This window comes from Rhizobium leguminosarum (assembly GCF_019798305.1).
In the GTDB taxonomy this organism is placed as follows: Bacteria; Pseudomonadota; Alphaproteobacteria; order Rhizobiales; family Rhizobiaceae; genus Rhizobium; species Rhizobium leguminosarum_U.
Window position 1 is genome coordinate 1 of the sequence record NZ_JAAXDD010000001.1, and the last position, 56,182, is coordinate 56,182.

Annotated in this window: 54 protein-coding genes and 1 tRNA gene (1 of these 55 cut by a window edge); 23 read left to right on the top strand and 32 right to left on the bottom strand. The window is 61.2% G+C overall.

Features of this window, described 5'->3' with window-relative positions; translation table 11 throughout:
* The coding region (locus HFO99_RS00005; protein WP_222358238.1) for a transposase at positions 1-212 on the top strand (212 nt) is incomplete at its 5' end.
* Between the two features lie 52 nt (positions 213-264).
* Here HFO99_RS00005 and HFO99_RS00010 read toward each other — a convergent pair.
* On the bottom strand, positions 265-489 hold the full coding sequence (locus HFO99_RS00010; RefSeq protein ID WP_222358241.1) for a DUF1674 domain-containing protein: 225 nt from the start codon (positions 487-489) through the stop codon (positions 265-267).
* A gap of 110 nt (positions 490-599) precedes the next feature.
* Between HFO99_RS00010 and htpX the strand changes: the two genes are divergently transcribed.
* The 4 genes from htpX (at position 600) to purH (ending at position 6,752) form a co-directional block, all read left to right on the top strand.
* On the top strand, positions 600-1,562 hold the full coding sequence (gene htpX / locus HFO99_RS00015) for a zinc metalloprotease HtpX (protein WP_222358244.1): 963 nt from the start codon (positions 600-602) through the stop codon (positions 1,560-1,562).
* The gene (locus tag HFO99_RS00020; RefSeq protein WP_222358247.1) at positions 1,553-2,941 is read left to right on the top strand and encodes an RsmB/NOP family class I SAM-dependent RNA methyltransferase; all 1,389 of its coding nucleotides are present in this window, start codon (positions 1,553-1,555) and stop codon (positions 2,939-2,941) included. Before htpX ends, HFO99_RS00020 begins: the two co-directional genes overlap by 10 nt.
* A 210-nt stretch (positions 2,942-3,151) precedes the next feature.
* A complete protein-coding gene (locus HFO99_RS00025) occupies positions 3,152-4,825 on the top strand; it encodes a heparinase II/III family protein (protein WP_222358250.1) in 1,674 nt (557 codons plus the stop codon).
* A gap of 310 nt (positions 4,826-5,135) precedes the next feature.
* On the top strand, positions 5,136-6,752 hold the full coding sequence (gene purH / locus HFO99_RS00030; protein ID WP_222358251.1) for a bifunctional phosphoribosylaminoimidazolecarboxamide formyltransferase/IMP cyclohydrolase: 1,617 nt from the start codon (positions 5,136-5,138) through the stop codon (positions 6,750-6,752).
* Positions 6,753-6,791: 39 nt separating this feature from the next.
* Here the strand turns inward: purH and HFO99_RS00035 are convergent, their stop codons facing one another.
* From HFO99_RS00035 to HFO99_RS00045, 3 genes are all read right to left on the bottom strand, one after another.
* Positions 6,792-8,180 (bottom strand): MFS transporter, encoded by a 1,389-nt coding sequence (locus tag HFO99_RS00035; protein WP_222358255.1) that lies wholly within the window; start codon positions 8,178-8,180, stop codon positions 6,792-6,794.
* A 27-nt stretch (positions 8,181-8,207) separates the two neighbouring features.
* A complete protein-coding gene (locus tag HFO99_RS00040) occupies positions 8,208-12,983 on the bottom strand; it encodes an NAD-glutamate dehydrogenase (protein WP_222358260.1) in 4,776 nt (1,591 codons plus the stop codon).
* Positions 12,984-13,044: 61 nt separating this feature from the next.
* Positions 13,045-13,239: a hypothetical protein gene (locus tag HFO99_RS00045; protein ID WP_261322932.1), complete on the bottom strand. Its 195-nt coding sequence runs from the start codon at positions 13,237-13,239 to the stop codon at positions 13,045-13,047.
* Positions 13,240-13,257: 18 nt separating this feature from the next.
* Here HFO99_RS00045 and pdxY point away from each other — a divergent pair, with 18 nt between their 5' ends.
* Both pdxY and HFO99_RS00055 read left to right on the top strand, forming a co-directional pair.
* Positions 13,258-14,133: a pyridoxal kinase PdxY gene (gene pdxY / locus HFO99_RS00050; protein ID WP_222308598.1), complete on the top strand. Its 876-nt coding sequence runs from the start codon at positions 13,258-13,260 to the stop codon at positions 14,131-14,133.
* Positions 14,134-14,204: 71 nt separating this feature from the next.
* Positions 14,205-14,846, top strand: a complete 642-nt coding sequence (locus HFO99_RS00055) for a carbonic anhydrase (RefSeq protein ID WP_018071906.1) — start codon at positions 14,205-14,207, stop codon at positions 14,844-14,846.
* Positions 14,847-15,037: 191 nt separating this feature from the next.
* On the opposite strand, the gene HFO99_RS00060 is transcribed toward HFO99_RS00055, so the two are convergent.
* From HFO99_RS00060 to HFO99_RS33775, 3 genes are all read right to left on the bottom strand, one after another.
* Positions 15,038-15,859: a lytic transglycosylase domain-containing protein gene (locus HFO99_RS00060; protein WP_222308600.1), complete on the bottom strand. Its 822-nt coding sequence runs from the start codon at positions 15,857-15,859 to the stop codon at positions 15,038-15,040.
* A 278-nt stretch (positions 15,860-16,137) separates the two neighbouring features.
* Complete coding sequence (locus HFO99_RS00065; RefSeq protein ID WP_222308608.1) at positions 16,138-17,172, bottom strand: aspartate-semialdehyde dehydrogenase; 1,035 nt, start codon at positions 17,170-17,172, stop codon at positions 16,138-16,140.
* Between the two features lie 111 nt (positions 17,173-17,283).
* Positions 17,284-17,496 carry a hypothetical protein gene (locus HFO99_RS33775; protein WP_164049114.1) on the bottom strand — a complete coding sequence of 71 codons (213 nt, stop codon included), beginning with the start codon at positions 17,494-17,496 and terminating at the stop codon, positions 17,284-17,286.
* Positions 17,497-17,583: 87 nt separating this feature from the next.
* Between HFO99_RS33775 and HFO99_RS00075 the strand changes: the two genes are divergently transcribed.
* The 5 genes from HFO99_RS00075 to HFO99_RS00095 all read left to right on the top strand — a co-directional run bounded on the left by HFO99_RS00075 (position 17,584) and on the right by HFO99_RS00095 (position 24,023).
* Positions 17,584-19,338: an alkaline phosphatase gene (locus HFO99_RS00075; RefSeq protein WP_222358263.1), complete on the top strand. Its 1,755-nt coding sequence runs from the start codon at positions 17,584-17,586 to the stop codon at positions 19,336-19,338.
* 89 nt (positions 19,339-19,427) lie between these two features.
* Positions 19,428-19,889 (top strand): hypothetical protein, encoded by a 462-nt coding sequence (locus tag HFO99_RS00080; RefSeq protein WP_222358267.1) that lies wholly within the window; start codon positions 19,428-19,430, stop codon positions 19,887-19,889.
* 6 nt (positions 19,890-19,895) lie between these two features.
* On the top strand, positions 19,896-20,588 hold the full coding sequence (locus HFO99_RS00085; RefSeq protein ID WP_222358270.1) for an ABC transporter ATP-binding protein: 693 nt from the start codon (positions 19,896-19,898) through the stop codon (positions 20,586-20,588).
* A complete protein-coding gene (locus HFO99_RS00090; protein WP_222358273.1) occupies positions 20,585-21,892 on the top strand; it encodes an ABC transporter permease in 1,308 nt (435 codons plus the stop codon). The genes HFO99_RS00085 and HFO99_RS00090 overlap by 4 nt, the downstream gene beginning before the upstream one ends.
* Positions 21,893-22,136: 244 nt before the next feature.
* On the top strand, positions 22,137-24,023 hold the full coding sequence (locus HFO99_RS00095; RefSeq protein WP_222358275.1) for an MFS transporter: 1,887 nt from the start codon (positions 22,137-22,139) through the stop codon (positions 24,021-24,023).
* A 114-nt stretch (positions 24,024-24,137) separates the two neighbouring features.
* On the opposite strand, the gene lpxE is transcribed toward HFO99_RS00095, so the two are convergent.
* The gene (lpxE, locus tag HFO99_RS00100) at positions 24,138-24,872 is read right to left on the bottom strand and encodes a phosphatase PAP2 family protein (RefSeq protein ID WP_222334810.1); all 735 of its coding nucleotides are present in this window, start codon (positions 24,870-24,872) and stop codon (positions 24,138-24,140) included.
* A gap of 278 nt (positions 24,873-25,150) precedes the next feature.
* Complete coding sequence (gene leuB, locus HFO99_RS00105) at positions 25,151-26,263, bottom strand: 3-isopropylmalate dehydrogenase (RefSeq protein ID WP_222358278.1); 1,113 nt, start codon at positions 26,261-26,263, stop codon at positions 25,151-25,153.
* Between the two features lie 171 nt (positions 26,264-26,434).
* Between leuB and HFO99_RS00110 the strand changes: the two genes are divergently transcribed.
* Positions 26,435-27,367 carry a pyridoxal-phosphate dependent enzyme gene (locus HFO99_RS00110; RefSeq protein ID WP_222334808.1) on the top strand — a complete coding sequence of 311 codons (933 nt, stop codon included), beginning with the start codon at positions 26,435-26,437 and terminating at the stop codon, positions 27,365-27,367.
* 114 nt (positions 27,368-27,481) lie between these two features.
* Here HFO99_RS00110 and leuD read toward each other — a convergent pair whose 3' ends face one another.
* From leuD to HFO99_RS00125, 3 genes are all read right to left on the bottom strand, one after another.
* Complete coding sequence (gene leuD / locus HFO99_RS00115) at positions 27,482-28,090, bottom strand: 3-isopropylmalate dehydratase small subunit (RefSeq protein ID WP_012759503.1); 609 nt, start codon at positions 28,088-28,090, stop codon at positions 27,482-27,484.
* Between the two features lie 134 nt (positions 28,091-28,224).
* Positions 28,225-28,647 (bottom strand): VOC family protein, encoded by a 423-nt coding sequence (locus HFO99_RS00120; protein ID WP_222249222.1) that lies wholly within the window; start codon positions 28,645-28,647, stop codon positions 28,225-28,227.
* A 111-nt stretch (positions 28,648-28,758) separates the two neighbouring features.
* Entirely contained in the window at positions 28,759-28,992 is a 234-nt protein-coding gene (locus HFO99_RS00125) for a hypothetical protein (protein WP_017962593.1), read from the bottom strand.
* A 138-nt stretch (positions 28,993-29,130) separates the two neighbouring features.
* Here HFO99_RS00125 and HFO99_RS00130 point away from each other — a divergent pair, with 138 nt between their 5' ends.
* Together HFO99_RS00130 and HFO99_RS00135 are read left to right on the top strand one after the other, a co-directional pair.
* Positions 29,131-30,051, top strand: coding sequence for an HpcH/HpaI aldolase/citrate lyase family protein (locus HFO99_RS00130; RefSeq protein WP_222358281.1), 921 nt, complete (start codon positions 29,131-29,133; stop codon positions 30,049-30,051).
* On the top strand, positions 30,051-30,257 hold the full coding sequence (locus HFO99_RS00135; protein ID WP_017962591.1) for a DUF1737 domain-containing protein: 207 nt from the start codon (positions 30,051-30,053) through the stop codon (positions 30,255-30,257). The genes HFO99_RS00130 and HFO99_RS00135 overlap by 1 nt, the downstream gene beginning before the upstream one ends.
* Positions 30,258-30,261: 4 nt before the next feature.
* Here the strand turns inward: HFO99_RS00135 and HFO99_RS00140 are convergent, their stop codons facing one another.
* Positions 30,262-30,699, bottom strand: a complete 438-nt coding sequence (locus tag HFO99_RS00140; RefSeq protein WP_003589582.1) for a metallopeptidase family protein — start codon at positions 30,697-30,699, stop codon at positions 30,262-30,264.
* Between the two features lie 161 nt (positions 30,700-30,860).
* On the opposite strand from HFO99_RS00140, the gene HFO99_RS33210 reads away from it, so the two are divergent.
* From HFO99_RS33210 to bfr, 5 genes are all read left to right on the top strand, one after another.
* Positions 30,861-31,805 carry an ImuA family protein gene (locus tag HFO99_RS33210; RefSeq protein ID WP_261322935.1) on the top strand — a complete coding sequence of 315 codons (945 nt, stop codon included), beginning with the start codon at positions 30,861-30,863 and terminating at the stop codon, positions 31,803-31,805.
* Between the two features lie 10 nt (positions 31,806-31,815).
* Complete coding sequence (locus HFO99_RS00145; protein WP_315860465.1) at positions 31,816-33,261, top strand: DNA polymerase Y family protein; 1,446 nt, start codon at positions 31,816-31,818, stop codon at positions 33,259-33,261.
* Positions 33,258-36,722 (top strand): error-prone DNA polymerase, encoded by a 3,465-nt coding sequence (locus HFO99_RS00150; protein ID WP_222358288.1) that lies wholly within the window; start codon positions 33,258-33,260, stop codon positions 36,720-36,722. The genes HFO99_RS00145 and HFO99_RS00150 overlap by 4 nt, the downstream gene beginning before the upstream one ends.
* Positions 36,723-36,858: 136 nt before the next feature.
* Positions 36,859-37,257, top strand: a complete 399-nt coding sequence (locus HFO99_RS33215; RefSeq protein ID WP_261322937.1) for a (2Fe-2S)-binding protein — start codon at positions 36,859-36,861, stop codon at positions 37,255-37,257.
* Positions 37,223-37,708 carry a bacterioferritin gene (gene bfr / locus HFO99_RS00160; RefSeq protein WP_017966050.1) on the top strand — a complete coding sequence of 162 codons (486 nt, stop codon included), beginning with the start codon at positions 37,223-37,225 and terminating at the stop codon, positions 37,706-37,708. Before HFO99_RS33215 ends, bfr begins: the two co-directional genes overlap by 35 nt.
* An 87-nt stretch (positions 37,709-37,795) precedes the next feature.
* Here bfr and HFO99_RS00165 read toward each other — a convergent pair whose 3' ends face one another.
* The 6 genes from HFO99_RS00165 to rsfS all read right to left on the bottom strand — a co-directional run bounded on the left by HFO99_RS00165 (position 37,796) and on the right by rsfS (position 43,559).
* The gene (locus tag HFO99_RS00165) at positions 37,796-38,329 is read right to left on the bottom strand and encodes an RNA pyrophosphohydrolase (RefSeq protein ID WP_222358291.1); all 534 of its coding nucleotides are present in this window, start codon (positions 38,327-38,329) and stop codon (positions 37,796-37,798) included.
* Positions 38,330-38,368: 39 nt separating this feature from the next.
* Positions 38,369-39,565 (bottom strand): divergent polysaccharide deacetylase family protein, encoded by a 1,197-nt coding sequence (locus tag HFO99_RS00170; protein ID WP_222358294.1) that lies wholly within the window; start codon positions 39,563-39,565, stop codon positions 38,369-38,371.
* A 77-nt stretch (positions 39,566-39,642) separates the two neighbouring features.
* Positions 39,643-40,965: a S41 family peptidase gene (locus HFO99_RS00175; RefSeq protein ID WP_064248995.1), complete on the bottom strand. Its 1,323-nt coding sequence runs from the start codon at positions 40,963-40,965 to the stop codon at positions 39,643-39,645.
* Positions 40,955-42,355 (bottom strand): murein hydrolase activator EnvC family protein, encoded by a 1,401-nt coding sequence (locus tag HFO99_RS00180; protein ID WP_222358296.1) that lies wholly within the window; start codon positions 42,353-42,355, stop codon positions 40,955-40,957. The genes HFO99_RS00175 and HFO99_RS00180 overlap by 11 nt, the downstream gene beginning before the upstream one ends.
* A gap of 189 nt (positions 42,356-42,544) precedes the next feature.
* On the bottom strand, positions 42,545-43,027 hold the full coding sequence (rlmH, locus tag HFO99_RS00185) for a 23S rRNA (pseudouridine(1915)-N(3))-methyltransferase RlmH (protein ID WP_222358299.1): 483 nt from the start codon (positions 43,025-43,027) through the stop codon (positions 42,545-42,547).
* An 88-nt stretch (positions 43,028-43,115) separates the two neighbouring features.
* Positions 43,116-43,559, bottom strand: a complete 444-nt coding sequence (gene rsfS / locus HFO99_RS00190; RefSeq protein ID WP_222359224.1) for a ribosome silencing factor — start codon at positions 43,557-43,559, stop codon at positions 43,116-43,118.
* 210 nt (positions 43,560-43,769) lie between these two features.
* On the opposite strand from rsfS, the gene HFO99_RS00195 reads away from it, so the two are divergent.
* Entirely contained in the window at positions 43,770-44,147 is a 378-nt protein-coding gene (locus HFO99_RS00195; RefSeq protein ID WP_222358301.1) for a winged helix-turn-helix domain-containing protein, read from the top strand.
* Here HFO99_RS00195 and modC read toward each other — a convergent pair whose 3' ends face one another.
* From modC to obgE, 7 genes are all read right to left on the bottom strand, one after another.
* Positions 44,148-45,215, bottom strand: coding sequence for a molybdenum ABC transporter ATP-binding protein (gene modC / locus HFO99_RS00200; RefSeq protein ID WP_222358303.1), 1,068 nt, complete (start codon positions 45,213-45,215; stop codon positions 44,148-44,150).
* Entirely contained in the window at positions 45,212-45,913 is a 702-nt protein-coding gene (gene modB, locus HFO99_RS00205) for a molybdate ABC transporter permease subunit (RefSeq protein WP_222358305.1), read from the bottom strand. The genes modC and modB overlap by 4 nt, the downstream gene beginning before the upstream one ends.
* Positions 45,914-46,246: 333 nt before the next feature.
* Positions 46,247-47,038, bottom strand: coding sequence for a molybdate ABC transporter substrate-binding protein (gene modA, locus HFO99_RS00210; RefSeq protein ID WP_222358307.1), 792 nt, complete (start codon positions 47,036-47,038; stop codon positions 46,247-46,249).
* 527 nt (positions 47,039-47,565) lie between these two features.
* On the bottom strand, positions 47,566-48,228 hold the full coding sequence (locus HFO99_RS00215; RefSeq protein ID WP_222358309.1) for a nicotinate-nucleotide adenylyltransferase: 663 nt from the start codon (positions 48,226-48,228) through the stop codon (positions 47,566-47,568).
* Complete coding sequence (locus HFO99_RS00220; RefSeq protein ID WP_222358311.1) at positions 48,203-49,486, bottom strand: glutamate-5-semialdehyde dehydrogenase; 1,284 nt, start codon at positions 49,484-49,486, stop codon at positions 48,203-48,205. Before HFO99_RS00220 ends, HFO99_RS00215 begins: the two co-directional genes overlap by 26 nt.
* Positions 49,479-50,648, bottom strand: a complete 1,170-nt coding sequence (proB, locus tag HFO99_RS00225; RefSeq protein WP_222358313.1) for a glutamate 5-kinase — start codon at positions 50,646-50,648, stop codon at positions 49,479-49,481. Before proB ends, HFO99_RS00220 begins: the two co-directional genes overlap by 8 nt.
* A complete protein-coding gene (obgE, locus tag HFO99_RS00230) occupies positions 50,635-51,729 on the bottom strand; it encodes a GTPase ObgE (RefSeq protein WP_222358315.1) in 1,095 nt (364 codons plus the stop codon). Before obgE ends, proB begins: the two co-directional genes overlap by 14 nt.
* Before the next feature lie 84 nt (positions 51,730-51,813).
* On the opposite strand from obgE, the gene HFO99_RS00235 reads away from it, so the two are divergent.
* The gene (locus HFO99_RS00235; protein ID WP_222358317.1) at positions 51,814-52,680 is read left to right on the top strand and encodes an endonuclease/exonuclease/phosphatase family protein; all 867 of its coding nucleotides are present in this window, start codon (positions 51,814-51,816) and stop codon (positions 52,678-52,680) included.
* Positions 52,681-52,726: 46 nt separating this feature from the next.
* Here HFO99_RS00235 and HFO99_RS00240 read toward each other — a convergent pair whose 3' ends face one another.
* From HFO99_RS00240 to rplU, 4 genes are all read right to left on the bottom strand, one after another.
* Positions 52,727-53,317 (bottom strand): GNAT family N-acetyltransferase, encoded by a 591-nt coding sequence (locus HFO99_RS00240; RefSeq protein ID WP_222358319.1) that lies wholly within the window; start codon positions 53,315-53,317, stop codon positions 52,727-52,729.
* On the bottom strand, positions 53,314-53,970 hold the full coding sequence (locus tag HFO99_RS00245; protein ID WP_017966066.1) for a GNAT family N-acetyltransferase: 657 nt from the start codon (positions 53,968-53,970) through the stop codon (positions 53,314-53,316). Before HFO99_RS00245 ends, HFO99_RS00240 begins: the two co-directional genes overlap by 4 nt.
* A gap of 126 nt (positions 53,971-54,096) precedes the next feature.
* The gene (rpmA, locus tag HFO99_RS00250) at positions 54,097-54,366 is read right to left on the bottom strand and encodes a 50S ribosomal protein L27 (protein ID WP_003543909.1); all 270 of its coding nucleotides are present in this window, start codon (positions 54,364-54,366) and stop codon (positions 54,097-54,099) included.
* Positions 54,367-54,399: 33 nt separating this feature from the next.
* Positions 54,400-54,717, bottom strand: a complete 318-nt coding sequence (gene rplU / locus HFO99_RS00255) for a 50S ribosomal protein L21 (protein WP_003543907.1) — start codon at positions 54,715-54,717, stop codon at positions 54,400-54,402.
* A 304-nt stretch (positions 54,718-55,021) separates the two neighbouring features.
* Here rplU and HFO99_RS00260 point away from each other — a divergent pair.
* Positions 55,022-55,111 (top strand) — tRNA-Ser (locus HFO99_RS00260).
* Positions 55,112-55,317: 206 nt separating this feature from the next.
* On the opposite strand, the gene HFO99_RS00265 is transcribed toward HFO99_RS00260, so the two are convergent.
* Both HFO99_RS00265 and HFO99_RS00270 read right to left on the bottom strand, forming a co-directional pair.
* A complete protein-coding gene (locus HFO99_RS00265; RefSeq protein WP_222358321.1) occupies positions 55,318-55,878 on the bottom strand; it encodes a DsbA family protein in 561 nt (186 codons plus the stop codon).
* A gap of 36 nt (positions 55,879-55,914) precedes the next feature.
* Positions 55,915-56,182 carry the 3' end of a DUF6880 family protein gene (locus HFO99_RS00270; protein ID WP_222358324.1) on the bottom strand. 1,169 nt of this gene lie beyond the right edge of the window, so only the last 268 of its 1,437 coding nucleotides appear in the window; the start codon falls outside the window, past its right edge — the gene reads right to left on this strand; its stop codon occupies positions 55,915-55,917.

Genomic DNA, 56,182 nt, shown 5'->3' on the forward strand with positions numbered 1-56,182 from the left:
GCAAGGCCGGCGCCCGATTGTTCTTCCTGCCGCAATACTCTCCCGATCTCAATCCGATCGAAAAGCTCTTTGCCAAGATCAAGCACGAGCTGCGTAAGGCGCAGGCCCGAACCCGACAGGCTGTCGATGACGCGCTGGCAGCCACCCTTCAAACCGTCTCGCCGAAAGAGTGCCAAAACTACTTCAGGGAAGCCGGATATGAACAGACCTAAAACAATCCCGCTCTAGCCGGATCACGGCCACGAAACCAATAGGAATATTGACTTAGAAATCGATCGCTCGGCCATTGATCTCGTAATCGCCGAAGCGCGCCGGTTCGGCTCCGCCGCGGCCGCCGATCTCAGGTGGCAACTCCAGCGGTTTCTGTTTCTTTCGCCGCTCTTCGGCTTCGGCAAGGGCGCGTCTGGCAGCCGGGGACAGTATCTTGCGCGGCGGCTCCGTTCCCTCGGCCGCCGGCGTTTCGCTATTGTCGTTATCGGCGCCCTGCATGGCCGTCTCCTGCCGGAAAATATTGAAAATGGCTGGTGAATAACCAATCATAATGCGCCGGTGCCGGGATTGAAAGCTTGTGACGCCGAAATCGGAGATGGAGATCCGCAATGAACCTCGTTCGCACTGCCATGTTGCTTGCCTTCATGACGGCGCTTTTCATGTTTGTCGGCTTCCTGATCGGTGGTCGGGCCGGCATGATGATCGCGTTGGTCATTGCCGCCGGCATGAATTTCTTCTCCTACTGGAATTCCGACCGCATGGTGCTTTCAGCCTATCGCGCGCAGGAGGTCGACGAGCGCAATGCGCCGGAATTCTTCCGGATCGTGCGCGATCTCGCCCGCAATGCCGGCCTGCCGATGCCGAAGGTCTATCTCTACGACAGTCCGCAGCCAAATGCCTTCGCCACCGGCCGCAATCCCGATAATGCCGCCGTCGCCGCCTCGACCGGCCTGCTCAGCGCCTTGTCTCCAGAGGAAGTCGCAGGCGTCATGGCGCATGAACTCGCCCACATCCAGAACCGCGACACGCTGACGATGACGATCACGGCAACACTTGCCGGCGCGATCTCGATGCTCGGCAACTTCGCCTTTTTCTTCGGCGGCAACCGTGAGAACAACAACAATCCGCTCGGCTTCGTCGGCGTCCTCGTCGCGATGATCGTGGCGCCGCTCGCCGCCATGCTGGTGCAGATGGCGATCAGCCGGACGCGCGAATATTCGGCCGACCGCCGCGGCGCCGAACTCTGCGGCAATCCGCTCTGGCTCGCTTCGGCGCTCGGCAAGATCGCGCGTGGTGCTGCCCACGTGCCGAACGCGGATGCCGAGCGCAACCCGGCGACGGCACATATGTTCATCATCAATCCGCTCTCCGGCGAGCGCATGGACAATCTGTTTTCCACGCATCCGGACACGGAAAACCGCATCGCCGCGCTGCAGGACATGGCGCAAAACCGCATGAATGTCTCGACGCAGCCTGCTCGTGCTGCTAATCCGTCGCGCAAATCGCGCTCTGTTCCGGATACGGGTCTTGGTCGCGGTGGTTCGCAACCGCCAAAAGGTCCGTGGTCTTGAATTCAGACGGCACGAAGAAGCCATTCCGCAGGCATAAGCTTTCCACTGAGCGCTCCGCGCCTGATAAGCCTGGCCTGCAGGCCCGCGCTGCGGCGGCAAAAATTCTTGCTGCCGTCGTTGATCGCAAGCTGCCGCTCGACGGCGCTCTCGATCATGAACACGGCAATCCGGCCTATAGGGCGCTCGGCGAAAGCGACCGGGCACTCGTTCGTGCCATCCTGAACACGACGCTGCGCCATTTGCCGCGTGTCGATGCCGCAATTGCCGGGTTGTTGGAATCACCGCTGCCGGAGGGCGCAAGGGCGCTGCATCACGTGCTCGCAATCGGCGCGGCGCAGATCCTCTATCTCGACGTGCCGGATCATTCGGCTGTCGATCTCTCCGTCGAGCAGGCCAATCAGGATCCGCGCAATCGCCGTTTCGCCAAGCTGGTCAATGCCATCCTCCGCCGGCTCGGCCGCGAGAAGGAGCAGGTGCTCGATGAGATCGGCAAGGTCGCGCCGATGCCGGCCTGGTTCATCGCCAGGCTGGAAAAGGCCTATGGCCGGGACGCGGCGCTGGCGATTTCGGAATCCCAGCTCGAGCCGGCCGCAATCGATCTGACCGTCAAGTCCGACCCCGAAGGCTGGGCGAAGCGGTTGAACGGCGTCGTCCTGCCGACCGGCGGCGTGCGGCTCGCCGCTTTCGCCGGCAGCATCCCTTCGGTCGAAGGCTTCGACGAGGGCGCGTGGTGGGTCCAGGATGCGGCGGCAAGCATCCCGGCGAAGCTTTTCGGTGATCTCTCGGGCAAACGCACCGCCGATCTCTGTGCCGCGCCTGGCGGCAAGACGGCGCAGCTCATCCTTGCCGGCGGCGTAGTCACCGCACTCGACCAGTCGGAAAATCGGCTGAGACGGCTGCGGTCGAATCTCGACCGGCTCGGCCTCGAGGCGGAGACGATTGCGGCAGATCTGACGACATTCGAGCCGGCGGAGCGTTTCGATGCGATTCTGCTCGATGCTCCCTGCTCTTCTACCGGCACGACACGCCGGCACCCTGACGTGTTGTGGACCAAGGGGCCCGAGGATATCGCCAGGCTGGCGGCGCTGCAGGAAAGGCTGCTGCGGCATGCGCTGACATTGCTGAAGCCGGGCGGCACGCTGGTTTTTTCGAATTGTTCGCTCGATCCTGTCGAGGGTGAGGAAGTCGTCGCCCGTGTACTTTCCGATACGGATGCGGTCGAGCGCGTTCCGATCGGCGCCGGGGACTGGCCCGGCCTTGAGGCAGCGATCACGCCGCTCGGCGAATTCCGCACGCTTCCCACAATGGCGAAAATGCCTGAAGGCATTGCCTCCGGCCTCGACGGCTTCTATGCGGCCGTGCTGCGGCGCGTGGCCTGATTTGCAAGGCTTGAGCGCTGGCGGGTGAGCCTGGGCTATACGGGGTGTTTCATAGCCTCGTTGCCGCTCTCCAAAACCGCCAACATGATGTCAGGTGAAACGCGTTAATGTGCGTATATTCGAACCTTGTCACAAATTAATTCATTGCGGACGATGAAATCGGCCACTTTTCACCTATTCTTAACCATGAGGGTCAATAGACAATAGAATATGCAGTCCGGTCGGCGTTTTGCGAGCATGTATGTTCGGGAGGCTTGGCGGCGCGCCTTGCGCCGCGTCGCATTGCTGCGCCTGAAGCTCTTTCGTCATTCGATCAAGGTGCCCGAGCGTCTGATCGTCGCGCCGACCGATCTCCGCAGCATTGATCCGCATGTGGCCGACGAGATCCTCAACGGACGGTTTCTCCTGGCCGGGCGCATGCTGGAAACCAACGAGAAGTCGCCCTTCACCTTCACCCTGCCCTCGCGCCCCTTCGCGATCCGTCTTCACAGCTTCGGCTGGCTGCGGCATATGCGGGCGAGCAAGACGGAGCGCAGTTCGGCTGCCGCCCGCGCGATCGTCGACAGCTGGCTTTCCATCCATGCCGGTCGCATGGAGGGGATTGCCTGGGAGACCGACGTCACCGCCCAACGCGTCATCGCCTGGCTGTCGCATTCGCCGGTGGTGCTGCAGAATGCCGACCGCGGCTTCTATCGCCGCTTCATGAAGTCGCTGGCGTTCCAGGTGAGGTTCCTGCACCGCATGGCGCCGTCTACTCTCGGCGGCTTGGAGCTGTTTCGGCTGCGCATCGCGCTCGCTATGGCCTCCGTCGCCATGCCGGCGCGCGCCTCTACGCTGAGAAGGGCGGCACAAGCGCTCGACCGCGAATTCGATAGCCAAATTCTACCGGATGGCGGCCATGTGTCGCGCAATCCGCGCGTCGGGTTGGAATTGCTGCTCGATCTGCTGCCGCTCAGGCAGACCTATGTCAATCTCGGCCATGACCTGCCGCAGAAGCTGATCTCCGGCATAGACCGCATCTATCCGGCACTGCGGTTTTTTCGCCATCAGGACGGAGACCTGGCGCTCTTCAACGGAGCGACCTCGACGCTCGCCAACGAGCTGATGTCCGTGCTGCGATATGACGAGACTGCCGGTCAGCCGTTCAAGGCTTTGCCGCATTCGCGTTATCAGCGGCTTTCGGGGGGCAAGACGGTGATCATTGCAGATACGGGCACGCCGCCTTCGGGAGGCGCGCTTCGGACCGCGCATGCCGGCAGCCTCTCCTTCGAGATGTCGTCCGGACGTCATCGCTTCATCGTCAATTCCGGTTCGCCGAAATTTGCCGGGCACCGCTATGTCCAGATGGCGCGCACGACGGCGGCGCATTCGACCGTTATCCTCAACGACACCTCGTCCAGCCGTTTTTCGCCCTCGCCCTTCCTTAGTCACGCGATCACCGAACCGGTGAGAACAATCACTGTCGAGCGTGCCGAAACCGAGGACGGACGCGACGGCATCAAGCTCAGCCATGACGGTTATCTCAGGGTGTTCGGGGTGCTGCACGAGCGTGAGCTGACGCTCAATGCTGCAGGCTCGATCGTGACAGGCCGCGACCGGCTCGTCGTCCACGAAGGATATGAGCATGACGAGCCCCTGAAGGCCGTCGCCCGTTTTCATATCCATCCCTCGATCGTCCTACATCAGAGTGACGGAGAGTCCGTGCTGCTGACGGCGCCGGACGGTGAAAGCTGGCTGTTTTCGGCGCCCGGCAATGAAGTGCTGATCGCCGAGGACATTTTCTTTGCCGACAGCTCCGGCATCTGCGGTTCGGACCAGATCGAAATCGACTTCGATCTTGCCGAGAAGACAGAAATCCGCTGGTTCCTATCTCGTAAAAGCTAAAGCGCGTCGCGATCTCTCAGATTCGCTTGTTGCGCTTTAGGTCTTTGTTTTTACGCATGTCGTTGTCGCAAAACCGCTGCACACTTTTGCGCGACATGCTTTAGAGGCGGATGATTTTAGGCCGAGTGGCCGAAGATTGGGATCGCATCCACTGCAAGGAAGTAGGGTATGATGCTATCCAAAAATGGCTCGTGCTTTTCGACATCTGCTCTGACGCCTGTTTGCGCGGCGGCAAAGCTGTGCTAACGCGGCGCCAGCATGCGAACATCCCTTGCGGATGTCCTCCCGAAGCCCGAACGGAGAAGGTTTCATGGCCGTCATTTCCAAAAAGATCCCCGCCCCCGACATGGTCGAAATCAAGACCGCGCTCATCTCCGTCTTCGACAAGACCGGGATCGTCGAACTCGCCCACGCCTTGTCTGCCAGAGGTGTGCGCCTGCTCTCGACCGGTGGTACCTATAAAGCGATCACTGCTGCCGGTCTTGCCGTCACCGATGTCTCCGAAATCACCGGTTTTCCCGAGATCATGGACGGACGCGTCAAGACGTTGCACCCAATGGTGCATGGCGGACTGCTGGCGATCCGTGACGACGGCGAACACCGGGATGCGATGAAAACACATGGCATCGAGGGCATCGACCTTGCCGTCATTAATCTCTACCCCTTCGAGGAGGTGCGCGCGGCCGGCGGCGACTATCCGACGACCGTCGAGAATATCGACATCGGCGGTCCGGCGATGATCCGCGCATCGGCCAAGAACCATGCCTATGTGACGACCCTGACCGATCCGGCCGATTATGCCGAACTGCTGGAGCAGCTTTCCGCAGAGAACGGCAGGACCGCCTATGCCTTCCGCCAGCGGATGGCCGCCAAGGCCTATGCCCGCACCGCCGCCTATGATGCAATGATCTCCAATTGGTTCGCCGAGGCACTGTCGATCGACACGCCGCGCCACCGGGTCATCGGCGGCGCGCTGAAGGAAGAGATGCGCTACGGCGAAAACCCGCATCAGAAGGCCGCCTTCTATGTGACCGGCGAGAAGCGTCCGGGTGTTTCGACGGCCGCTCTTCTCCAGGGCAAGCAGCTCTCCTACAACAACATCAACGATACGGATGCCGCCTACGAACTGGTCGCCGAGTTCCTGCCTGAAAAGGCGCCGGCCTGCGCGATCATCAAGCACGCCAATCCCTGCGGCGTCGCCACCGGATCCAGCCTGGTCGAGGCCTATCGGCGGGCGCTCGCTTGCGATTCCGTTTCCGCCTTCGGCGGCATTATCGCGCTCAACCGGACGCTGGATGCCGAAACGGCCGAGGAGATCGTCAAGCTCTTCACCGAAGTGATCATCGCGCCCGATGTCACGCAGGAGGCAAAGGCGATCGTCGCCCGCAAACCGAACCTGCGGCTGCTGTCCGCCGGCGGACTGCCTGATCCGCGTGCCGCGGGCCTGACGGCAAAGACCGTTTCCGGCGGCCTGCTGGTCCAGAGCCGCGACAACGGCATGGTCGAGGATCTGGAACTCAAGGTCGTCACCAAGCGCGCGCCGACGGCACGGGAACTTGATGACATGAAGTTCGCCTTCAAGGTTGGCAAACATGTGAAATCGAATGCCGTGGTCTATGCCAAGGACGGCCAGACCGCCGGTATCGGCGCAGGCCAAATGAGCCGGGTCGATTCCGCCCGCATCGCCGCGCTGAAGGCCGAAGAGGCCGCCAAGGCGCTTGGCCTTGCAGCGCCGATGACGCACGGGTCAGCGGTCGCCTCCGAAGCCTTCCTGCCTTTTGCCGACGGTCTTTTGTCGATGATCGCGGCAGGGGCGACGGCGGTTATCCAGCCGGGCGGCTCGATGCGCGACCAGGAAGTTATCGATGCCGCCAATGAACACGGCATTGCAATGGTCTTTACCGGCATGCGCCATTTCCGGCACTGAGTGATTATACGCCGCCGTCGGCCAGGGCAGAGCTGATTGCTATGCCCGATCGGCCGGATAGGATGTACGGAACAAGAGCACCAGTCCGCCGGCAAGAAACAGGATCAGCGTTGCCATCCCGAGCCGCGGTGATCCGCTCATATAGGTCACCAGCGAGAAGAGCAGCGTCGCCATGAAACTCGTGGCGCGGCCCGAAAGCGCGTAGATGCCGAAGTAGCGGCCGGCTTCTTCCGGACTGACGCTGCGGGCAAGATAGGAGCGTGACGAGGCCTGCACCGGCCCGAAGGCGAGCCCGACCAGCAGACCATAGAGGATATAGGCCTTTTCCGCCGCAGTGCCGAAAAGGCCGCCGGAATCGGCCGTCGGCAGCGGCATCAGTCCGAACAGGGTGTAACCCGGTCCTGTCGAGATGATGCCGATGGTGGCGAGAAGCAGCATGGTGAGGCTGATGACGACGGTCACCTTCGAACCGACGCCCTTGTCGACGCGGCCGGCGATCAGGCAGCCGAAGATCGCGACAACATTCAGGATGATGCCGTAGATACCGATCTCGATCGTTGCCCAGCCAAACATGCCGGCCGCGAAGATACCGCCAAGGATCAGCAGGCCGTTGACGCCGTCCTGATAGATCATGCGGGCGATGAGGAATGTCAGGATGCCGCGGCGCTCCCGGAGTTCGCTAAGCGTGTTTCTGAGTTCCCGCAAGCCGGAGCGGACGGCGGTGCCGAAGGGAAGACCCCTGCCGACATCCGGCGTGAAGAAGAACATCGGCAGGATGAAGATCAGATACCAGACGGCCGAGATCGGCCCGGTGATACGTGCATCCTGGCCGGTCTGAGGATCGAGACCGAATAGCGGATCGAGGCCGAGGATCGTCTTGCCGGTCTCGGGGTTCGCCGCCAAAAGCGTCACGACGGCAATGAGCACGATGATGCCGCCGAGATAACCGAGCCCCCAGGCGGTGTTGGAGAGCTTGCCGACCTCGTGCTTGCCGACCAGGCGCGGCATCATCGAATCGTTGAAGACGATCGAAAACTCGGCCGAGATCGAGGCGAGGATCATGAAAATGACGGGATAGATAACAGGCGAACCGGGGGCGGCGAACCACAGGCAGAAGAGGCTGGCGATCTTGATGATCGCGAAGAAGCCGATCCAGGGTTTGCGTGCGCCGGACTGGTCGGCGATCGAGCCGAGGACGGGTGAGAGCAGGGCGATGATCACCGAGGAGATCGTCGCCATGTTGCTCCACGTCGTCTGGGCGGAAACCGGGTCATCGGTCAGGCGGGAAACGAAATAGGGTCCGAAGATGAAGGTTGTGACCACGGTAAAGAAGGGCTGTGCTGCCCAGTCGAAGAACATCCACCCCCAGATGCCTTTCTCGGTGGCCTTCGGCGGCTGCGTTCCTGTCCAGTCAATGCGATTCAACATCCGCTCCTTGTTTTGACGCGGACTGTCTCACCTCGCCCGGTCGCGCGCAAGATCGGTCAGGATACCTGCAGCAACGGTAATACGCGCGAGATTGGGATCGCCGCCGTCGCTGAGGCTTGAAAGCTCCTCGAGGATACGGTTGATGCGGATGCGATCCTGGGCATGCCAGGCTTGAACGGGAAGCTTTTCCCTGCCGTGATCGGAAAGAGCCGAGATGACGATGTCGCGTCTTGCGCTGGCGATCTGATCGATGCTGCGGGCAAGCGCCAGATTCTCATAATGGTCTGAAGTGAGGATCCGCCCGCCCGCCGCCAGCAATCTGCCGATACGGAAGGTCTGCGACACCGCGAAGTAGTTTTCGGCGGCGCGCACCAGGGGCTCGCCGGTGCGCTCGGCGATCTGCATGATCTCAGGCACCAGCGCGAAGCCCTGGAGGCCGGCGATCTCGGCGCCAAGTTTTTCGGGCACGCCCGCCTGACTGTATTCCGCCTGGCGGGCTGCAACATCGCTGCCCGCCTGTTCGGCGAAGGCAGGCTTCAGCTTCTTCAGAGCAGCCTGCAGCCGGCTAATCACTTCTGCCATATCCGACTTGGTCATCCCGGTCTTCAAGAGCAGGCGCGTCAGAACGGTAAAGCTATGACTGATCTCTTCGTAGATGCGGTTCTGCATATCACCGGAAACCTTGCCGTCCAGGGCGTCCGTTTCAGCCCAGAGCCGGGTCAGATCGAAACCGTCGCGGGCAACGATTGCGGCGCGCACCACTTCCGGAGCCGAAGCCGCCGTCGCGTCCATCATGGCGACGATGAAGCTCGGCCCGCCGCGGTTGATCGCTTCGTTGGCAAGCACGGTCGCGACGATCTCGCGCTTCAGGCGGTGGCTGGCGATATCGCCGGCATTCGACTTCTGCATCTTCACGGGGAAATAATTCAAAAGCGTTGCGATGAAATAGGGATCGTCAGGCAGGTCGCTTGCGGCCAGCGCATCGAAGAGCACGATCTTGGCATAAGACACCAGCACGCCGATTTCCGGCCGCGTCAGCGGCTTGCCGGCCGTATAGCGTTCGGCCAGCGTCTGGTCGTCCGGCAACGTCTCGACCTTGCGGTTCAGCTGGCCGGCGCCCTCGAGCACGCTCATGAAGCGGCCAAGCTGCAGACCGTTTGCAGTGCCCTTGCGTTCCGTCAGGGAGATCGCCAGCGACTGCAGGTAGTTGTTGCGCAGCACCAGGGTCGCTACCTCGCCCGTCATCGAGGAAAGAAGCTGGTCGCGTTTTGCGCGCGTCAGGCGTCCGTCATGCATGGCGGCTGCCAGCGCGATCTTGATATTGACCTCGACGTCCGATGTGTTGACGCCGGCCGAGTTGTCGATGGCGTCGGAATTGCAGCGCCCGCCCTTCAGTCCGTAGGCGATGCGGCCTTTCTGGGTAACGCCGAGGTTTGCGCCCTCGCCGATCACCTTGGCGCGCACCTCCATCGCGGTGATGCGGATCGGGTCGTTGGCGCGGTCGCCGACTTCGGTGTCGGTTTCGGACGGCGCTTTCACATAGGTGCCGATGCCGCCGAACCAGAGCAGGTCGACCGGGCTCTTCAGGATCGCCATCATGATCTCGAAGGGCGTCGCCACGGCCTTGTCGATGCCGATCGCAGCAACCGCTTCCGGCGTCAGCGTGACCGATTTCGCTGCGCGGGAAATGATCATCGCACCCTTCGACAGCACGTTTCTGTCGAAATCCTGCCAGCTTGAACGCGGCAGGTCGAAGAGCCGTTGGCGTTCGGCAAGCGTCTTTTCCATATCGGGGTCGGGATCGATGATGATGTCGCGGTGATCGAAGGCGGCAATGAGCCGGATCTTGGGAGAGAGCAGCATGCCGTTGCCGAAGACGTCGCCCGACATGTCGCCGACGCCGGCGACAGTGAAGGGCGTCGTCTGGATATCGATGTCCATTTCCCGGAAATGGCGTTTCACGGTTTCCCAGGCGCCGCGGGCAGTGATGCCCATCTTCTTATGGTCGTAACCGGCCGAGCCGCCGGAGGCAAAGGCATCGTCTAGCCAGAAGCCGGCTTCCTGTGCCAGTGCATTGGCGGTGTCGGAGAAAGTCGCGGTGCCCTTGTCGGCGGCGACGACGAAATAGGGGTCATCGCCATCGAGCCTGACCGTATCCTTCGGCGGCACGATATCGGCGCCCGATATATTGTCGGTGATCGAAAGCAGCGTTCGGATATAGGTCTTGTAAGCCTCGCGACCGGCATTGAAGATCTCGTCGCGGCTGCCGCCGACGGGAAGCTTCTTCGGATAGAAACCGCCCTTGGCGCCGACCGGCACGATCACCGCGTTCTTGACCTGCTGGGCCTTGACGAGGCCGAGCACTTCGGTGCGGTAATCCTCGGCGCGATCCGACCAGCGCAGGCCGCCGCGCGCCACCTTGCCGAAGCGCAGGTGCACGCCTTCTACTTCGACGCCGTAGACGAAAATCTCGCGGAAGGGTTTTGGCTGTGGCAGCCCGTCCACCAGATGCGGATCGAGCTTGAAGGCCAGCATCGGCTTCGGCGAGCCATCCGGGTTCTTCTGGAAATAATTGGTGCGCAGCGTCGCATCGACGACATTGACGTAGCGGCGCAGGATACGGTCGTCGTCGAGGCTCGGCACGTCGGCAAGCTCGGCTTCGATCGCCCGGTGCAGTTCGGCAAGCTTCTTGACGCGAGCCTTTTCCGAAAGCGCGGTGTCGAGCGTGTCATGGAAGAGACGAAAGATAGCAGCGGCGACACCAGGATATTTGTCGAGGGTCGTCGCGATATAATCCTGCGAATAGGCGATGCCGGCCTGGCGGAGATAACGCGCATAGGCGCGCAGAACGTTCGTCTCGCGCGCGGAAAGACCGGCTGAAAGGATCAGCCGGTTGAAGCTGTCATTGTCGATCGTGCCGGCGAAGGCGGCGACGAAGGCTTCCTCGAGGGCGGCGCCGTAACGCTGCAGATCGATCTCTCCGCCATTGCGGGCCTCGAGTTCCATATCGTGCAGCACGACGAGTTTGGTTTCTCCATCGGCGGCCGGCACCCCGATGTCGAAGGTGCGTTCGCTGACGACATTGAAGCCGAGATTCTCGAGAAGCGGCACGCGGCGCGATAGCGCCAGCTGGCCGCCGGCGTGAAAGATCTTCAGGGAAAGGACGCGGCCCTGTTCTTCCTGACGATGGTAGAACTGGATGCGAAGCGGCTCGCCGGCGGCGCAGGCGCCGATATCGGCGAGGTCGGCCACGGTTTCCTCCGGAGTGAAGGAATCCTGGAAGGCTTGGTCGACCGATATCTTCGGCGCCTTGGCTCCGGCCAGCGCCTCGAAACGGTCGTCCCAGCGGGCGGTGATCTCGCGGATCACCTGCTCGAGCTTTGCCTGCGGAATGCGTGGCGTCTTACCGCCGGAGCGGCCGATGATGAAATGTACGCGCGCCACGCCCCCTTCCGGGAAAGCCGGGTAATAGGCAGAGACACGGCCGTCATAGACAGTCTTCAGATAAGTGCCGATCCGTTCGCGGACGATCGAGTCATATTCCTCGCGCGGCACGTAGACGATCACCGAGACGAAGCGGTCGAAATGGTCGATGCGCGGCAGGACGCGCACGCGCGGCCGATCGGCCAGGTCGTTGATCTGCTCGGCAAAACTTGCAAGCAGCGTCGTGTCGATCTGGAAAAGGTCGTCGCGCGGATAGGATTCCAGCGTGTTGTCGAGCATGCGGCCGGAATGGCTCATCGGGTCGAAGCCGAAATGTTCCTTCACCTTCTCGATCTTGGAACGCAGCAGCGGGATTTCGGAGGCGAGCGACGTATAGGCCGTCGAGGTGAAAAGGCCCACGATGCGCAGTTCGCCGGTGACGTTGCCCTCAGCGTCGAAGCGCTTGACGCCGACATAATCCATATAGGCCCGGCGATGGACGATCGATTTCACATTCGCCTTGGTGACAATCAGGAAGTCGGGGCCGTCGAGGAAGGCAAGGATCTCAGGCGTTGTCGTGACGGCGTCCTTGCCGGTGCGCAGCACCAGAACATCGGGATTGGAAAGAATACCGAGGCCTGCACCCTTGTCGCGTTCGACCTTGGCATCGGTCCCCTTGCCGGAATAGACATATTCCCGCATGCCGAGGAACGTGAAATTCTCATCGCGCAGCCAGGTCAGGAAAGCGACGGCTTCGTCGCGATCGGCCTTCGTCCGGCTGGCGCCATTGGCCGCAAGCTCGGCGATCACTCCGTCGATCTTAGAAAGCATCGGCTTCCAGTCGGACACCGAGAGGCGGACCTGTTCGAGCACTTTTTCGATGCGTTTGACGAGATCGGCCGCCTGGGCGGAATTGAGCGGCGCAACATGAAGCTGGATATGGCTGACGCGGTTGGCCGGATCGCTTGGGTGATCGGCGGAATAAAGCGCCGGCGCCTCGCCCTTTTCCATGACCAGGATGGGATGCACGGCCATGAAGAGGTCGCGATAGGTGCTCGTCACTTCGCCCATGACCGATTCAAACAGAAAAGGCATGTTCTGGTCGGTGACTGACAGCACCGAGACCGCAATGCCATCAGGCGCCACATCGGCAATGGTGTCGATGCTGACGCGGGGCGCCTTGCCGTTCCAGGCGTCGAGTTCCTTTGCCGAATGCACGGCGGAGAGTGCCAGCATTCCGGGTGTATAGAGTTCGAGATCGTCATTGCTTGCCCGGCCGAAGAGAATTTCCGGATCGAGATGCGCCTCACCCGTCGCCTTGGCGATCTTGCGCGCGCTTGCGATCTGCTTTTCCCGTTTCGGATTGTTTCTGGCAGCCATGGATCGCCTCCCTCAATGTCTGGTTTTTCGCAAGCTAGCAGAAGATTCTTCGAAAAAATCTCTAAAAGAGAGGTCCGAAGGATTGTTTTGACGCTTTTTGGCGCTGGAAATGAGAAATTTTAAGAGATTTTCCCCTTTCATCGCCAAACGAAAGGGAAAGTCCGGTCTTCCGGTTTTTCGTTGCGACGAACATTTCCACGCTCGCATGAAGAATGGTTGACAGCGTCGCGTCAAAAAGATCATCAAATGCGGTCATCATCGGATCTTGGATATCATGTCGGAAAATGCAGCGGGCGCAGTCATCGTCATCTCCAGCCATGTGGTGCGCGGATCGGTCGGAAACCGGGCAGCCGTCTTTGCGCTGGAGACGCTCGGTCATCCGGTCTGGGCCCTGCCGACCATCGTGCTGCCCTGGCATCCCGGCCACGGCCGCTCGACACGGCTGACTTTCGCAGAAGCGGATTTCGACGCGGCGATCGACGATCTGATCCGCGCGCCCTGGATCGGCGAAGTCAAGGCGGTGCTTTCGGGCTATTTCGGCAATGCCGCCCAGGCGCGCTCCGTCGCCCGACTGATCGATGCACTCAGGCAAAACAATCCCGAACTGCTTTATGTCTGCGATCCCGTCATGGGCGATCTCGGCGGCCTTTACGTGCCGGAAGCGACCGCAGAGGCCATTCGCGACCATCTCATTCCGCTCGCCTCGCTCGCGACGCCGAACCGGTACGAACTCGCATGGCTTTCGGGGGCGGCCCTCGAAGACAACAGCGCGATCATGGAGGCGGCGCTCGCGCTCGGACCATCGCGCATGCTCGTCACTTCAGCCGTGCCGATGATGGCGGGCGGTACCGGCAATCTCTATCTTTCCGGCCGTCACGCGCTTCTTGCCGAGCACCGCGTCGTCGAAAACCCGCCGAATGGTCTCGGCGACCTCATCGCCGCCGTCTTCCTGTCGCGCCTGCTTTCCGGGCTCGAGGACGAAAAGGCGCTGCAGCTTGCCACCGCCAGCGTCTTCGAGGTGCTTGCGCGTGCCGTCAAGCGCGGGAGCAGCGAGTTGATGCTGGCAAGCGATGCTTCCAGCCTTTCGACGCCGATGGCCATGGTGCAGATGCGCCGGCTCGTGCACCCGGCGCAGCGGCGGAAAAAATGACGCATTTGCCAATATGTTCATTTTGCGGTGCAGCAGTTGATCTTGTCGTCCGCGCGCGCTAATCCAGAAGTATGCAGCGTTTTCCAAACCCTCTTCTGGACGGCTATCGCAACTTCATGAACGGGCGTTATGCCGACGCCCGCGACAGGTATCGGCAGCTCGCCGAAAACGGTCAGAATCCCCATACGCTTGTCATTGCCTGTTCGGATTCTCGCGCGGCGCCGGAGCTGATTTTCGATGCCGGTCCGGGCGAGCTCTTCGTCATCCGCAACGTCGCCAACATGGTGCCGCCCTACGAGCCGGATGGCCATTTTCATTCGACCTCGGCCGCACTCGAATTTGCCGTGCAGGTGCTGAAGGTCTCGGATATCGTCGTGATGGGCCATGGCCGCTGCGGCGGCATCCGCTCAGCACTCGATCCGAATGCCGAGCCATTGTCGCCCGGTGACTTCATCGGCCGCTGGATGTCGCTGGTCAAACCTGCCGCCGAGCAGATCCAGAGCAACGACGTGATGACGACCGCCGAGCGGCAGACGGCGCTTGAGCGTGTCTCCATCCGCAATTCGATCAACAATCTCAGAAGCTTCCCCGACATCAAGGCTCTCGAGGAAGCGGGAAGCCTTCATCTCCACGGCGCCTGGTTCGACATTTCGACCGGTGAACTCTGGGTCATGGACGCCGAGACACGCGACTTCATTCGTCCCGAAATCTAGGGACATGCCGGTTTATCACTTTCTTAAGGATTGTTGTTAAGCTCGCCGTCAATTGGTCACGCACGACCGACGTTTTGATCACCGCGGCGATTGCCCGGCGGCGGCTTTGATTCCACGCAAATGAAAAACGCCGCATGTCGCAGCGGCGTTTCGGGTATTGGTGTCGATGAAGGCTTATCCGCCCTAAAGAACTATCTGCCGTCGATCTGCTGACCGATATAGGCAATCGCCTGCTGGTAGACGCTGGCGGCGTTCCAGCCCTGGATGGCGACGAAATTAGGCTCTCCAGGCTGGTAGCCGGCGCCGGCGCGCCAGCCGTGGCCCTTGAGGAAATTCGCCGTCGATGCCAGGGCATCGGCGCGGGAACCCACCATGTCGACGCGGCCGTCGCCGTCGCCATCAGCGCCGAAGCGCACGACATTGCGCGGCAGAAACTGCGTCTGACCGATTTCACCATGGGCAGCACCCTTTGCCTGCGGGCTCAGATAACCCTCTGAGACAAGTTGGAGCGCGGCATAGAGCTGGTCGGTGAAATATTCCGAGCGACGGCAGTCATAGGCGAGGGTCGAAACAGCCGACAATGTGTGCTGGTTGCCCATATAGCTGCCGAAACCGGTCTCCATGCCCCAGATCGCGATCAGCGGGCCGGCCGGAACGCCGAAACGGCGCTCGATCGAGGCAAAGAGTGCCTGATTGGCGGCCTTCATGCTGCGGCCGCGGGAGATGACCGTGGCACCGCCGCGCTTCTGCATGAACGCGTCGAAGGAGAGTTTGAAGCTCTTCTGGCCGCGGTCGGCGGCGATCGTCGGCTTGTTGTAATTGACGTTGGCGAAGGCGCGGTCGAGGACCGAGCGGCTGACGCCGTTAGCTGCTGCTTCCTGCTTGAAGTCGGCGACCCATGCACCGAAACCGCTGCTATTATTGCCGCATTGAGCGCCCTGGGCCGCTGCCGGCAGCGCCTGGAGGACGCCGGCCGCCGTAAACGCCGCCAGAAAGAATGTTGTCATGCGCATGAGAAACCCCGCTTCCGATCTACTGAAGCGCGCCGCGGCCGATCAGGGCCATGCGACGCGCTCAAAGTCTTCGTTCTGTTCATGTCGCTGTCCCGAACCGCTGCACGGTTTTGGACGGCATGCTTTGGCTTGATGCCGGGCAGAATGCCAGCCGAGGGCGATCTTGTCACGGCCACCTTTTTCAGCAAGCGCTTATGGACAGAAGCGTCCACAATTCGGCAAAAAGCCCTGCCTTCATCATCAGCAGGGCTTTAGCATATTATGGTTTACAAATGGTATCAGGCGGCCTGCTTGCGCGGCTTGACGAGACCACGATTGACGAGCAGCTCGGCGATCTGGATGGCGTTCAACGCAGCGCCCTTGCGCAGATTGTCGGAGACCACCCAGATGTTGAGGCCGTTTTCGACCGTCGCATCCTCGCGGATGCGCGAGATGTAGGTCGCATCCTCGCCGGCGGATTCATATGGCGTGATGTAGCCGCCGTCCTCGCGCTTGTCGATGACGAGGCAGCCCGGTGCATCGCGCAGGATGTCGCGGGCCTGGTCGGCAGTAATCTCGTTTTCGAATTCGATGTTGACCGATTCCGAATGACCGATGAAAACCGGCACGCGCACCGCCGTGCAGGTCACCTTGATCTTCGGGTCGAGCATCTTCTTCGTCTCGGCCAGCACCTTCCACTCTTCCTTGGTGTAGCCGTCCTCCATGAAGACGTCGATGTGAGGGATGACATTGAAGGCGATACGCTTGGTGAACTTCTTGTTCTCGATCGGATCGGCGACGAAGACGGCGCGCGTCTGATTGAAGAGCTCGTCCATGCCGTCCTTGCCGGCGCCGGAGACCGACTGGTAGGTCGAGATGACGACACGCTTGATCTTGGCGAAGTCATGCAGCGGCTTCAGCGCGACCACCAGCTGGGCGGTCGAGCAGTTCGGATTGGCGATGATGTTGCGCTTGGTGAACAGGCTGATGGCATCCGGGTTCACTTCCGGCACGATCAGCGGCACGTCGGCGTCGTAGCGCCAGGCCGAGGAATTGTCGATGACAATGCAGCCTTGCTGGCCGATCTTCGGGGAGAACTTCTTGGAAATCTCGCCGCCGGCCGACATCAGGCAGATGTCGGTATCGGAGAAATCGTAATTCTCCAGATTGGAAACCTTCAGCGTCCGGTCACCGAAGGAAACCTCGGTGCCCTGCGAACGCGAGGAGGCGAGTGCCACGACCTCATCGGCGGGGAAGCCACGCTCTGAGAGGATGTTGAGCATCTCCCGGCCAACATTTCCGGTCGCTCCCGCAACTGCTACTTTGAAACCCATTTCTCAAGCTCTCTTTCTCTTCTCTCCTCTTGTCCGGTGAGGGGAAAGGCGCGATTAATCGCGTCTTCCTGTCCCCAGCCGAGCCGGGGAGAGAGCGGCAGGCCAGAGACGTCAGACGGTTTTCGTCGTCGTTTTGGCCTTGGTTTTGGAAGAAACCGGAACGGCAATATCCACCCCGGCAACTCGTGCCCGGTCACTGCGATCAGCAATGGCGTGTTCGTCGCGAACCATGGAGATTCCTTTTCCGCTGTTGCTCTTAGAAGGTTTTCCACAGGAGTCAAGGTTTTTGCGCTCAGAGCCCGCAGGCGAAAGCGGCGGCCGCAATGCTGCGACGTTTTGTCATGCCGCTGTCATCCTCGGGAGGTATCCCGGCCCGGTTGTTAATGTCTGCAACGAAAACGGGGGTTTTCCATGCGTACGTTTCTCGCCGCCTTTGCGGCCACCACCATCCTTGCGGGCGCCGCTCAGGCGACGACGGTCTATCCGCTTGATCGCGCGACGATCCTTGCCGGTTCGCCGTTCGATTTCAAGGTCGAGCTCAATAAGCAGGTCAAGCCCGAAGACGTGAAGATCACGGTCAACGGCCAGGACTACAAGGCCGTTCTCGGCGGCGAAGCGCAGTTTATCGAGCTGGAAAAAGGCAAGGACGACAAGGCTCTCGGCTCCGCTATCCTGCTGCGCGGCCTGAAGATTTCCGCGCCGGGCGACTACAAGATCGAAGTTGCGGCCGGCGACCAAACGAAGTCCGTCATCTGGAGCGTTTACGAAACCGCGACCCAGCCGAAGGCGAAGAACATCATCTTCCTGCTCGGCGACGGGCTTTCCGTAGCGCATCGCACCGCTGCCCGCATCATGTCCAAGGGCATGACTGAAGGTAAGGCGAATGGCCGCCTGAACATGGACGATCTCGATCGCATGGCTTTCATCGGCACGTCGGCGACGAATGCCGTTGCCACGGACTCGGCCAACACCATGTCGGCCTTCATGACCGGCCACAAGACGGCCGTCAACGCGATCGGCGTTTACGCTGATCGTACGCCGTCCTCGCTCGATGATCCGCGCGTCGAAACTTTCGGCGAAGCCGTTCGCCGCACAACGAAAAAGTCTATCGGCATCGTTGCGACATCCGAAGTCGAAGACGCTACGCCGGCTGCCGTCGTGGCCCACACCCGCAACCGCGGCGACAAGGCCGACGTCGTCGGCATGCTGCTGGACGTCAAGCCGGAAGTCCTGCTTGGCGGCGGCTCGGCCTATTTCCTCGGCAAAGAAGTTCCCGGTTCCAAGCGCAAGGACAATCAAGATTACATCAAGCTTTTCCAGGATGCCGGCTACAAGCTAGCGACCGACAAGAACGAGCTCGCAGCCAATGCATCGGCTGAAGGCAATCTCCTTGGCCTGTTCCACACCGGCAATATGGACGTCACGCTTGATCGCGAGTTCCTGAAGAAGGGCACGGTCGACAAGTTCCCGAACCAGCCGGGTCTCGTCGACATGACCAAGGTTGCGCTCGACCGCCTCTCCAAGAATCCTGATGGTTTCTTCCTGATGGTCGAAGGCTCCTCGATCGACAAGATGTCCCATCCGCTCGATTGGGATCGCGCCGTCGTTGACACCATCGAATTCGACCAGGCGATCGGCGTTGCCCGCGAATTCCAGAAGGCGCATCCAGACACGCTGATCGTCGTCACCGGCGACCACACGCATGGCGTATCGATCATCGGTACCGTCGATGATGAAAAGCCAGGCATGGAAATGCGCGAAAAGGTCGGGACCTATGCCGAAGCCGGCTTCCCGAACTACAAGGACGAAAACGGCGACGGCTATCCCGATAAGATCGACGTCAGCCGCCGACTGTTTCTCAGCGCCAACAACGGCCCTGACCACTACGAGACCTTCCGTCCGAAGCTCGACGGCCCTTTCGTTCCGGCCGTCCAGAACGAGAAGAAGGAATACGTCGCCAACGAGCAGTATAAGGATGTTCCAGGCTCAGTCTTCGTTCAGGGCAATCTTCCCAAAAGCAGCGAGAGCGGCGTCCATGCGGTCGACGACGTGGTTCTGCAGTCGGCTGGTCCGGGCGCTGAAGGCTTCCACGGCTACCTGGAACAGAGCGACGTCTATCGCGTGCTCGCGGATACCTTCGCCCTCGGCGCCAAGCAGACCAACTGATCCGGCTAGGCCGCTGCCGGCCTTGCCCTCTTTTCATCGATCGTGGTCCCGGCCGTTCAGCGGCCGGGATTTGCTTCTTGGAGGTCACCATGGAAACAGTTTCTTCGTTGCATCTCAGCCGCCGTCGGCTGATCGGCGCCGCCATGGTGCTTCCCTTCACCGCCTCCCTCGTTCGCGCTGCCGAGCCTTCGCTCGCGTTCGATGAGCTTTACGGCAAGTTCAGCGTGCTCGGCCTCGAATTCTCCGACAAGGTGAAGCGCCTTGCCGGCAAAGGGATCAGCATGAAAGGTTTCATGGCACCGCCATTGAAGGCCGAGGCCCAGTTCTTCGTGCTCACCGAAGTGCCGATGTCGCTCTGCCCCTTCTGCTCCTCGGATGCGGACTGGCCGGACAATATCGTCGTCGTCTATCTCGGCGAAAAGCAGACCTTCGTGCAGCCGCGCCAGACGATCGAAGTGCGCGGTACGCTTGAATACGGTTCGTGGACGGATCCGGACACCGGCTTCGTCAGCCTGCTGCGGATCCGCCAGGCCGAATATTCCGCTGTCTGAACCGATATGCTCGCTCTCGATATCGAAAACCTGACCGTTGCCTTCCCGGGCCTGTCCTCGCCGGCATTGGCGATCGGCCGGCTGTCGATCGATGCCGGCAGCAGGGTCGCCATTACAGGCGCGTCCGGCTCCGGCAAGAGCACCTTCGTCAATATCGTTGCCGGGTTGGAGCGGACACGGCAAGGCCGCATCCGCTGGAACGGCGAGGATATCGCGACTTTTTCAGAAAGCCGGCGCGACCGGTTCCGTGCGGCCAATATCGGCCTGGTCATGCAGGAGTTCCATCTCTTCCCCGGCCTGTCGGCGGTGGAAAACGTGCTGCTGCCGGCGCGGCTCGCCGGCGCTGCGACAGTTGATGTCATCGAGCGGGCGCATGCACTTTTGAGCACGGTCGGTCTTTCGCGGCCCGGCCAGAAAATCGAAACCATGTCACGCGGCGAGATGCAGCGCGTGGCGATCGGCCGAGCGCTGCTGCGCAAGCCCGGCGTCATCATCGCCGACGAGCCGACCGCAAGCCTCGATGCCGAAAGCGGCGAGACGGTCGGCGATCTCATCCTCGATCTGGCCGTTGCCGAAGGCAGCACGCTGATCGTCGTTTCACACGACCAGCGCTTGGCCAGCCGCCTCGATCGGCGCATCACCTTCGGTTCCGGCCGGATCAGCGAAGATTCCGCGGCAACGGCGGGAGAAGCTGCATGATCCGCTTCATCCTTTCCGATCTTCGTCGCCTCTGGGCGGGATCGCTGGTGGTCGTGCTGCTGGTAGCGCTTGCGACGGCGCTTGGCGTTTCCGTCGTCTTGCAGGAGCGAGCGCTTCGTCTCGGCAGCGCACGCGCTGCCGACAAGTTCGATCTTGTCATCGGGGCCGGCGGCAGCGAGACACAGCTCGTGCTGTCCTCCGTCTTCCTGCAGCCCTCGCCCTTGCCGCTGATGCCGGGCGACGTGCTGGGCAGGCTTGCCGCGGATCCACGAGTCGATTGGGCAGCTCCGATCGGCTTCGGCGATTCCTTCTCCGGCTATCCGATCATCGGTACGACGACCATGCTGGCGCAGAACCTGTCCGGCGGCTTGGCCGAAGGCAAGATTTTTGCGCGCGAGGGCGAAGCCGTGATCGGCGGCGCCGTCAAGCTGTCGCTCGGCGGCGAGATCAAGCCGATGCACGGTTCGCTGGAAGAGGGCGGCGAGACCCATACCGAGCTCGACTATCATATCGCCGGCCGCCTGCGGCCGACCGGCACCGCCTGGGACCGGGCGATCCTCGTTCCCATCCAGGCCGTCTGGCACATCCATGGCATGGAGGTGGAGGACCATGCGGGGGACGGCGAGCACGAGCATGAAGCGGCGTCGGGCACGGATAGCGCCGAACATGGGCATGCGCATGAGAAAGCCGGCGCCGATCACGATGGGCATGAGCATCACGGGGAAGTCGATCCGGGTGCCGCGCTTGATGAGAACTGGACTGCGGGGGCTCCCGGCCTTCCCGCCATTCTGGTCAAGCCGAAGACGATCGCCGATGCCTACAAGCTGCGGCAGGACTATCGTAGCGGCAATACCGTCGCCGTCTTTCCCGGCGAGGTGCTGACCAATCTCTACGCCACGCTCGGCGACGCCAAACAGATCCTCGTCGCGGTCGCCTTTGGCGCGCAAGCTCTCGTCGCAGCCTCGCTGGTGCTGGTCACGGTCATCCATATCGGCCAGCGCCGCCGTCAGATCGGCGCACTCAGGGCCTTCGGCGCCCCGCGCGGCGCGATTTTCGGCATCGTCTGGCTGGAATTCTTTTTCCTGGTGGCGGTCGGCATCGCACTCGGATTCACGCTCGGTTATGCCGCGACCCTCATCTTGTCCGGCATGCTCTCACAAACGAGTGGGGTCGCCATGCCGGTCGGCTTCGCGCGGGAAGACGCCGGGCTTGCGGCGGTGCTGCTTGCCTTTGCCACAATTCTTGCCGCGCTGCCGGCAGTGCTCGCCTACCGGCAATCGCCGGCGCAGGCGTTGAGAGCGTAACGGTGCACATCACAATCCGCGGTGAAGCCTTCTTCCAAACCTCCGGCAGCTCCATCGTCACGGCGGTGGCGAGCTTGATGCGCATGACAAAGCGTGGCGCCATTAGACTAAAGTCATAATCCCAAAGCATCTCTCTTTTTGATCTGTCGTTTCTGGCACACTCTCGTCAGGCGTGTCGTGGCCAGGGGTATGCTTTGAGGAAAGTAGGCCGCGCGCGTGCTCATCACTTTGTGGAGGACAGACAATGGCAAATGTCGCAAGCGTCGACGGCGCGAGGGCCGGTCCGATGACCGGCGAGGAGAGGAAGGTCATCTTCGCATCTTCGCTCGGCACCGTTTTCGAATGGTACGATTTCTATCTCTATGGTTCGCTCGCCACCTATATCGGCGCGACCTATTTCACCCAATATCCTGAGGCAACGCGCAACATCTTCACGCTGCTTGCCTTTGCCGCCGGCTTCCTGGTACGCCCCTTCGGCGCGCTGGTGTTCGGCCGTCTCGGCGATCTCGTCGGCCGTAAATACACCTTCCTGGTGACGATCATGATCATGGGTCTGTCGACCTTCCTCGTCGGCGTCCTGCCGGGCGCCGCCACGATCGGCATCGCAGCCCCGATCATCCTGATCGCACTGCGCCTGCTCCAGGGTCTGGCGCTGGGTGGTGAATATGGCGGTGCAGCAACCTATGTCGCCGAACATGCACCGAACGGGCGCCGCGGCTACTTCACCTCGTGGATCCAGACAACGGCGACGCTTGGCCTGTTCCTGTCGCTGATCGTCATCGTCTTTGTGCAATACCTGATGGGTGCGGCTCAGTTTGCCGCCTGGGGCTGGCGCATTCCGTTCTTGGTTTCGGTCGTCCTGCTCGGCGTTTCCGTCTGGATCCGCCTGAAGATGAACGAATCGCCGGCGTTCCAGCGGATGAAGGCGGAAGGCAAAGGCTCCAAGGCGCCGCTGACCGAGGCCTTCGGGACCTGGAGAAATGCCAAGATCGCGATCATCGCGCTGCTCGGCGCCACCATGGGCCAGGCGGTGGTCTGGTACGGCGGCCAGTTCTATGCGTTGTTCTTCCTGCAGAACGTGCTGAAGGTGGATCTGTTCTCGGCCAATGTCATGGTCGCCATCGCACTTCTCCTCGGCACGCCGTTCTTCGTCATCTTCGGCGGCCTCTCCGACAAGATCGGCCGCAAGCCGATCATCATGGCAGGTCTTCTCATCGCGGCGGTGACCTATAATCCGCTGTTTAAGGCGATGACCTGGACGGCAAACCCGGCGCTTGCCGAAGCGCAGGCTTCGATTCGGGCAACGGTGACAGCTGATCCGGCGGACTGCAGGTTCCAGTTCAACCCGACCGGCACGGCGAAGTTCACCAGCTCTTGCGACGTGGCGACGGCGTTCCTGACCAGGAACTCGGTGCCTTACGACGTCGTGCCCGGTACAGCCGGACAGCCGGCAACGGTGAAGGTCGGCAACGCGACGGTCCCAAGCTTCGACGTCGTCGCTGCCGGCGACAAGGCCAAGGGGATGACCGCCGCCTTCGAAAAGAGCGTCAACATCGCGCTCCATGATGCCGGCTATCCGCTCAAGCGCGGTGCTGTCAAGGTGCCGGATGCCAAGCTCGATGCCTTCATCGCAGCCAATCCGGAACTGTCGCTCAACGCCGATGCCGTGCGCGCCGGCGAGAAGGAAACCGTACCGGCGGCGAAGCTGGTCGAGACCAAGCTGCTGACCGCGGATGAGGCCAATGGCGTCACCGACATGACGGTCTACAACATCGCCAATGGCGGCGCTTTCGCCATGGTCGCCGATCCGGCTCGCGTCAACTGGATCGGCACGATCGCCGTGCTGTTCGTCCTCGTCCTCTATGTGACGATGGTCTACGGCCCGATCGCCGCTCTGCTGGTCGAGCTTTTCCCGACCCGGATCCGCTATACCGGCATGTCGCTGCCCTATCACATCGGCAACGGCTGGTTCGGCGGCCTGCTGCCGGCGACGGCCTTCGCGATGAGCGCTGCCGCGGGCGATATCTATTACGGTCTCTGGTATCCGATCGTCTTTGCGACGATCACGCTGGTGATCGGCCTGATCTTCCTGCCGGAAACGAAGAACAGGGATATCCACGCCATGGATTGAGAGGCGCTTCAGCGTTCAAGAAAAGAAGCCCGGCGCTCACAATGCGCCGGGCTTTTCCATGTTACAGCGCCGCGCGTCTTTTCGGACGTGCAAAGGACGCTGTGACATTTTGAATTATGCAGTGCGAAACAGGCGCTTCGAGACTGGCCAGCCGTCCGGCGCCAGCTTGAAGAGCAGGCCACAGCGCGCAAAGATGATCGCCGTCAGCAACGAGAACCAGGCGCCGAAAGCAAGGCCGGCGATGACGTCGCTTGGATAGTGGGCGCCGACCATGACACGTGTCATGCCGAGCCAAATGGCGCAGGCGATGAAGGCAACGCGATAGCGCGGAAACAGAAGTGCGAAGGCGGCGAAGAAGGCGCCGACCGTGGTGGCATGGCCGGACGGGAAACTTTCGAAAGCGGAGTGGCCCGAAAAGGGCGCGAAGGAAAACATGCCGTAGTCGTGGAAATGATCGGGACGCGCCCTGCCGATCGCACGCTTCAGCAGATTGGCGAGAAGTCCTGAGAAGACAACGGTGGCGAAGAGATAGGCGCCGATCCAGCTCACATAAAGCGCCTGCGCCTTGGAGCGCGCCGTCTTCAAAAGCTTGTAACCCGCCCGGCCCTGAAAGAACAGCAGGATGCTGGTGTAGATCAGCCAGGCGGAATCGCCGAAACCGGTCAGCAATTCGCCGAGGTGTTTCACCGGCGCGGGAGCTTCTCTGGCACCGATCGGCGCGTCGAAGAGCAGCATCGAAAGGATCACGGCATTGATCGTGACGAAGAGGCAGGCCTGCCAGCGCAAAGGCGGCATGCCGACGTCGCTCCGGCGCCAGCGCCTGTCCAGGGAAGCCCAAAATGCCCGCATTTCGTCGTCCGTTCGAATTGGCCTAGCGCGCCGCGCTTCCACCAGGACACGCTAAGGACGCTCTATTTCTTTGAATTGACGCATGATCCTTCGTCGAAAATCGCTTCCGATTTCGGGATTATGCGCTCGCTAAAATCCGGCGCAAAAATACACGAGATTGTGGCCGAGAATAGTCCGTTTCGGATAATTCGACCAAGCGGGACGTGCTTCACCGCCCGCAAAGAAAAAGCCCTCCGCATGCGCGATGCGAAGGGTTGGATCCTGTTTCACGTGAAATATCAGGCGGAAAGCGTCTTGAACTCGGCGAGGATCGCATCGCCCATCTCGACGGTGCCCACCTGCCTTGCGCCGTCGGCCATGATGTCACCGGTGCGGATGCCCTTGTCGAGCACGTTGGCGATCGCCTTTTCCAGATCGTCGGCTTCCTTCACCAGATTGAAGGAGTAACGCAGGCACATGGCGAATGAGGCGATCATGGCGATCGGATTGGCGATGCCCTTGCCGGCAATGTCGGGGGCCGAGCCATGCACAGGCTCGTAGAGCGCCTTGCGCTTGCCGGTCTTGCCGTCAGGCGCGCCGAGGGAGGCCGACGGCAGCATGCCGAGCGAACCGGTCAGCATGGCGGCGACGTCGGAGAGCATATCGCCGAAGAGGTTGTCGGTGACGATGACGTCGAACTGCTTGGGCTGGCGCACCAGCTGCATGCCGCCGGCATCGGCCAGCATGTGTTCGAGCTGGACGTCGGAATATTTTGCCTTGTGCGTCTCGGTCACCACCTGGTTCCAGAGCACGCCCGACTTCATGACGTTGCGCTTTTCCATGGAGCAGACGCGATTCTGCCGCGTTCGGGCCATTTCGAAGGCAACGCCGGCGATGCGCTCGATCTCGTAGGTATCGTAAACCTGCGTGTCGATGCCGCGTTTCTGGCCGTTGCCGAGGTCGATGATCTCCTTCGGCTCGCCGAAATAGACGCCGCCGGTCAGCTCGCGGATGATCAGAATGTCAAGACCTTCGACCAGCTCCGGCTTCAGCGACGAGGCCGCAGCAAGGGCCGGATAGCAGATGGCGGGGCGCAGGTTTGCGAAGAGCTGCAGATCCTTGCGCAGGCGCAGCAGACCGGCTTCCGGGCGCACTTCGTAAGGCACGCTATCCCATTTCGGGCCGCCGACGGCGCCGAAGAGAACGGCATCGGCGGCAAGTGCCTTCTGCATGTCGGCTTCCGAGATGGCAGCGCCATGCGCATCATAGGCGCAACCACCGACAAGGCCTTCGTCGGTGACGAAACCGGCATGCATCGCCTCGTTCATATAGGCGATGATCTTGCGGACCTCGCCCATTGCCTCGGGACCGATGCCGTCACCCGGCAGCAGGAAAAGATTGCGCGCTGTCATGAAACCCTCCTGGGAAAAACAAGTTGCGGTTTCTTAGACCCCGGAAATGGGCATTTCAAGCGAGAGAAGGGGTGAATCGGTACGCATCGCTCTGAGCAGCGATGATTGCTCCTGTGCCCGCAAACGGATTAGAAAGGCAGCTCTTACCTTTATTTCCCTGGATGGTTCCCCATGCCCTTTGCACCTCTCCATCTCGACACGCCCTTGGTTCAGACAGCACCTGCCTATAGCGCCAGCGGCAAACCGCTCTGGCTGAAGCTTGATGCGCTGCAGCCTTCCGGAAGCTTCAAGCTGCGCGGCGTCGGCCGGCTTTGCCAGTACGAGGTGGACAATGGGGCGCGCGAGATCTTCTGTGCCTCCGGCGGCAATGCCGGTATTGCGGCGGCTTATGCCGGCCGGGCCCTGGGGGTGCCAGTCACGATCGTCGTGCCGGAGACGACGGCGGCCGATGTACGCCGGACGATTGCCGCAACGGGCGCCAATGTCCTCGTTCATGGTTCGGTTTTCGATGAGGCCAATGCCCATGCAGTCGAACTCGCCCGAAGCCGCAAGGCAACCTATGTGCATCCCTTCGACCATCCGCTTCTTTGGGATGGCCATGCAACGCTGATCGACGAGGTGGTGGCGAAGGGGGCAAAATTCGATTGCGTCGTCACCAGCGTCGGCGGTGGCGGGCTGCTTGCGGGCATTGTCGAGGGCTTGAAGCGAAACGGGCATTTCGATGTGCCTGTTATCGCCGTCGAAACGGAAGGGGCGGCTTCGCTGAACGCCAGCCTCAGGGCGAATGAGCGCATCACCCTTCCCGCCATTACCTCAATTGCCAATTCGCTCGGCGCGCGGCAAGTGGCACAGCATGTCTTCGACCTGCCGAAGCAGCATCCGATTGAAAGTGTTGTCGTCAGCGACGCCGATGCCGTTGCCGCCTGCCTGAAATTTGCCGATGCACAGCGCATTCTGGTCGAGCCGGCTTGCGGCGCGGCCCTTGCCGTTGCCGATGTGCATGCCGGGCTGCTTCAGCGCTTCGACCATCCGCTTATCGAAGTCTGCGGCGGCATCGGCGTGTCGCTCGAAAAGCTTGAAGCCTGGAAAGAGAAATTTCTCTGATGTGCCGCAATTTAAAGTGTTGCAGCGTCCTTTGCGCGTCTGAAAAGACGCGCGGCACTGTAAAGAAAAAGCCGGGCAAATGCCCGGCTTGATCGGTAACCGATTGGATAGGGCTCAGGCTGCCCAGGGGTGCGAAGCGGCGTTCTTCTTTTCGAAGCTGTCGATCGCCTTGCCTTTTTCGAGCGTCAGGCCGATATCGTCGAGACCGTTCAGCAGGCAGTGGCGCTTGAATTCGTCGAGATCGAACTTGATCAAGCCACCATCGGGACCGGTGATTTCCAGGTTTTCGAGGTCGACGGTGAGGACGGCGTTGGAGCCGCGCGAGGCGTCGTCCATCAGCTTGTCGAGGTCTTCCTGGCTGACCTTGATCGGCAGAATGCCGTTCTTGAAACAGTTGTTGTAGAAGATGTCGGCGAAGCTGGTCGAGATGACGCAGCGGATGCCGAAATCGAGAAGCGCCCACGGGGCGTGCTCGCGCGAGGAGCCGCAGCCGAAATTGTCGCCGGCAACGAGGATCTTGGCATCGCGATAGGCCGGCTTGTTCAGCACGAAATCCGGGTTTTCTGAGCCGTCCTCATTGTAGCGGGCTTCCGCGAAGAGGCCGGTGCCGAGGCCGGTGCGCTTGATCGTCTTCAGATAATCCTTCGGAATGATCATGTCGGTGTCGACGTTGACGACCGGCAGCGGCGCTGCAACGCCCGTGAGCTTCACGAATTTATCCATGATCCATGCTCCATTTCAGCAAATCTACTTCCTGAATTTGCATCTAGTCCAGTTTTTCGCCGAAATGAAGGAGAATCTTTTCACAGACGGCGGCCACGCGACGTTTCGCGCGGTCCGCCGGTTGCGGCTGTCCCCTATTTGGACGGCGCGTTCAGGCCCCAAAGGACGCCGAACGGATCACGAAGCTGACCGTAGCGGTCACCCCAGAACATCAGTTCGACCGGCATGACGACATCAGCGCCGGCAGCCACGGCACGGTCCCACCAGAAATCGATATCGTCGATCACCAGCTGAATGGCGAAGCCTTCATGGCCTTTGAAGGGATGACCGTGTTCGGGATAGGCATCCGACAGCATGAGGGAGCTGCCGTTGATGTAAAGATGCACATGCATCGTTCGGCCGCTCTCGTCGACCGGCACGAGATAGGCCTCTTCGGCGCCGAAGGCCTTCTTGTAGAATTCCGTAGCCTTCACCGCGCCGTCGACCGTCAGATAGGGCAACAGGCCATTCTTGACCGGTGGCATCTTGGTCGGGTTGCTCTCTGTCGTCGTATCCATGATTGTCCTCCATTCGTTTCTGAAGCGCGGGCTGAATGCCTGGCTGGTTCAAAGACGTAACATGGAAGCGCGATGCGACAGTGTCGGCCAAATTTTTCAGCGAAAAGATGATCAGAGATCGATGATCGTGCCGCGGCCGTCGTTCCACACCCGCATTTCGCGCTGGCCGTTATTTGCCTTGGCACGAACCGGAGCGGGCTTCATCTTCATCGAAAGCGCACGTCCGACCATGAGCACGGTCAGGATGCCGCCGACGGCGAGCGTCACCGAAAAGGTGAGAAGCAGCATGGCCACAAACACGGTGGCGCCGGCAAGCATGAGGAAGATGGAGCGAATGTTCTGCATGGTTAGAGACCTTTCTTCGGAAAGGAATGTGGTCCTTCTCTTTCCTCTCTGCAAGGCAAGCATGGCTTTTTGTTGTTCTGCTCGATGTTCTGGGGTGGGTTGCTTGCTTCGGCTGTCAAAGCTTGGCACTAATTCGCCATGAGCCGAAATCCCACGACCCGCTCCGCCCGCCTGCGCCGTTCGGTGCTGAGCGTGCCTGCCATCAATCCCCGCGCCCTCGAAAAGACCCATGCGGTCGATTGCGATGCCGTGATCTTCGATCTCGAGGATTCCGTGGCGCCGGAAAAGAAGGTGGAAGCGCAGGAAAATCTAAGGAATTTCTTTTCGGCTCGGCCGCTGGAAGGCAAGGAGCGGATCATCCGCATCAACAGCCTATCCACCGATTTCAGCCTGGCGGACATGGAACTGGTAATCGCGCTCAATCCCGACGCCGTGCTGCTGCCGAAGGTCGACCAACCGCAGGATGTCATGGCGCTCAGTGACCTTCTCTCCGAGGCCGAAGCACCTGAAGATCTGCGCATCTGGGCGATGATCGAGACACCGCGTGGCATCCTCAATGCGGCTGTTATCGCCGAAGCCGGGCGCATGCCGGGCTCGCGGCTCGATTGTCTCGTCGTCGGGCTCAACGACCTGCGCAAGGAAACCGGTGTGCTTCCACAGCCGGGGAGGAGCTATCTCGTGCCGTGGCTGATGCAGGTCGTCCTTGCGGTCAGCGCCTACGGGCTCGATGCGATCGACAGCGTCTTCAACGATTTCAGGGACGAACAGGGTTTCGATGCCGAATGCCTGCAGGGCCGGGCCATGGGTTTTGCCGGCAAGATGCTGATCCATCCGGCGCAGATCGAGCCCGCCAACCGCCATTTCGGGCCCGATCCGGCGGCGATTGCGGAAGCGGAGGCGATCATATCAGCCTTTGCCGATCCCGCCTCCGATGGGCTGAACGTCATCAATGCAGGCGGGCGGATGATCGAGCGGCTGCATCTTGCCCAGGCGGAAAGTCTGGTTCATAAAGCCCGCCTGATCGCAGTCCGCCAGATTGCAGCACGAAAGACGATGTAATGAAACTTTACCGCTTCCTGACCGGTCCAGACGATGCTTCCTTCTGCCACAAGGTCACCGCCGCCCTCAACAAGGGCTGGTCGCTGGAGGGCTCGCCGACCTATGCTTTCAATGCCGCGACCGGCGCGATGCAGTGCGGCCAGGCCGTCGTCAAGCATGTCGAAGGCAAGGATTACGATCCTGAGATGAAGCTCTCAGAGCAGTGAGGTTTTAGCGCTCGGCGGCTTCCTCGGCGCTTGCCTCGATCCGCTCCATGTCATCGTCGCTCAGTCCGAAATGGTGACCAATCTCGTGGATCAGGACGTGGGTGATGATATCGCCGAGCGTCTCGTCGTTCTCAGCCCAGTAATCGAGGATGGGGCGGCGGTAAAGGCGGATGCGGTTCGGCATCTCGCCGGTTTCCAGCGTGAAACGTTCGGAAATGCCCCTGCCCTCGAAAAGGCCGAGCAGATCGAAAGGGGTTTCCAGCGCCATGTCCTCGAAAACGTCGTCATCGGGGAAATCTTCAATCTCGATCGTGAGGTTGGTCGTCAGCTGGCGAAATTCATCCGGCAAATGGCTATAGGCCTCCATCGCCAGCGACTCGAAGGTGCTGATCGTCGGCGCATGGCGGTCCCGCCAATCATCGCTCTGGTCTATGCGGGCCATGAATATTCCTTCCTTTGCGGGCCCATATAGAACCTTTATCGCCGATTTTCGAGTGCGGAATCAAAGGCAGGAATAAATTCATAGAAAATGGCCGTTGACTCTTCATTAGCTCTCTGGAATCTATAAGAACATAACAGGAACAAGACGAATTGGAGAACGCCATGGCGCAGCACGCCCTGGCGCGCGAGCGGCTTTTTGCGCTCCGCGAAACCATCGCCAGACTGGAGGGAAGGCTCGCGCCGGCGCTTGCCGCGGCGGAGCGGGAAGCCCTGGCGGCAGGAGGTCAGATACCCAGGAGACGCGTTCTGCCGCCCTTGGCGTTCGGGGTTGAGTTTCTAGACAGCGCGCTGGAAGGCGGGTTGCCGCTCGATGCGATCACCGAATTCCGCTCGGCTCTGTCTCGCGATGCCGGTGCGGCAAGCGGGCTGGCGATGGCTGTTGCCGCGCGGCTGCAGAAACAGGAAGCGGATGCCGGCAGGCTTATGCCGTTGCTCTGGATTGGCGATGCCGTCGGCACGCTGGAGGCCGGTCGTCCCTATGCACCAGGGCTTCGGGATTTCGGGTTGAGCCCGGAGCGGTTTCTCCATGCCGCGCCGCGCAAGCTGGACGAGGCGCTCTGGCTGGCGGAGGTGGCGGTGGAAAGCGCTGCCTTCTCGGCCGTTATCTTCGAAGTGCGAGGCAATCCCGCCCATTTCGGCCTGACCGAAAGCCGCAGGCTCAGTCTCAGGGCGCATGCTGCCCGCCGTCCGCTATTCCTTGTCCGCCAGGCCGGAGCAGAGGAGGCAAGCAGTGCGGCCTTCCGTCTGCATGTTGAGCCGGCCCCGTCCGGTCTGCGGCCGTTGCCGGGTGGATCGAAACTTTCCGGCAGCATCGGCAATCCGATTTTCCGTCTCACGCTGGAGAAGAGCCGCAATCCGGCCCCGCTCTCCTTTCTTCTGGAGTGGAACCCCCATGACCGCCAATTTCTCCCTGTCGCCGAACCAAACCTCGTTCGTCCTCCAGGCGAACAGTCAGCGCATTCTGGCGCTCAGCTTCCCGCATCTGCCAACGGACCGGATCGCCCGCAAGCGATGGGGGCTCTCCTGGCGTTCGAAAGGGCGTCCTGAAACGCCGCCTATCGTCTGTTCCGGCAAGCTCAACAATGCCATGCGGCTGACGGCACTGGACGAGTTGGCCGAAAGGCTGGGGCTGAGGAAGGAGCTGGGCGTTGCCGAAGCGCGCGCCATGTACCCGCTGCTCGAGGTCGCGGAAGAGGATCCGGCAGCCGACCGCCGGTTGCTGGAGGCAATTGCCGACTGGTGCGACCGTTATACGCCGCTGGTGGCGTTCGACGGCAAGGACGGCCTGTTTCTCGATATTAGCGGCTGCGCCCATCTTTTCGGCGGTGAAAAGGCGCTTCTTAGGGATGTGCTGTCGCGGCTTTTTCATATGGGGTTCGATGCCCGCGGCGCGATCTCATCGTCACCCGGCCTTTCCTGGGCCGCGTCCCGCTTCGGGCAAGGCGGCGTGATCGAGGACAAAGAGACGGAACATGTGCTGATGTCCTTGCCGGTTGCAGCCTTGCGGCTGGAAGGACAAACCGTCGATGCCCTGAAGAAGCTCGGTCTGAAATATGTCGGCGACGTCATCGATGCACCGCGAGCGCCGCTGACCCGCCGGTTCGGCCAGGAGCTGCTTCTGCGTCTCGACCAGGCGCTGGGACGTGAAGAGGAGCCGGTCTCGCCCCGGCGTCCTGTTGCCAGCCTCTCGGCCGAAAGCCGGCTGATCGAGCCCATCGGGACGGAAGAGCAGATCCTTGCCGTCACCAGGCAGATCGCCTTATCGCTGCAGCCGTCGCTGGAGGTGCGGGGGGCTGGCGGGCGGGTGTTCGAACTGGTCCTGTTCCGCGTCGACGGCAGGGTCTTTCGTATCTCCGTCGGCGCTTCACAGCCGCTTCGCGAACCAAAGTTCATCGCCGGGCTTTTTTCCGAGAGATTGCAGGCGGTCTATGACGATCTCGATGCCGGCTATGGTTTCGAGATCCTGCGGTTGAATGTGTTGCGGCACGATCCCTTCAACGAGGCGCAGGGTGATTTCGAGGGCGACCGGCAGGGAGAGATCTCGCTTTCGGCCTTCGTCGACCGGGTCTCGGCCCGGCTTGGTGCGGATTGCCTGCAAAGCTTCCAGCTTCGCGAAAGCCATGTGCCGGAACGCGCCGTCATCACGGTTCCTGTGATGGAGAGCCTTCCCAGGCGGAAGGCCGCGCAGGACATCCAGCTTCCTTTCCGCGAAGAGCGCCCGCTGCGGCTCTTTGCAACGCCGGAGCCCGTCGAGACCATACTTGCCGAAGTGCCCGATGGTCCGCCGCAGATCTTCCGCTGGCGGCGGATGCAGCATCAGGTGGCAAGAAGCGAAGGGCCGGAACGGATTGCCATGGAGTGGTGGATCGATGGGGATGACGCCGAGGCGCGTGACTATTTCCGCATCGAGGATGAGACCGGACATCGCTTCTGGATCTATCGGCGGGGCTTCTATGGTCGGGAACTCGATCCGCGCTGGTTCATGCATGGTGTTTTTGCATGAGAACCGCGCCCGCATTTTGCGAGATCGGCGCGAGGACGAATTTCTCGTTTCTCGAAGGCGCCTCCAGCCCGGAAGAGATGGTCGTGCAGGCCGCTTCGCTGAAGCTCGGCGGCCTCGGCATTGCGGACAGGAATTCGGTTGCCGGGGTGGTGCGGGCACATGCGCAGGCGGAGCAGCTTGAGGAGAGATACAAAAACAGGGATGCGATTTTAGCCGAAGCGAAGAAGAAGGGAAAAACGGAGGCCATTTTCGATCCTATCCGGGTTCAACCGGGCGCCCGTCTCGTCTTTTGCGACGGAACGCCCGATGTCCTTGCCTATCCGCGCAACCGGCGCGGCTGGGCCAATCTCTGCCGTCTTCTCAGCACCGGTAATCTAAAAAAAGAGGCGGTCAAGGGGACCTGCATACTGACGGAAGCGGAGCTCATGGAATGGGGGGACGAGATGATGCTTGCCCTCGTTCCCGATCGCACCCTTGTCGATCATCAGGCGGGTCAGTCGACGCTGAAAGATTATCTGGAACGGTTTCGCAGACGCTTCCGCAAGGCTTTTTTTATGGTGCTGGCGCCAGCCTATGACGGCCGCGACAGGCAGGTCTTTGCGGTGTTTTCCATGCTTGCTGCCCGAAATCGCGTGCCGTTGATTGCGACCAACCAACCACTTTACCATCATCCCGAACGCCGGCCGCTTTCGGATGTCGTGATCGCGATCCGGGAGCATGTGCAGATAGCGCAAGCCGGATTCCTGCTGGCGCCGAATGCCGAACGTTACCTCAAGGATTCACGTGAAATGGTCCGGGTCTTCCGGGACTATCCTGGTGCGATTGAAAATGCGCAGGTATTTTTCGACAGCTTGACCTTTTCGCTGAAGGAATTGGAGCACAATTATCCGCCAGAAAACGATCCTGGCGAAACGCCGCAGGAGACACTCGAAAGGCTGACGAGAGCGGGAGCCGCAAGACGCTATCCCGAGGGTATCCCGCCCAAGGTGGCGCAACAGATCGATTATGAGCTGAAACTCATCGGGGATAAGAAATATGCCTCTTATTTCCTGACGGTGCACAGGATCATCCAGCACGCCCGCTATGAACTCAAGGTCTTGTGCCAGGGGCGCGGATCGGCGGCAAATTCGGTCATCTGCTATTGCCTCGAGATAACGGAGGTCGATCCCGAAAAGAGCACGCTGCTGTTCGATCGCTTCATTTCGATGGATCGCGACGAGCCGCCGGATATCGATGTCGATTTCGAGCATGATCGACGCGAAGAGGTCATCCAGTTCATCTATAAAAGATACGGCATAGAACATGCCGGCCTGACGGCGGGGGTGACCACCTACCGCACCCGTTCGGCCGGCCGCGAGGTCGCCAAGGCCTTCGGGCTGTCGGAGGATGTCCAGTCGGCGATCAGCAGCCTCGTCTGGGGGTGGTCGGAGGACAATCTCTCCGAACGGGATGCCAAGGCGGCGGGTCTCGACGTCAAGGATCCGGTGACCCAGAACGTGCTGAAATATGCCTCCGAGCTTCTCGGCTTCCCGCGCCACCTCACCCAGCATGTCGGCGGCTTCGTCATCACGCGGGACCGGCTCGATGAGGTGGTGCCGATCATGAAGACGGCGATGCCGGATCGCTACATGATCGAATGGGACAAGGACGACCTCGACAACGTCAAGATTCTCAAGGTGGATGTGCTGGCGCTCGGCATGCTGACCTGCCTGCGGAAGGCCTTTTCGCTGCTGGAGCTGCATTACGACGTGAAGAAGACGCTCGCAGACCTTGGCCACAAGGAGCATGGGGATGAGGGCAAGCCGGTTTACGAGATGATGGGCCGGGCCGATACGCTCGGCGTCTTCCAGATCGAAAGCCGGGCGCAGATGAGCATGCTGCCGCGTCTTAAGCCGAAGGTGTTCTACGATCTCGTCATCGAGGTAGCGATCGTGCGGCCGGGTCCGATCCAGGGCGACATGGTGCATCCCTATCTGAAACGTCGGGAGCAGCGGGCCAAGAACATTCCGATCAAATATCCGAGCAAGGAGCTGGAAACGGTTCTGGAAAGAACCCTCGGCGTGCCCTTGTTCCAGGAACAGGCCATGCAGATCGCCATTACCGCCGCAGGCTTCAAACCGGCGGAAGCCGACAAGCTTCGCAGAGCGATGGCGACATTCAAGAGAACGGGTACGATCGGTAACTTCGAAAAGCGGTTCATCGAGGGAATGGTCGCAAAGGATTATGATCCGGAGTTCGCGCAACAGTGTTTCAACCAGATCAAAGGTTTCGGTGAATACGGTTTTCCGGAAAGCCATGCCGCCTCCTTTGCGCTGCTCGTCTATGCCTCCTCATGGCTCAAGGCCTATTATCCCGACGTCTTCTGCGCGGCGATGCTGAATTCCCAACCGATGGGCTTTTATGCGCCGGCGCAGCTGGTGCGGGATGCACGCGAGCACGGGGTAAAGATCCTGCCGGTCGACATCAATGAATCGAACTGGGAGTGCGGTCTGGAAGAAGCTGCCTTCGATCGGAATGCCATCGATTTCCGGCATGACAAGATGCGCGAGATCATCAAGACCCGGCATGCGGTGCGGCTGGGTTTCCGGCAGATCAAGGGTCTCTCGATAGACGATATGGAACGGCTCGCCGACCATCGAGGTAAAGGCTACAGTTCGGTGCGCGATCTCTGGCTGCGGTCCGGCCTGCAAAAATCTGTTATCGAGCGACTGGCGGATGCGGATGCGTTCCAGTCCCTCAAACTGTCACGACGCGACGCACTCTGGGCGGTACGGGCGCTGGATGTGAAAAGTGCGACCGAGGAGCTGCCGCTTTTCGAGCAGGTCCGTCACGTCGACCTCCAGGCCGAGCCTGCGACGAAGTTGCCGGATATGCTGCCGGGCGAACAGGTGATCGAGGATTACCGTTATCTCTCCCTGTCGCTCAAGGCGCATCCGGTTTCCTTCCTGCGGGAGGAACTTCAGAAAATGGGCATCACGCGCAATGTCGATCTTCTGACAGTACCGAACGGAAAGAGGGTGACAATCGCTGGATTGGTGCTGGTGCGGCAGCGTCCAGGTTCGGCCAAAGGGGTGATCTTCATGACGCTGGAGGACGAAACCGGGGTCGCCAATACCATCGTCTGGAGCAAAGTATTCGATAAATACCGGGCGATCGTCATGGGTGCTCGGCTGGTGAAAATCCGTGGCAGGCTGCAAAGCCAGAGCGGGGTGATCCATACCGTTGTTGAGCATATCGAGGACATGACGCCGGCGCTCGGTATCCTGCAACGCGAGGCCCGGCGTTTCGGCGTCTGCGAGCGATCGGACGAGGTACTGAGGCCGGGTGTCGATCAGCGGCAGAGAAAGCTCGCGCAGGCACGAGAGAGGGCGGAGCTGGAAAAGCGGATGGCTGCCGCAAGCGGCCATGCGGTTGTGGCGGAAACAGCCCAGGTCATGCCGCGGGGGCGGAATTTCCACTAGAGAGTGATGCTAAAAAACGTCGCGCGCTTTCGGACGACGTTGTACCGTACGCCTTTGATTTAGATAGAAATTCGGATTTCAGGCCAATTCTTCAAAAACTATCCGCCTCCGGAATGCCATTCGGCCGCCCGACTGAATGACACGGGACTCAAATTTTTTCTTGACAGTCACCATCTTCTTTAGCAGAAAACACGATAGTAAGTGTCATGTTTGGAATGAAGACGTGCTTGTCTGCAGCTGCAATTATATAACCGATAAGGAAATCCGGGAGGTTATCACCAACCTTCTCGATGAAGATTGTTGGCAGCTTATTGTGCCTGCGAAGGTCTACCACGCCATGGAAAAACGCGGCCGCTGCTGCGGCTGTTTTCCCAACGTCGTCGACCTCATTATCCAGACGACCGAGGAATATCACGCCCGTCGTCACTCGACGGAGACCGAAATATTTGATTTCATGTCCCGCTTGAAACAATTCCATGAGGAAAACAGGAGAGCGGACATTGAAAGGCGACAAAAAGGTCATCGAGCGGCTTAACGAGGCTTTGTTCCTCGAACTCGGGGCGGTCAACCAATATTGGGTTCACTATCGTCTTCTTGAGGATTGGGGTTACACCAAGCTCGCCAAGAAGGAGCGCGCCGAATCCATCGAAGAGATGCACCATGCCGATAGGCTTGTCGCCCGCATCATCTTCCTCGAAGGCCATCCCAATCTGCAGACCCTTGCACCTCTACGCATCGGCCAGAACGTCAAGGAAGTTCTGGAAGCCGATCTTGCCGGCGAGTACGACGCCCGCACGGCCTACAAGAAGTCGCGCGATATCTGTCATGACGCCGGCGACTACGTTTCCATGAAACTTTTCGAGGAGCTGCTGGCGGACGAGGAAGGTCATATCGACTTCCTCGAAACACAGATCGACCTGCTCGAGAAAATCGGCGAGAGCAAATACGGCCAGCTCAACGCCGATTCCGCCAACGAAGCCGAATAAGGTTCGAACGAGATGCCGGCCGCTCATGGCGGCCGGATATCCTATTCCTGCCGCCGAGCGCAAACGGCGGCAGTCATCCCGCCGTGATCAGTCTTCCGATTGAAGTGTTTGCAAATGCTGGAACTCGGCCACCACCTGATCGTAGACGGCGCGCTTGAAGGGCACGATCAGCCCCGGCAGTTGCTGCATCGGCTTCCATTCCCAAGCATCGAATTCCGGTTCATGGCCGCCAGGCGGCGGGTTGATGGCGATCTCGCTGTCGTCGCCGTCGAAGCGGAAGGCGAACCAGCGCTGCGCCTGGCCGCGAAATTTTCCCTTCAGCCCGATGCCGATCAGCGCCGGCGGCAGATCATAGTTGATCCAATCTCTCGCTTCGGCAAGCAGGGTCACCGTCTTTATGCCGGTCTCTTCGTAAAGCTCGCGGTAGGCGGCGTCCAATGGATCCTCGCCCTTGTCGATGCCCCCCTGCGGCATCTGCCAGAGCTGCGGCGAGCCGTCATATTCGGAATTGCCATCGGCGATGCGCCGTCCGGCCCAGACGAGGCCATCGCGGTTCAGGATCATCACCCCGACGCAGGGGCGGTAGGGCAGATCCTCGGCTATCACGGTCGCCTGGTTCATCTTCTTCTCCGTTCTGGGATTCTTCGCAAGGAATTCCTCTCAAGGATTCCGGGGATCGTTGGAAAGGGCGGCAACGCCGACGATCTCGATGCCGCGCATTGCTGCCTCCTCGCTCCATTTGGCGATGGCGTCAACGCTCTCATCGAAAGCCGAGGCGACGCCGATCGCCTGGCCGTTCTTGCGGGCGATGCGCTCGAGTTCGTCGAGCTTCTTCAGGACGGCATCGATATCAAGCTGGCCGTCGAGCTGCAGGTCGGCGAAGGCATAGGGCAATTCGGTTCCCTTGGCGATCGCCGCCGTCTTCGACTGCGCCGAGGTGCCGTCGTCGAGAAACAGCAACCCGCGCTTGCCGATGTCGCGCATGACAGGTTCCATGGCGGCGGGATCAGACAGGAAACGGCCGCCGAGATAATTCATGACGCCGGTATAGTTGGTGATCTCGCCCATCGCCTTGTGCAGGTTTTCGATGTTGCGGGCGGCCGATTTCGTGGTCAACAGCGTTTCGGGGCCTGGATCGTTTGCCGGATAATCAAAGGGTTCGAGCGGCAGCTGGAGAAGGATCTCGTGACCGCCGCGGCGGGCTTCCTGCATCCAGCGCTGCAGGCTGTTGCCACTTGCGGCAAAAGCGAAGGTGACCTCCTCCGGCAGTTGCGCGATGGCGCGCTGCGTTCCGGTCTGGCTGAGCCCGAGGCCGCTGACGACGATGGCGATGCGGACGCCGCGCGCCCCGGACGAAGGACGCGCATATTGATCCATCGGCCGCCGGCCATCGGGGCCGACGATCGGCAGCCTGCCAAAAGGCGTCTCTTCGAGTAGTGCTTCATTGGGCTGGGCCGCCATGCGCGGATCCTGGCCGATCTGCATGGCGTCGACCAGCACCGGCGCGCCGCCGTCGCGCGGGCGGGGACTGTATTTGGTGACAACCGAGCCGTCGCCCGTGACGATCTGTTCGACGTTGGCGCCCGAGCGCGGATCGGCGCGGGGCATACCGCCGCCCGCTTGGTCCGCGGCGGCCGTCGGCGGCTCAGGGCTATCGGAAGGGGGCGTTGCGGCTTGTTCGGCCGCCGGCGGTTTGCTGCGTTCGAGCTCATCGCCGCGAAATGCCGTATAAAGGGAAAAGCCGCCTATGGCGAATAGGCAAAGACTGGCGGCGATGCGGCCCAGGCGCAGAAAACCCGGACGCTTGCGGCTGGTTTTGCGGTTGCGGCCCAGAGGCGTATGCAGGTCCGTTCCCAATTTTTCGCCCGCTCCAAAACCGGGAAACAGCAGAAAGGCTCAAGGCCGGGCGAAGTGCCCGGCCTTGACCTGATCGATTACTTGGCGACGACGGCCTTGTCTGGGTTCGGCGGGAAGGCCGGATCGGTCTTCTTGCCGCGCAGAAGGTCGAGCGCGTAGTTCAGCTGAACGTCGTCCTTGGGATCCGGCGGTACGTAGGCAACGGAGCCTGAACCTTCGTCGGTTTCGCTCTGGCCCTTGATGTGGCCGCGCAGGCTGGATTCGCCTTCGGTCACCATCTTTCCCTGCAGTTCCTGCGGCAGCGGCTCCTCAACCTTGATGTCGGGAGTGATGCCGGTGCCCTGGATCGAGCGGCCCGACGGCGTGTAGTAGAGCGCCGTGGTCAGGCGCAGCGCGCCGTTTTCGCCGAGCGGGATGATGGTCTGGACGGAACCCTTGCCGAAGGAGCGCGTGCCGAGAACGGTGGCACGGCGCAGATCCTGAAGAGCGCCGGCGACGATTTCCGACGCGGAAGCCGAACCGCCGTTAATCAGCACGATCACCGGCTTGCCATCCGTCAGGTCGCCCGGGCCGGCATTGAAGCGGCGGGTTTCATCCGGGTTGCGGCCGCGGGTCGAAACGACTTCGCCGCGCTGCAGCAGGGCATCGGAGACGTTGATAGCCTGGTCGAGCAGACCGCCCGGATTGAGACGCAGGTCGAGAACATAACCCTTCAGCTTGTCGGCCGGAACGGTGTCCTTGATCTTCTTGATCGCCTTTTCCATGTCGGGATAGGTCTTCTCGGTGAAGGAGATGATGCGGAGATAACCGACATCGTCCTCGACACGCGACTTGACCGCCTGGACGGCAACGACATCACGGACGATCGTCAGCTCGATCGGCTTGTCGGCACCCTTGCGGATCAGCGTCAGCTTGATCGGCGTGTTGACGGCGCCGCGCATCTTCTCGACGGCGTCTTCCAGCTTCAGGCCGCGCACGGACTGGCCGTCGATCTCGGAGATGTAGTCACCGGCGAGGACGCCGGCCTTGGCGGCGGGCGTATCGTCGATCGGGGTGATGACCTTGACCAGTTCGTCTTCCATCGTGACTTCGATGCCGAGGCCGCCGAACTCACCCTTGGTCTGGGTGCGCATGTCCTCGGCGTCCTTCGAATTCATGTAGCTCGAATGCGGATCGAGCGAGGAGAGCATGCCGTTGATGGCGTTCTCGATCAGCTTGTCTTCCGCAGGCGGCGTCACATATTGCGCACGCACACGTTCGAAGACATCTCCGAAAACCGAAAGTTCCTTGTAAGTCGAGGATCCGGCCGCTTCTGCCGGCACACCCGCCGAGTAAATGACGCTCATTGCGGTCGCACCCATCAATGCGCCGACCAGAACAAGAGAAGCCCTACGAATCATTGCGTGCCTTTCCAGTGTCTTTGGCGGTCCACCACGGCCGGGAATCGACCGGTTTACCGTCCTTTCGAAATTCAATGTAAAGCGTTGGCCGGTTCGTTTCCAGCGCCAATGCAGTTGCGCTTGCCACTCTTTTCGCGCCCATCACGGCAAGTGGCTCGCCGGAGAAAACGAATTTTCCCTGACGGGTATTGATCGTATCCATTCCCGAGAGAACCAGGTGGTATCCATCGCCCGTGTCGAGGATGATCATCTGGCCGTAACTGCGGAATGCGCCGGCGAAAACCACCAGACCATCCGCAGGCGCCGTCACCACCGTCTCTGGATTGGTGGCCACCGTCATTCCCATGGCTTCGTGCCCGGTTCCGTCGGCATCGCCGAACTGGCGCAGGATATCGCCCGTAACGGGCACCTCCAATTTCGCCTTCAATTCTCCGAAGGGATATGCGGGCGCAATGCGGTTTTTATCGGGCACGCCGCTGTCGGCGAGTGCCTTGGCCTGGGCGCGCTGCTCGTCCGTCAGCAGCTTGCGGTTCTCTTCTGCCTGGCGGGCGGCAGCGGCGGCATCCCGCACCGAAGCGATCTCGGATTCCATCGAGACGACGAGGCCTTCGAGGCTGGTCGCCTTGCCTGCCAGTTCCTCGGAATGCTTCCTTTCGGCCCCGAGCTCGGCAGCGTTGCTGCGACTGAGCTTGTCGTTTTCGGCAAGCAGCAGATCCATGCGCCGCTCTTCCTCGATGCCGTTGGTCATCGTTGCGGTCAGCGAGGTCTTCTCGGCAGCGCTTGCGGTCTGCAATGCGGCGAGGCTTGCGAGGTCTGCGGCAAGCTTGTCGGTCTCCTTGCGGATGCCGGGCACGACGGCGCCGAGCAGAATGGCGCTGCGCACGGAGGCGAGCGCGTCATCGGGGGTGACAAGCAAAGCGGGCGGCGGGTTGCGGCCCATGCGCTGGAGCGCTGCCAGCACCTCGGCCAACAGGCCGCGCCGCTCGTGCAGGGAACGGCGGATGCCATCCTCCTTGACACCGAGATCGGCAAGCTTCTTCTCGCTTTTGAGGATCTGCTTTTCGAGCACCTTGCGGCGGGCGGCGGAATCGATCAGTGCCTGGCGGATGCTTTCCGTGCTCTTTTCGAGATCGGCGATGCTCTGCTGAAGCGCGCTCACCTTGTCGGTGGAGAGGCTGATCGTCCTCGACAGGGTTTCGAGTTCGGCACGAGTCTGATCACGTTTGGCGGCAAGTTCGGCCGCTGGATCGGGTGGCGCCGGCCCGGCTGCCGGCTGCGGTGCAGATTGTGCCGCCTCGGGCGCGGCATCCTGCGCCCGGACGATGAACGGATCTGCCGACACGACAATCACCACCACAGCGGCGCCGGCCGCGATAGCCGGTAGGATCATGCGGTGTCGCCTGGTGGATGCTCTCGTCATGCGTGTTGGGGCACTTTCTCAAATCGCGCGGAGACTAAGCTGATTTGGTGCGCTTTGCCAGAAAGTTCGAAGGAGAACGGGGTGGCCAAGCAAACACGGCTGCGTGATATTGCGACGCATTGCCGGGGTATCGGGCCGACGCATCGGGCCGATGCGGCATCAGACGCGGTGATAGGGGTGGCCGGACAGGATGGTAACGGCGCGATAGAGCTGTTCGGCGATCAGCGTGCGCACGAGTTGGTGCGGCCAGGTCATCTTGCCAAGGCACAGCGTGGCGTCGGCACGATCGTACAGGGAGGCATCGAGTCCGTCGGCGCCGCCGATCGCGATGGTCAGTTCGCGTTTGCCCTGGTCGCGATAGGAGCCGAGCAGGTTTGCGAAGGCTTCGCTGTCGAGCGCCTTGCCGCGTTCATCGAGAAGAATGAGGATACTGCCATCGGCAAGCGATTTCAGAAGCATCGCCGCCTCTTCGCGCTTGCGGGTCTCCGCATTGGAGGCACGGCTTTCGGCGACTTCGGCAACACGGGTCAGTTCGAGGCCGACGGCAGGGCCGGCCTTGGCGAAACGGTCGAAATAACGGGCGGCAAGATCCTTTTCGGGGCCGGACTTCAGCCGTCCCACCGCAAAAAGACCTATTCGCATTCATCCGCTCCCGCTCATGCGACACTTCGGGCGCACACAGCCAGCCAATGCCACGTCTCAGGCGCCGGACAGAATGCCGGCACGCCCGTCAGTGCCGTGTTTCTTCATCCATATCCGGAGCCGCCCACATCTTCTCGATGTTGTAGAACTCGCGGATTTCGGGGCGGAACACATGCACGATAATGTCACCGGTGTCGATCAGGACCCAATCACCGCCTTCCTGACCTTCAACGCGGGCCGTACCGAGGCCGTCGTCCTTCAGGTCGGTGAGCAGGTGATCCGAGATCGCCATGACATGCCTGTTCGAGCGGCCGGAGACGACGATCATGTAGTCTCCCAGGGCCGATTTTCCGGCAATGTCGATGGTAACGATATCTTCAGCTTTGGAGTCCTCGAGGCTGGCGAGGACGGTTTCTAGGGCGCGGGCGGCGGCATCGACGCCACGTTCCGCACTCTTCGGGATAACGGCGAACGTTTTTCCCTTGGCGTGTACTGTTGTCAGTGCTTTCCCTTTCCTGGAATGACAAACTATGCACAACACAGATCCGATCGAGACCGGATCATGGTTAAGATAGGCATCAAACCATTAATGTTTCAAGACATGCTAAGGTACGGAACGGCCGAAAATCCGATCTGCCGTTTGAATTGAAGTATTTGGCTGCTCGGGGCGGCCTCGTGCGGGCGGTGTACAGTTTCCATGCCGCAGCGTAAAGTGCGGCAAATTTCACGATCTCCAGATTCAATGACCGACTCAGCCGCAAAAACACTCGTGCCCGTCCTGCGAATCAGCTTCCCGGACGAGGATCGTCTCGGCCATGGCAAGATGGAACTGCTGGAGCATATTCGCCAGACAGGATCGATCTCGGCGGCCGGGCGGGCGATGGACATGTCCTATCGGCGGGCGTGGTTGCTGGTCAGCGAGATGAACCGGATGTTCAACGAACAGGTGGTGGAATCGCAGCGCGGCGGGCAGAAGGGCGGCGGCGCGGCGCTGACGCCGTTCGGCGAGGAACTGCTCGAGCGTTTCCGTCGGATGGAAAGGACGATGCGCACGAGCCTTGCCGACGATCTCGCCTGGCTCGAGGCCAAGCGCAACCTGCAGCAGGGCGAGCGCGGCTGATCAAGCCTCCAGGGCAACTGTCTTGATGACGGCGAAGACCGCCCTACCCGGTCGAAGATCCAGGCGCTCGCAGGACAGCGTCGTGATCCGGGAAAGAATGATATCGCCACCGCAATCGAGCCGGATTTCCACCGTTCCGTCCTCGGTCGACGACATCCCCTCTATCCTTGCTTCCAGGATATTCAACGCGCTGAGCCCCTCGGGCCTTGCGGTCGCCAGCATGACATCGCGGGAGGGGATGCGGATGCGAACCGATTTGCCGGGCGCAAGGGCGGCTCCCGGAATATGGAGTTGACAGGATTTCAGCGCGACCGTTGATAGACGGTGCCGCGCATCGAAGCTTTCGACCGTGCCTTCCAGCAGTGCGCCCACTTCCCGCCGGTCGGAGGCGGTGGAGGGGCGGCTCAATATGTCGATGGCAGGGCCTGTCGCTTCCACCTTGCCGTCGCGCATGACGACGACCTGGTTTGCGAGCCGCGCCACCTCAGCGATCGAATGGCTGACGTAGACGATCGGTATGTCGGTCTCGTCGCGCAGTCGTTCCAGATAAGGCAGAATCTCGACCTTGCGTGCATCATCGAGGGCGGCGAGCGGCTCGTCCATCAACAGCAGGCGGGGCGAGGAGAGAAGTGCGCGGCCGATGGCGACGCGCTGCTTCTCGCCGCCGGAAAGTTTTGATGGCCTGCGCTCCAGCAGCGTCTCGATGCCGAGCAGGTCGACGATGTGATCGAAGCTCTCGCCGTGTGCCGGTCTCGCCGCGAACCAGCGGCCATAGGAGAGATTGGCGCGAATGCTGAGATGCGGGAAAAGTCGGGCCTCCTGGAAGACATAGCCGAAGCGGCGGCGATGTCTAGGGACGAAGATGCCGGTTGCGGTTTCGGTCAAGACTTCGCCGTCGAGGACGACGCGGCCTTCGTCGGGGCGGGCGAGACCGGCGATGATGCGGATCATCGAGGTCTTGCCGGAGCCGGAGCGGCCGAACAGCGCGGTGACGCCACGCTCGGAGGTGAAGGCGGCATTGAGCGAGAAGGCGCCGAGCCTCTGTTTTGCCTCGACGATCAGCGTCATTCCGGGTCGATCCTCCGGCCGGCGAGACGGGCGAGGAATTCGGAGGCGAGCAGGGCGGCCATGGAAATGACGACGGCGACGAGCGTCAGGCGGAGCGCGCCGGCATCGCCGCCCGGCACCTGGGTGAAGGTGTAGATCGCCGAAGACAGCGTCTGGGTTTCGCCCGGAATGTTGGAAACGAAGGTGATCGTCGCGCCGAATTCGCCCATCGCCTTGGCAAAAGAAAGGATCATGCCGGCGATGATGCCGGGCAGGGTCAGCGGCAGGGTGACCGTCAGGAAGACCCAAACAGGGCCGGCGCCGAGCGTTCCGGCCGCCTCTTCCAGCTTGCGGTCGACCGCCTCGATCGACAGGCGGATGCTGCGCACCATCAGCGGAAAGGCCATGACGGCGCAGGCCAGCGCAGCACCCGTCCAGCGGAAAGACAAGACGATGCCGAAATACTGGTCGAGCAGGCTGCCGATCGGACCGCGGCGGCCGAACAGGATGAGGAGAAGGAAACCGGTGACGACCGGGGGCAGGACCAGCGGCAGGTGAACAACGCCGTTCAGCACCGACTTGCCCCAGAACCGGCCGCGGGCAAGCAGCAGGGCGACAAGGATGCCGAAGGGCAGGCTTGCCAGCATGGCGACGATCGAGACGCGCAGGCTGAGCAGGATCGCCGTCCATTCCTCATTGCTCAAGCCGAAGATGTCCAAATGCAGCTGTCTCCCTGGAAAATCCGGTGTCACCCGATGCCCGCCCCTCATCCGCCTGCCGGCACCTTCTCCCCGCTCGCGGGGCGAAGGGGATATGCCGCACCCTCTCCGTCCCCCGCCCACCTCTCGCAGGGCACGTCCCCTCGCCCCGTTTTTACGGGGAGAGGGTTATGGTGAGGGGCAACCATTGGCACGAAGCGGACACCCATTAGCCCTATGTTTGATATCTATCGATGCGGATGCTTAGGACACAAGCCCGAGCATGACGAAAGAGTAGTTGGCCGACTTTGTTAGCGCTGCGGTCGTCGATTCCGCGATCATCTCGCCCCTCGATCATTTCAGGATGGTAAAACCCTGCGCCGTGAAGAAGGCGGCTGCCCTGTCCGATTTCAGGAAGTCGAGATAGGCTGATGCATCCGGGTTCTTGCTCTCGGCGAGGATTGCGATCGGATAGATGATCGGCGGATGGGAATCGGCGGGGAAAGTGCCGACGATGGCGACACCCTTATCGGCTGCGGCATCCGTCTGGTAGACGATGCCAAAGGGCGCTTCGCCGCGCGAGACGAGGGCAAGGGCGGCGCGCACGCTTTCGGCGCCGGCGACCTTGGTTTCGACCGATTTCCAGACGCCGAGCTTTTCGAGCGCGGCCATGCCGTATTTGCCGGCCGGAACCGATTTCGGCTCACCCATGGCAAGCTTGCCGTCGCCCAAAAGCCCTGCGAGATCGAAGCCTTGCTTGATCTCAACCGGTTTTGCCTTGTCCTTTTCGGCAACGAGCACGATCTTGTTGCCGAGCAGGTTGGAGCGGGTGTCGGCCTTGATCAGGCTCTTCTTGGCGACATAATCCATCCAGTCGAGATCGGCCGAGATGAAGACATCGGCGGGCGCGGCGTTTTCGATCTGCTTGGCCAGCGCCCCGCTCGCCGCATAGGAGGCGACGGCTTCCTTGCCGCTTTCCTTCGTCCAGGCAGCATTGGCGGCGTCGAGCGCATCCTTGAGGCTCGCCGCAGCAAAGACGGTGAGCTTTTCGGCTGCGGCTGCAGGCGCTGAAAGCGCTGTCGCGCCAAGCCAGAGGGCTGTGATCGCGGCGATTGCCAGTTTCATCCATCGGCGGCGGTTCTGCATAATTCGTTCCCAGGAGTTCGAAATATTGCGACGAATATAACGGTCGAGGCGTCTTGGCTAGGGATATATCCAGGAAAATATAACCGTATCGACGCTCGCGTTTGCAGCGGCGCAATGTTCACGCATTCGTGAGGTGCATGGCTTCCGCCGAAAGTGAGATCAGCAGCGCGAAAATACCCGGGAGTCAGGTTTACAAACCGCAAGGACTCCCGGCGACCGGGACTGGTTCGTTATTGTTTGCTAATAAAAACAGCAATGGGGAAGCAAAATTCACCTCGAGATTTGCATCCGGTGCATTGCTGCAATGCACCAATCGGTATTCACCTTTTTGTCGAATATGATAAAACATACTCATCGACACGGCTTCTCCTCCTCCCATAGCCGTTCGATAGGGTCGACAACACTCCTCCTCCCAGTTGTCGATCGAGTTTATAAGCCCGACGGATCTCCTCCCCCGTCGGGCTTTCTCGTTTTCTGGATCTTCTGTAATCAGGCTGGCGCATGCGTCTCGCTGGGCGCGCGGCGCTCTATTCGGCGTCGCCGTGCGACGAGCCGTTGCGGATTGCCGTCGAGCTCAGGCCGGAGCGCGGCCCGTGGATGAAGGTCCAGGCCGGCGCACGCTTTTTCCAGAGAATACGGGCATCATCCTCATCGACACGGGCGAAATCGAAAGTCCTCGCCATTTTCGAGGACAGGAAGGAAAGCGTCGCGCCCGGCCGATCGATCACCGCGATCGGGAAGGTGCGGGCAATCTCCTGCCATTTCTGCCATTTGTGAAAGGTCTGCAGGCTGTCGGCGCCCATGATCCAGATGAAATGCACATGCGGATTGCGCGCCTTGACGCGGGTAAGCGTGTTGGCGGTGTAGCTGGTGCCGAGCGTCTGTTCGAAGGCGGTGACCTTGACGCGTGGATCGGTGGCAACACGCTCGCTTTCGGCGAGGCGCTCGGCGAGTGGTGCGAGCTGGTTGCGGCTCTTCAGCGGATTGCCCGGGGTGACCATCCACCAGAGCTGGTCGAGGCCAAGCCGCTTGAGGGCGATCTCGGCGACGAGCGCGTGGCCCTGATGCGGCGGATTGAACGAACCGCCGAACAGACCGACCACCATGTCGCGCTCGCTGTGCGGCATGCGGAGATAGTGCCGGTCCACATTCTCGGTCGTCACGTCAGGGCCGCGTCTGTCCGGCACCATGCACCCGATATTTGAAAGAGGTGAGCTGTTCGACGCCGACTGGACCACGGGCATGCATCTTGCCGGTGGCAATGCCGATTTCCGCACCCATTCCGAACTCGCCGCCATCGGCAAACTGCGTCGAGGCATTGTGCAGCAGGATCGCCGAATCGACCTCGGTGAAGAAACGTGCGACGACGTCAGGGGCCTCGGCGATAACCGCCTCGGTGTGATTGGAGGAATATGTCTGGATATGGGCGATGGCGCCCGATATGCCGTCGACGACGGCAACCGAAATGATCGCGTCGAGATATTCGGTCGACCAGTCCTCTTCGGTCGCGGGCTTCATGCCGGGGGCGACCTTCAGCACCGCTGGCGAAGCGCGGACCTCGCAGCCGGCCTCCGTCAGGACCTCGAGCAGCGGCGTCAGATGCGTGCCGATCGCGGCGCCATCGACGAGCAGGGTTTCGGCTGCGCCGCAGATACCCGTGCGGCGCATCTTGGCGTTGACGATGATCCTCTTCGCCATCTCGATATCGGCCGAGGCATCGACATAGATGTGGCAAAGGCCTTCGAGATGGGCAAAAACCGGCAGGCGGGCCTCGCTCTGCACGCGGGCAACCAGGCTCTTGCCGCCGCGGGGCACGATGACGTCGATCGCCCCGTCGAGGCCGCGCAGCATGGCGCCGACGGCGGCGCGGTCGGTAACCGGAACGAGCTGGATAGCATGCTCTGGAAGCCCCGCCGCCTTCAGACCTTCGACAAGGCAGGTATGGATAGCCTGCGATGAACGGCGCGAATCCGAGCCGCAGCGCAGGATGACGGCATTGCCTGCCTTGAGGCAGAGGGCGCCGGCATCCGCGGTGACGTTCGGCCGGCTTTCGAAGATCACGCCGATGACACCGAGCGGCGTGCGGACGCGCTCGATTTTGAGTCCGTTCGGCCGGTCCCAGGCAGCGATGACTTCACCGACCGGATCGGCAAGGGCGGCGATGGCGCGGATGCCCTCGGCCATTTCGGCGACGCGCTTGTCGTTCAGCGTCAGGCGGTCGATGAAGGAAGCGAGCATCTCGGTGCCTTCGATGTCCTTCAGGTCCTTCGCATTCTCGGCAAGAATACGCGCCTTGTTTGCCAGGATCGCATCGGCCATGGCGTTCAACGCGCTGTTCTTCGCCTCGGTGGACGCAAAGCCCAGCGGTCGTGCGGCAGCCTTTGCCTTGCGGCCGATGTCGTTCATCAGCACGTCAATGTCAGGGCCCGGCGCAACGGTATCAAGCATAGCTCGCGTCCTTCTTCTGCCTTTCCGATTTCGAACCGATCTGCGCGGTCATCACCATGTCGTCGCGATGGACCATGGCGGCGCGTCCGGCATAACCGAGGATGGCCTCGATCTCCGCCGACTTGCGGCCGGCAATCCGACGGGCGTCGTCGGCATCGTAGCTTACAAGGCCGCGGGCGATCTCGCGGCCGGCCGGGCCGATGATCGCCACCGTATCGCCGCGGCTGAAGAGGCCGGAAATGCTGCGAACGCCGGCGGGAAGCAGGCTCTTGCCGGCGCCGAGGGCTGCGACGGCGCCGTCATCGACATGCAATTCGCCGGCCGGCTGCAGCTGCCCGGCAATCCAGGTCTTGCGGGCGGTCACGGGTGTGCCCGATGGCGCGAACCAGGAGGAACGCGCGCCGTTTTCGATCGCCGACAGAGGATTGTCGGTCTTGCCGGAAGCGATGATCATCGCGCAGCCCGATGCCGTTGCAATCTTGCCGGCATCGATCTTGGTGCGCATGCCGCCGCGCGAAAGCTCGGAGGCAGCACCCCCGGCCATTGCCTCGATCTCGGGGGTGATTTCGGCAATCGTTTCCAGGAACGTCGCGTTCGGATCGAGATGCGGCGGCGCGGTGTAGAGGCCGTCGATATCGGAGAGAAGAATGAGCAGATCGGCGCCGGTCATCGTCGCGACGCGGGCGGCCAGGCGGTCGTTGTCGCCATAGCGGATCTCGCTGGTCGCAACCGTATCGTTCTCATTGATGATCGGCACGGCGCCGATCTTCAAAAGCTGATTGATGGTGGCGCGCGCATTGAGATAGCGGCGGCGCTCCTCGGTATCGCCGAGCGTCAGCAGGATCTGGCCGGCGACGATCTCGTCGCGCGACAGGCTTTCCGACCAGGCGCGCGCCAGCGCGATCTGGCCGACGGCCGCTGCCGCCTGGCTTTCCTCCAGCTTCAGCGCGCCTGACGGAAGGTCGAGCACCGAGCGGCCGAGCGCGATTGCGCCCGAGGAGACGACGAGCACATCGATACCCTTGGCCTTCAGGTCTGAGATATCGGCACACATGGCGTCAAGCCAGGCCTTCTTCAGCCCGGCCTTGCGATCGACCAGAAGCGCCGATCCGATCTTGATGACGATGCGGCGGTAGCGGCCAAGCGGCTTACGGCTGGTCATCGCCCTCGTCTCCACCCTTGTCCTCGCCCTCATCGGTGACGACCATGTCGCGATGGCGCAGCTTCGGCACCTTGGCCGGCTTCTCTTCGGTATTGACGTCGACGATGATGTCGCGCAGCGCACGCAGCACCTCGGTCATGCCTTTGCCGGTGACGGCCGAAATCTGGAATGGCGTCTTGCCGCAGGCCTTGGCCAATTCCTTGGTCTTCTTCTTCAACTCGGCATCGTCGAGCACGTCGATCTGTGACAGCGCCACGATCTCAGCCTTGTCGGTCAGCTCGTTTCCGTAGGCTTCGAGTTCGTGCTTGACCGTCTTATAGGCCTTGCCGACCTTTTCCTCCTGGGCGGAGATGAGATGGAGCAGCACGCGGGTGCGCTCGACATGGCCGAGGAAACGGTCGCCGATGCCGACGCCTTCATGGGCGCCTTCGATCAGGCCCGGAATGTCGGCCAGGATGAATTCGCGCTCGTCGATGGTGGCGACGCCGAGATTGGGATGCAGCGTGGTGAAGGGATAGTTGGCGATCTTCGGCCGAGCCCGGGTGACGGCAGCCAGGAAGGTCGATTTGCCGGCATTCGGCATGCCGACGAGGCCGGCGTCGGCAATCAGCTTCAGGCGTAGCCAGATGGTCTTTTCCTCGCCGGGCAGGCCGGGATTGGCCCAATCCGGCGCCTGGTTGGTCGAGGTTTTGAAATGGGCGTTGCCGAAACCGCCATTGCCGCCATGGGCGAGGCAGTAACGCTGGCCTTCGACGGTCAGGTCGCAGATCAGCGTTTCCTGATCTTCCTCGAAGATCTGGGTGCCCACGGGAACCTTGAGCGTCACGTCGCTTCCATTGGCGCCGGTGCGGTTCCTGCCCATGCCATGGGTGCCGATCGTCGCCTTGAAATGCTGCTGAAAACGGAAATCGATCAGCGTGTTCAGGCCGTTGACGGTCTCGACCCAGACGTCGCCGCCGCGTCCGCCGTCGCCGCCATCCGGGCCGCCGAACTCGATGAATTTCTCGCGTCGGAAGGAAACGCTGCCGCCGCCGCCGTCCCCGGACTTGATATAGACCTTTGCTTCGTCGAGAAATTTCATTTTACTTCCAATATTCAGTGGCAGTTGGACGGCCCGTCTTGGCCCATTCGATATAGGCGGTTCCGACGGAGGTCAAAGATTATCGTGAATTTTGCGAGCTATAACATACAGTACGGCTTCGGTCTCGACGGCAGATACGATCTGCCGCGCATTGCCCGGAGCCTCGAAGGAGCCGATGTCATCGCGCTGCAGGAGGTGACCCGCGGCTTCTCCCGCAACGGTTTTGCCGACATGGTGGCCGATGTTGCGGCCTTCTTTCCCGACCATTTCTGGGTGTATGGGCCGGCCTGCGACATGCATATCGAGCCGGTCGAAGGCGGGCTCCAGCCGGTGAGCGGCACGCGCTTTCAGTTCGGCAATATGGTGCTGTCGCGCTGGCCGATCGCCTCGACCCGAACGCTGCTTCTGCCGCGCAGCCGGACGATCGGCAAGATCAACCTGCAGCGCGGCGCAACAGAGGCGGTAATCGACGCACCTGGCGGTGCGATCCGCGTCTACTGCGTGCATCTCGACCATGTATCCGCCGACGAGCGCATCCGCCAATTGGAATTCTTGAACACGCATATCAATGCTTTCGTCCAGGAGGGTGGGTCGCTGACCGGGGCTGGCGAATTCGATCTGCCGGAGCCGCCGCTGCCGGAGGATTACCTGATCATGGGCGATTTCAATATGGAGCCGGAATCGCCGGAATATTGCGCGCTTGCCGGTGCTGGCGGCGGATATTATGGCCGTGTGGCGAGGATCGGCACGCCGGTCGACGCCTTTGCGGCGCTGGAGGCTTACTCTCCGGGGAGCTACAGCTGGATGGATCCCGAAGATCACGGCAAACGCATGCATCTCGATTACTGCTTCGTCAGTTGCGGCCTGCAGAGCCGATTGAAATCCGCCCGGATCGATACGCAATCCGTCGGTTCCGATCATTTCCCCGTATGGGTCGAGATCGGCGATTGATGGAATTGATGGAGACGCCGCCGGTGCGGCGACGTCTCGAGTTTGATCAGGCAACCTTTCGCGGCGGCTGCAGCATACCCGGCTGCAGCACGGTTTCGATGTGCGACACCATGGTGTTGCGGGCGAAACAATAGATTTCGCCGCAACCCGTCATGCGGAAACCGAGCTTCTCCTGCAGTCGCAGCGAAGCCGGGTTGTCGGCGAAAACGCCGGAATGGATCGGCGTCTCCGGCATGCGGCGCGAGAAGCGCTCGACGATGGCCGCCACCGCCTCGCTCATATAGCCGCGCCGCCAGTAGTAGCGGTTCAGCCAGTAGCCGAGGTGCCAGCGACCGTGGCGCAGCTCGATCGAGACGTTGCCGATGTGGACATCGTCCTTATCGGTGATCGCCAGTGGCCAGTCGGGCAGGGTGCCCGAGGTGACCGGGATCAGCCAGTCCAGCGCATCCTGCCGGTCGAACGGCGCGGGTACGCGGGACAGCATGCGCGTGACCGCGAAATCGGAGAGCGATTCCGCGATCGCAGGCGCATCGCTCAGCCTGTGGGGGCGGAGCGTCAGCCGGGCGGTCGAGATGACAGGCGCGGGGCCGGGCATCATCGGCTTGACCTCAGGCCTTTGCAGCGCAGTCGTGCTCATGCGATGTTCCCCCAGCTTCGGAGGGACATCCAGGTCTTGCGGTCGAGCCTGTACCATTCGACCGGCACGTTGCTGCCGAGCGCCAGCGAGGCGGCGAGCCCCGAACCCTGGAACTGGAAGCCGCACTTCTGGATGACGCGGCGCGAGGCGACGTTCATGACCCGGCAACGGGCGTCGATCTGATCGACATCCTGGCGGGTCCTGAACACCATGTCGACCAGGGCATGGCAGGCCTCGGTGGTATAACCCTTGTTCCAATAGGGCTCGCCCAGCCAGTAACCGATCTCGACGGTTCTGCCGTCCGCATGCGGCTCGACGCCGCAGCAGCCGATAAAGGCGCCGTTTTCGGCCTTGGTGATCGCATAGACGCACTTGCCAATATCGCCATTTTTCGTGCGACGCACGAAGTCAGCAGCATCATCGGCGGTATAAGGGTGCGGCATACGCGATACCATGGTGGCGACTTTGGCGTTGTTGGCGAGATGGGCAAGGGCGTCGATGTCTTCTTCGTGGGGCGCGCGCATGACGAGCCTTTCCGATAACAAGACAGGGCAATCGGTCCTTAACCGTTCCGGCCTCAGCCGTTCTTCGGAAGACCGCTGGTCTTCCCGGGGAGACCGTGATTGGTCTGCCCTTAACAATTCGCCTTGCATGGTTCAGTCCTCCTTGAGGGGTAAAGAAAAAGGGGAGATGGCGCCCCATCTCCCCTGTTTTCTAGACTGAACCTGATACGGCCAGCCGGGTCGATGAGACGCCGGCTGTTTTTGAGCGCTACCGGCTTATTCCGCTGCTTCCGCTTTCGGCATGACAGACACGTAGACGCGACCGTTGGCCTTCGTTCGGTAGTTCACATTGCCGGCGGTAAGCGCAAAAATCGTGTGATCCTTGCCGAGGCCGACGTTGGAACCCGGATGCCACTCAGTACCGCGCTGACGCACGATGATATTGCCTGCGATGACGGCTTCGCCGCCGAACTTCTTCACGCCAAGGCGCTTGGACTGAGAATCGCGACCGTTGCGCGATGAACCGCCAGCTTTTTTGTGTGCCATTGGAGTTCTCCTTTAAACCTTGTCCCGTTGATCTTACTTGGCAGCCACGATGTCCGTGATACGGACGACCGTGTGATGCTGACGATGGCCGCGCGAACGCTTCGAATTCTGACGGCGGCGCTTCTTGAAGGCGATGACCTTCTTGCCGCGGTTCTGTTCGACGACTTCTGCCTTGACAGAGGCGCCGGTTACGAAGGGCGCACCGATCGCAGCGTCGGCGCCTTCGCCGATCACGAGCACTTCGGTGAATTCAATGGAGTCGCCAGCGGTGGCTTCCAGCTTTTCGATGGTCAGCACGTCGTTGGCCGCCACACGATACTGCTTACCGCCGGTCTTGATGACTGCGAACATTTTTTATCCTTTCATGTTCGTTCCAGCGCTCCCCGCTCATTCAGCAGGTGGCTGTCTTTTTATCAGTCGAAGTTAAGCAGAGATTTCAGAGGTCTAATCCTCGAACTCGTCCTGCCGGTGAAGCCCCGCGCGAGCGCGGGACGAGCTAGGCGCGGATTTCTCCAAACCTATTGCGCAGCCGAGATAGCCGAGGGACAAAAAGCTGTCAAGGCAAAAGGATGGAATGCTTCGACTTTTCGGCTTGCCAGCCTGTCATTTGCCCGTTATGAGAACGCCCGCGCCGAACAAGCGCCGACCAGACCGCGGAGAGGTGGCAGAGTGGTCGAATGCACCGCACTCGAAATGCGGCATACCTGCAAGGGTATCGTGGGTTCAAATCCCACCCTCTCCGCCATTAGCTTCCCGGATTATCAGCGCTTTGTGATTGCCGGGATACTTCCGTGACTGAGCGATAGAACCGCATCCATCCCAAGGCTACACCCGCGGTGTTTGCTGAAGTCCCAAGTTGGAAAATGCCTGCCGCTTTGCACTGATTCCTGCATGATATTCATGGCAGGAGACAAATAAGCGGGTGGGACCGTCTCTGGCACACGGCCGACGTCAATTGCCCAGCGCCTTCTTCACCCAGGCTCCAACCTCATCGCCGCTGCTCATGTCGGCCTGCACCAGTCCGTCGAGCATGAAGGTCGGCGAGACGTGGATGCCGTTCTGCCGGGCATATTTGCAGTGCCGTTTGATTTCCCGGTCGAGATCCGGGATGGCGAAGGCCTCTTTCAGCTTGACGCCGCTGTAGCCTTCCAGGCGCTCGATGATCTGGTTCGGCGTCACATCCATGTTCGCGCCGCCGGCATGGCGTTCGAATTCGAATTCCTCGCGATGGGCGGCGATAGCAGCCATCACCTTCTTTGCAGTCGCCTTGCCGCCTTCCAGCGTCGAGGCTGCGATGATGCAGCGGACGAGGACGCCGGAATACATATGCCAGGGTTGCGACTGCAGGCGGATCTTCACGGTAATCCTGTCTTCGCCGGCCTGGCCGAGCAGTTCGTCAAGCTTATTGAACGCTCTGACCGAATAGGGGCAAGTCGGCTCCAGAAAGGCTTCGAAGATGCGGGGTCCATTGCCCCAAGTGAGCGGATCTGCATGCCAGGAAGTGGTCGTCATGGAATTCCTCTCTGAAGGTAAAGCATCCGCAGCGACTTAGGTCACCAGGCTCCAGAAGCCATGCCTCTTGCCGTGCCGACGTTTAAGTTCTGCGACATAGACGTCATGGGATCTTGTGTCGCCGAAGTCATTGATATGAGGCGCAAGCGATGCGCAGTCCGCAAGATGCCTGGCCGCATGCTTATAGCGGCTGGACCGGCCGCTATCGAGCGCGAAATCGATCACGGAGCGCAAGAGGATGGTTGCCGCAAGCGGATGTTTCTCCGCCAGAGCTTCGGCCGCCGCCGGCATCAGCTCATAGAGA

Excerpts from the sequence above, each read along its gene's own strand:
- pdxY (WP_222308598.1), top strand. The coding sequence starts at position 13,258 with ATGTCGGAAAATGCAGCGGGCGCAGTCATCGTCATCTCCAGCCATGTG.
- HFO99_RS00240 (WP_222358319.1), bottom strand. The coding sequence starts at position 53,317 with ATGAGCACGACTGCGCTGCAAAGGCCTGAGGTCAAGCCGATGATGCCC.
- HFO99_RS00035 (WP_222358255.1), bottom strand. The coding sequence starts at position 8,180 with ATGTTGAATCGCATTGACTGGACAGGAACGCAGCCGCCGAAGGCCACC.
- leuB (WP_222358278.1), bottom strand. The coding sequence starts at position 26,263 with ATGACAGCGCGCAATCTTTTCCTGCTGCCGGGTGACGGCATCGGTCCC.
- HFO99_RS00195 (WP_222358301.1), top strand. The coding sequence starts at position 43,770 with ATGACCGACTCAGCCGCAAAAACACTCGTGCCCGTCCTGCGAATCAGC.
- leuD (WP_012759503.1), bottom strand. The coding sequence starts at position 28,090 with ATGGATAAATTCGTGAAGCTCACGGGCGTTGCAGCGCCGCTGCCGGTC.
- HFO99_RS00125 (WP_017962593.1), bottom strand. The coding sequence starts at position 28,992 with ATGCAGAACATTCGCTCCATCTTCCTCATGCTTGCCGGCGCCACCGTG.
- HFO99_RS00215 (WP_222358309.1), bottom strand. The coding sequence starts at position 48,228 with ATGGTGCCGGACAGACGCGGCCCTGACGTGACGACCGAGAATGTGGAC.
- obgE (WP_222358315.1), bottom strand. The coding sequence starts at position 51,729 with ATGAAATTTCTCGACGAAGCAAAGGTCTATATCAAGTCCGGGGACGGC.
- rpmA (WP_003543909.1), bottom strand. The coding sequence starts at position 54,366 with ATGGCACACAAAAAAGCTGGCGGTTCATCGCGCAACGGTCGCGATTCT.
- HFO99_RS00220 (WP_222358311.1), bottom strand. The coding sequence starts at position 49,486 with ATGCTTGATACCGTTGCGCCGGGCCCTGACATTGACGTGCTGATGAAC.
- HFO99_RS33210 (WP_261322935.1), top strand. The coding sequence starts at position 30,861 with ATGGCGCAGCACGCCCTGGCGCGCGAGCGGCTTTTTGCGCTCCGCGAA.
- modC (WP_222358303.1), bottom strand. The coding sequence starts at position 45,215 with ATGACGCTGATCGTCGAGGCAAAACAGAGGCTCGGCGCCTTCTCGCTC.
- HFO99_RS00140 (WP_003589582.1), bottom strand. The coding sequence starts at position 30,699 with ATGGCCCGCATAGACCAGAGCGATGATTGGCGGGACCGCCATGCGCCG.
- HFO99_RS00010 (WP_222358241.1), bottom strand. The coding sequence starts at position 489 with ATGCAGGGCGCCGATAACGACAATAGCGAAACGCCGGCGGCCGAGGGA.
- HFO99_RS00080 (WP_222358267.1), top strand. The coding sequence starts at position 19,428 with ATGGAAACAGTTTCTTCGTTGCATCTCAGCCGCCGTCGGCTGATCGGC.
- modA (WP_222358307.1), bottom strand. The coding sequence starts at position 47,038 with ATGCAGAACCGCCGCCGATGGATGAAACTGGCAATCGCCGCGATCACA.
- HFO99_RS00075 (WP_222358263.1), top strand. The coding sequence starts at position 17,584 with ATGCGTACGTTTCTCGCCGCCTTTGCGGCCACCACCATCCTTGCGGGC.
- HFO99_RS00045 (WP_261322932.1), bottom strand. The coding sequence starts at position 13,239 with ATGACCGCATTTGATGATCTTTTTGACGCGACGCTGTCAACCATTCTT.
- HFO99_RS33215 (WP_261322937.1), top strand. The coding sequence starts at position 36,859 with ATGACACGGGACTCAAATTTTTTCTTGACAGTCACCATCTTCTTTAGC.
- HFO99_RS00135 (WP_017962591.1), top strand. The coding sequence starts at position 30,051 with ATGAAACTTTACCGCTTCCTGACCGGTCCAGACGATGCTTCCTTCTGC.
- rplU (WP_003543907.1), bottom strand. The coding sequence starts at position 54,717 with ATGTTCGCAGTCATCAAGACCGGCGGTAAGCAGTATCGTGTGGCGGCC.
- proB (WP_222358313.1), bottom strand. The coding sequence starts at position 50,648 with ATGACCAGCCGTAAGCCGCTTGGCCGCTACCGCCGCATCGTCATCAAG.
- rlmH (WP_222358299.1), bottom strand. The coding sequence starts at position 43,027 with ATGCGAATAGGTCTTTTTGCGGTGGGACGGCTGAAGTCCGGCCCCGAA.
- HFO99_RS00265 (WP_222358321.1), bottom strand. The coding sequence starts at position 55,878 with ATGACGACCACTTCCTGGCATGCAGATCCGCTCACTTGGGGCAATGGA.
- HFO99_RS00120 (WP_222249222.1), bottom strand. The coding sequence starts at position 28,647 with ATGGATACGACGACAGAGAGCAACCCGACCAAGATGCCACCGGTCAAG.
- htpX (WP_222358244.1), top strand. The coding sequence starts at position 600 with ATGAACCTCGTTCGCACTGCCATGTTGCTTGCCTTCATGACGGCGCTT.
- HFO99_RS00055 (WP_018071906.1), top strand. The coding sequence starts at position 14,205 with ATGCAGCGTTTTCCAAACCCTCTTCTGGACGGCTATCGCAACTTCATG.
- HFO99_RS00085 (WP_222358270.1), top strand. The coding sequence starts at position 19,896 with ATGCTCGCTCTCGATATCGAAAACCTGACCGTTGCCTTCCCGGGCCTG.
- HFO99_RS00165 (WP_222358291.1), bottom strand. The coding sequence starts at position 38,329 with ATGAACCAGGCGACCGTGATAGCCGAGGATCTGCCCTACCGCCCCTGC.
- HFO99_RS00095 (WP_222358275.1), top strand. The coding sequence starts at position 22,137 with ATGGCAAATGTCGCAAGCGTCGACGGCGCGAGGGCCGGTCCGATGACC.
- HFO99_RS00150 (WP_222358288.1), top strand. The coding sequence starts at position 33,258 with ATGAGAACCGCGCCCGCATTTTGCGAGATCGGCGCGAGGACGAATTTC.
- HFO99_RS00065 (WP_222308608.1), bottom strand. The coding sequence starts at position 17,172 with ATGGGTTTCAAAGTAGCAGTTGCGGGAGCGACCGGAAATGTTGGCCGG.
- HFO99_RS00040 (WP_222358260.1), bottom strand. The coding sequence starts at position 12,983 with ATGGCTGCCAGAAACAATCCGAAACGGGAAAAGCAGATCGCAAGCGCG.
- HFO99_RS00090 (WP_222358273.1), top strand. The coding sequence starts at position 20,585 with ATGATCCGCTTCATCCTTTCCGATCTTCGTCGCCTCTGGGCGGGATCG.
- lpxE (WP_222334810.1), bottom strand. The coding sequence starts at position 24,872 with ATGCGGGCATTTTGGGCTTCCCTGGACAGGCGCTGGCGCCGGAGCGAC.
- HFO99_RS00130 (WP_222358281.1), top strand. The coding sequence starts at position 29,131 with ATGAGCCGAAATCCCACGACCCGCTCCGCCCGCCTGCGCCGTTCGGTG.
- HFO99_RS00180 (WP_222358296.1), bottom strand. The coding sequence starts at position 42,355 with ATGATCCTACCGGCTATCGCGGCCGGCGCCGCTGTGGTGGTGATTGTC.
- purH (WP_222358251.1), top strand. The coding sequence starts at position 5,136 with ATGGCCGTCATTTCCAAAAAGATCCCCGCCCCCGACATGGTCGAAATC.
- HFO99_RS00025 (WP_222358250.1), top strand. The coding sequence starts at position 3,152 with ATGCAGTCCGGTCGGCGTTTTGCGAGCATGTATGTTCGGGAGGCTTGG.
- HFO99_RS00175 (WP_064248995.1), bottom strand. The coding sequence starts at position 40,965 with ATGATTCGTAGGGCTTCTCTTGTTCTGGTCGGCGCATTGATGGGTGCG.
- HFO99_RS00060 (WP_222308600.1), bottom strand. The coding sequence starts at position 15,859 with ATGCGCATGACAACATTCTTTCTGGCGGCGTTTACGGCGGCCGGCGTC.
- HFO99_RS00245 (WP_017966066.1), bottom strand. The coding sequence starts at position 53,970 with ATGCAAGGCGAATTGTTAAGGGCAGACCAATCACGGTCTCCCCGGGAA.
- HFO99_RS00110 (WP_222334808.1), top strand. The coding sequence starts at position 26,435 with ATGCCCTTTGCACCTCTCCATCTCGACACGCCCTTGGTTCAGACAGCA.